Origin of the sequence: Anaeromicrobium sp., from assembly GCF_025210435.1 — a bacterium.
Lineage (GTDB): Bacteria > Bacillota > Clostridia > Peptostreptococcales > Thermotaleaceae > Anaeromicrobium.
The window spans coordinates 1-41,030 of record NZ_JAOART010000074.1; the positions used below are offsets into that span (position 1 = coordinate 1).

34 protein-coding genes are annotated in these 41,030 nt (G+C 30.8%); 14 read left to right on the forward strand and 20 right to left on the reverse strand.

The window, feature by feature from the left end; all coding sequences use genetic code 11:
• Positions 1-208 precede the first annotated feature (208 nt).
• Positions 209-856, reverse strand: a complete 648-nt coding sequence (locus N4A57_RS09030; RefSeq protein ID WP_293657672.1) for a phosphoribosyltransferase — start codon at positions 854-856, stop codon at positions 209-211.
• A 207-nt stretch (positions 857-1,063) separates the two neighbouring features.
• Here N4A57_RS09030 and N4A57_RS09035 point away from each other — a divergent pair, with 207 nt between their 5' ends.
• The 7 genes from N4A57_RS09035 to N4A57_RS09065 all read left to right on the forward strand — a co-directional run bounded on the left by N4A57_RS09035 (position 1,064) and on the right by N4A57_RS09065 (position 10,597).
• Positions 1,064-1,348, forward strand: a complete 285-nt coding sequence (locus N4A57_RS09035) for an ArsR/SmtB family transcription factor (RefSeq protein WP_293657673.1) — start codon at positions 1,064-1,066, stop codon at positions 1,346-1,348.
• A gap of 84 nt (positions 1,349-1,432) precedes the next feature.
• Positions 1,433-3,871, forward strand: a complete 2,439-nt coding sequence (locus tag N4A57_RS09040; protein ID WP_293657674.1) for a CoA-disulfide reductase — start codon at positions 1,433-1,435, stop codon at positions 3,869-3,871.
• Between the two features lie 630 nt (positions 3,872-4,501).
• Positions 4,502-5,653, forward strand: a complete 1,152-nt coding sequence (locus tag N4A57_RS09045; RefSeq protein WP_293657675.1) for an AI-2E family transporter — start codon at positions 4,502-4,504, stop codon at positions 5,651-5,653.
• 215 nt (positions 5,654-5,868) lie between these two features.
• Complete coding sequence (locus N4A57_RS09050; protein ID WP_330671490.1) at positions 5,869-7,209, forward strand: glucose-6-phosphate isomerase; 1,341 nt, start codon at positions 5,869-5,871, stop codon at positions 7,207-7,209.
• A 13-nt stretch (positions 7,210-7,222) separates the two neighbouring features.
• A complete protein-coding gene (locus tag N4A57_RS09055) occupies positions 7,223-8,080 on the forward strand; it encodes a class II fructose-1,6-bisphosphate aldolase (RefSeq protein WP_293657676.1) in 858 nt (285 codons plus the stop codon).
• 386 nt (positions 8,081-8,466) lie between these two features.
• Positions 8,467-9,663, forward strand: a complete 1,197-nt coding sequence (locus N4A57_RS09060) for a Fic family protein (protein ID WP_293657677.1) — start codon at positions 8,467-8,469, stop codon at positions 9,661-9,663.
• Positions 9,664-10,252: 589 nt separating this feature from the next.
• Positions 10,253-10,597, forward strand: coding sequence for a winged helix-turn-helix transcriptional regulator (locus N4A57_RS09065; RefSeq protein WP_293657678.1), 345 nt, complete (start codon positions 10,253-10,255; stop codon positions 10,595-10,597).
• 171 nt (positions 10,598-10,768) lie between these two features.
• Here N4A57_RS09065 and N4A57_RS09070 read toward each other — a convergent pair whose 3' ends face one another.
• Together N4A57_RS09070 and N4A57_RS09075 are read right to left on the reverse strand one after the other, a co-directional pair.
• On the reverse strand, positions 10,769-12,259 hold the full coding sequence (locus tag N4A57_RS09070; RefSeq protein ID WP_293657679.1) for a HAMP domain-containing sensor histidine kinase: 1,491 nt from the start codon (positions 12,257-12,259) through the stop codon (positions 10,769-10,771).
• Positions 12,249-12,941 carry a response regulator transcription factor gene (locus N4A57_RS09075; RefSeq protein WP_293657680.1) on the reverse strand — a complete coding sequence of 231 codons (693 nt, stop codon included), beginning with the start codon at positions 12,939-12,941 and terminating at the stop codon, positions 12,249-12,251. The genes N4A57_RS09070 and N4A57_RS09075 overlap by 11 nt, the downstream gene beginning before the upstream one ends.
• Before the next feature lie 455 nt (positions 12,942-13,396).
• Between N4A57_RS09075 and N4A57_RS09080 the strand changes: the two genes are divergently transcribed.
• A complete protein-coding gene (locus N4A57_RS09080) occupies positions 13,397-13,837 on the forward strand; it encodes a hypothetical protein (protein WP_293657681.1) in 441 nt (146 codons plus the stop codon).
• Positions 13,838-13,986: 149 nt separating this feature from the next.
• The gene (locus tag N4A57_RS09085; protein WP_293657682.1) at positions 13,987-16,314 is read left to right on the forward strand and encodes a heavy metal translocating P-type ATPase; all 2,328 of its coding nucleotides are present in this window, start codon (positions 13,987-13,989) and stop codon (positions 16,312-16,314) included.
• A 184-nt stretch (positions 16,315-16,498) separates the two neighbouring features.
• Here the strand turns inward: N4A57_RS09085 and N4A57_RS09090 are convergent, their stop codons facing one another.
• From N4A57_RS09090 to N4A57_RS09105, 4 genes are all read right to left on the reverse strand, one after another.
• Entirely contained in the window at positions 16,499-17,578 is a 1,080-nt protein-coding gene (locus N4A57_RS09090; protein WP_293657683.1) for an HD-GYP domain-containing protein, read from the reverse strand.
• A gap of 138 nt (positions 17,579-17,716) precedes the next feature.
• A complete protein-coding gene (locus N4A57_RS09095; RefSeq protein WP_293657684.1) occupies positions 17,717-19,081 on the reverse strand; it encodes a sensor histidine kinase in 1,365 nt (454 codons plus the stop codon).
• A complete protein-coding gene (locus N4A57_RS09100; RefSeq protein WP_330671491.1) occupies positions 19,074-19,769 on the reverse strand; it encodes a response regulator transcription factor in 696 nt (231 codons plus the stop codon). Before N4A57_RS09100 ends, N4A57_RS09095 begins: the two co-directional genes overlap by 8 nt.
• Positions 19,770-19,939: 170 nt before the next feature.
• On the reverse strand, positions 19,940-20,605 hold the full coding sequence (locus N4A57_RS09105) for a TetR/AcrR family transcriptional regulator (protein WP_293657685.1): 666 nt from the start codon (positions 20,603-20,605) through the stop codon (positions 19,940-19,942).
• 303 nt (positions 20,606-20,908) lie between these two features.
• Here N4A57_RS09105 and N4A57_RS09110 point away from each other — a divergent pair, with 303 nt between their 5' ends.
• The 3 genes from N4A57_RS09110 to N4A57_RS09120 all read left to right on the forward strand — a co-directional run bounded on the left by N4A57_RS09110 (position 20,909) and on the right by N4A57_RS09120 (position 25,163).
• The gene (locus N4A57_RS09110) at positions 20,909-22,243 is read left to right on the forward strand and encodes a glycine/sarcosine/betaine reductase component B subunit (protein WP_334303722.1); all 1,335 of its coding nucleotides are present in this window, start codon (positions 20,909-20,911) and stop codon (positions 22,241-22,243) included.
• 13 nt (positions 22,244-22,256) lie between these two features.
• Positions 22,257-23,606, forward strand: coding sequence for a betaine reductase selenoprotein B (grdH, locus tag N4A57_RS09115; RefSeq protein ID WP_293657687.1), 1,350 nt, complete (start codon positions 22,257-22,259; stop codon positions 23,604-23,606).
• 84 nt (positions 23,607-23,690) lie between these two features.
• Positions 23,691-25,163, forward strand: a complete 1,473-nt coding sequence (locus N4A57_RS09120; RefSeq protein WP_293657688.1) for a BCCT family transporter — start codon at positions 23,691-23,693, stop codon at positions 25,161-25,163.
• Between the two features lie 583 nt (positions 25,164-25,746).
• Here the strand turns inward: N4A57_RS09120 and rfbB are convergent.
• The 6 genes from rfbB to N4A57_RS18520 form a co-directional block, all read right to left on the reverse strand.
• Positions 25,747-26,724, reverse strand: a complete 978-nt coding sequence (gene rfbB / locus N4A57_RS09125) for a dTDP-glucose 4,6-dehydratase (protein WP_293657689.1) — start codon at positions 26,722-26,724, stop codon at positions 25,747-25,749.
• A 23-nt stretch (positions 26,725-26,747) separates the two neighbouring features.
• On the reverse strand, positions 26,748-27,305 hold the full coding sequence (gene rfbC, locus N4A57_RS09130; RefSeq protein ID WP_293657690.1) for a dTDP-4-dehydrorhamnose 3,5-epimerase: 558 nt from the start codon (positions 27,303-27,305) through the stop codon (positions 26,748-26,750).
• Positions 27,306-27,319: 14 nt separating this feature from the next.
• Entirely contained in the window at positions 27,320-28,189 is an 870-nt protein-coding gene (gene rfbA / locus N4A57_RS09135; protein WP_293657705.1) for a glucose-1-phosphate thymidylyltransferase RfbA, read from the reverse strand.
• A 3-nt stretch (positions 28,190-28,192) separates the two neighbouring features.
• Positions 28,193-29,032: a dTDP-4-dehydrorhamnose reductase gene (gene rfbD, locus N4A57_RS09140; protein ID WP_293657691.1), complete on the reverse strand. Its 840-nt coding sequence runs from the start codon at positions 29,030-29,032 to the stop codon at positions 28,193-28,195.
• Between the two features lie 453 nt (positions 29,033-29,485).
• On the reverse strand, positions 29,486-30,292 hold the full coding sequence (locus tag N4A57_RS09145; RefSeq protein WP_293657692.1) for a sulfotransferase family 2 domain-containing protein: 807 nt from the start codon (positions 30,290-30,292) through the stop codon (positions 29,486-29,488).
• Positions 30,293-30,577: 285 nt separating this feature from the next.
• Positions 30,578-30,754, reverse strand: coding sequence for a phosphoadenosine phosphosulfate reductase domain-containing protein (locus N4A57_RS18520; RefSeq protein ID WP_330671493.1), 177 nt, complete (start codon positions 30,752-30,754; stop codon positions 30,578-30,580).
• A gap of 464 nt (positions 30,755-31,218) precedes the next feature.
• On the opposite strand from N4A57_RS18520, the gene N4A57_RS09155 reads away from it, so the two are divergent.
• Complete coding sequence (locus tag N4A57_RS09155) at positions 31,219-31,365, forward strand: hypothetical protein (RefSeq protein WP_293657694.1); 147 nt, start codon at positions 31,219-31,221, stop codon at positions 31,363-31,365.
• 358 nt (positions 31,366-31,723) lie between these two features.
• Here N4A57_RS09155 and megL read toward each other — a convergent pair whose 3' ends face one another.
• Both megL and add read right to left on the reverse strand, forming a co-directional pair.
• Complete coding sequence (gene megL / locus N4A57_RS09160; RefSeq protein ID WP_293657695.1) at positions 31,724-32,926, reverse strand: methionine gamma-lyase; 1,203 nt, start codon at positions 32,924-32,926, stop codon at positions 31,724-31,726.
• Positions 32,927-33,256: 330 nt separating this feature from the next.
• On the reverse strand, positions 33,257-34,261 hold the full coding sequence (gene add / locus N4A57_RS09165) for an adenosine deaminase (RefSeq protein ID WP_293657696.1): 1,005 nt from the start codon (positions 34,259-34,261) through the stop codon (positions 33,257-33,259).
• Positions 34,262-34,610: 349 nt separating this feature from the next.
• Here add and N4A57_RS09170 point away from each other — a divergent pair, with 349 nt between their 5' ends.
• On the forward strand, positions 34,611-34,781 hold the full coding sequence (locus tag N4A57_RS09170; RefSeq protein WP_293657697.1) for a hypothetical protein: 171 nt from the start codon (positions 34,611-34,613) through the stop codon (positions 34,779-34,781).
• Between the two features lie 21 nt (positions 34,782-34,802).
• Here the strand turns inward: N4A57_RS09170 and N4A57_RS09175 are convergent, their stop codons facing one another.
• The 5 genes from N4A57_RS09175 to N4A57_RS09195 form a co-directional block, all read right to left on the reverse strand.
• Positions 34,803-35,246, reverse strand: coding sequence for a YaiI/YqxD family protein (locus N4A57_RS09175; protein ID WP_293657698.1), 444 nt, complete (start codon positions 35,244-35,246; stop codon positions 34,803-34,805).
• Between the two features lie 20 nt (positions 35,247-35,266).
• Positions 35,267-36,718 carry a DEAD/DEAH box helicase gene (locus N4A57_RS09180; RefSeq protein ID WP_293657699.1) on the reverse strand — a complete coding sequence of 484 codons (1,452 nt, stop codon included), beginning with the start codon at positions 36,716-36,718 and terminating at the stop codon, positions 35,267-35,269.
• Positions 36,719-36,831: 113 nt separating this feature from the next.
• The gene (locus tag N4A57_RS09185) at positions 36,832-37,818 is read right to left on the reverse strand and encodes a CapA family protein (protein ID WP_293657700.1); all 987 of its coding nucleotides are present in this window, start codon (positions 37,816-37,818) and stop codon (positions 36,832-36,834) included.
• 1 nt (position 37,819) lies between these two features.
• Complete coding sequence (locus N4A57_RS09190) at positions 37,820-40,042, reverse strand: DUF3160 domain-containing protein (RefSeq protein ID WP_293657701.1); 2,223 nt, start codon at positions 40,040-40,042, stop codon at positions 37,820-37,822.
• Between the two features lie 12 nt (positions 40,043-40,054).
• Positions 40,055-40,888 (reverse strand): FG-GAP repeat domain-containing protein, encoded by an 834-nt coding sequence (locus tag N4A57_RS09195; protein WP_293657702.1) that lies wholly within the window; start codon positions 40,886-40,888, stop codon positions 40,055-40,057.
• Between the last annotated feature and the right edge of the window lie 142 nt (positions 40,889-41,030).

The following is a 41,030-nucleotide window of genomic DNA, read 5'->3' on the forward strand; positions in this document are numbered from 1 at the left end:
AAATCTACTGAAATTAGCTATATAATTTTGGTACTTATGTGAGGTCGGTGCGACCTTGTTAGCTTGGGTAAACTTGGCACGTTGGTGCTATTGACCAAGAAGCTCCCACTTCAACCGTTAGGTAAGTGGAGAGTAGTTCACCATAGTATATTTATACTATATGAAAGATGGTTTTTCCCTATTACACTTTAAATTTTCATAGGCCTTATTAGTGGTTTTTATTGTATAAAGAAAGTTTTTCTATTAAAGAGGATACCTGAGTATCTTCTATTTGACTAAAATCATCATAATAAAAACCAACTGCCACAAAATTTATGGGAGTTACAATACTTATTACTTCATCTACTAAAGTACTTAAATAATGTACCGTATTTTCAGGAGCTATAGGAGTAGCTATTACAATCTTTTTAGCACCTTGTTTTTTCAAAGACTCAATTGCAGCTAAAGTAGTAAATCCTGTTGCTATACCATCATCTATTAATATGGCAATTTTATCTTTTACCTTTGGGAAATTGGCATTTCCTTTAAATTTTTTTGTTCTACTATGAATTTCCTTTATTTGAACTTCCACTTCCCTTTGGATATATTCCTCAGATATATGGCTATCATAAACATAATTCTCATTCACAAAGTAAGTACCATCAGGAGCCACAGCACCTAGGGCTATTTCCTTGTTCATAGGGGATCTGATTTTTCTAGGAATGATTAAATCCCAATGAAAATTATTGTCTATGATAGAATCGTAAGCCACGGGCAATCCACCACGAGGAATGGGAAGTGCTATTACATCCTCTCCTTTGTATTTACTTAATAATTTAGATAATCTCTTTGAAGCTTCAAATCTGTCTTTAAACATATAGCTCACACCTTTTACAATACTTAATATGCCATATTAGTGTATGTAAAATTTAGAAATAATATTAAGGCATATTCAAAAAATAAATTAGTCATTTCACTGGTTATTTGAATTATTTTCTTTTTTGATTTTATAGGGAATAATAGATATTGACAAAAATAAAACTATATCGTATTATTACAATATAACAATATTGGAGGAGAAGGCATGGAATACTATAAGGATAACCCTAAGTTGTTCGAAGAAAATGCAGCAATACTAAAGGCCATAGCCCATCCAGTACGATTATGTATAGTAAAAGGTCTTCTACAGAGGGGGCCTAGTAATGTGACGAGTATGCATAGTTGTTTGGGTATGCCTCAATCTACCATATCTCAGCATTTGTCCAATTTAAAGAAGGCAAATGTTATAGAGGGTGACAGGCAAGGTCTCGAAGTATTTTATAGGGTTTCAAATAAAAAGGTTAAAAAAATCATAGAAGTGATGTTTTAGATTAGAAGGACAAGTGGTTTGTCCTAAAAAAATAAACATAATATCCATATATTACGATATTACGATATGAATGGGGGATTAATCATGAAAAAAAGAATATTGATAGTTGGCGGTGTGGCAGGAGGAGCTACAGCAGCGGCTAGACTTAGGAGATTAGATGAACAATCAGAAATAATCATATTTGAAAGGGGAGAATATATTTCCTTTGCAAATTGTGGCCTACCTTATTATATAGGAGATGTAATAAAGGAACGAAGTAGCCTATTAGTACAGACTATAGAAGGTATGTCTAAAAAGTTTAATTTAGACATAAGGAATTTTAGTGAAGTAGAAAGTATAGATAGACAGAATAAAAAAATAAAAATAAAGAACCTAAAAAGCGGAGAAGTGTATGAAGAAAAATACGATGAACTGATTTTATCACCAGGGGCTAGTCCTATAAAGCCACCTATTAAAGGGATAGATGAAGCTAAGAGTTTATTTACCCTTAGAAATATGAAGGATACGGATAAAATAAGGGCTTATGTTGATGAAAATAGTCCTAAGTCAGCCGTAGTAATTGGTGGTGGATTTATAGGAGTTGAAATGGCTGAAAATCTTCATGAAAGAGGAGTGAAGGTAAGTTTAGTTGAAATGATGAATCAAATAATGGCTCCCCTTGATTTTGAAATGGCATCCATATTACACAGTCATGTAAAGGAAAATGGTGTAGATTTAATTTTAAAAGATGGTGTGTCAGAATTTAAAAATAATGGTACAAAGGTAGTATTACAAAGTGGAAAAGAAATAGATGCGGACATGATAATATTAGCCATTGGCGTTAGACCAGAAAATAAATTGGCAAAGGATGCAGGCCTTCATTTAGGTGATGGAGGTGGTATTAAAGTTGATGAATATTTAAGAACTAATGACAAGAACATTTATGCCATAGGAGATGCCATAGAAGTAATTGATTATGTGAATAAAAAGCCTACTATGATTCCATTGGCTTGGCCGGCCAATAGACAAGGAAGGTTAGTGGCAGATAATATATATGGAAAAAATAGAAAATATAATGGAACTTTAGGAACCAGTGTAGCTAAAGTATTCCATATGACTGCATCAACTACAGGAAATAATGAAAAAACTCTAGAGAAATTAGGAATCAAATATGAGGTTGCCCATATACATCCTAAATCCCATGCAGGATATTATCCAGGGGCATTGCCCATAGCTTTTAAATTAACTTTTAATCCTGAAGATGGAACCATATATGGAGCACAAGGTGTAGGCTATGATGGTGTTGAAAAGAGAATAGATATTATAGCAACGGCAATAAAAGCTGGTCTTAAAGTAGAAGATTTACAAGATCTAGAGCTTGCCTATGCACCACCTTACTCTTCAGCAAAGGATCCTGTTAATATGTTAGGATATGTGGCTACAAATATTATGGAAGGAACCCTTAAGCAAATACAATGGTATGAAGTAGATGAAATTATTAAAAATGGAGCTATGTTCATAGATGTGAGAGAAGAATTAGAAAGGGAGATGGGTTATATAGAGGGAACTATAAATATTCCATTAGGAGAGTTAAGAGATCATTTACATGAATTACCAAAGGATAAACCTATATATGTAACTTGTCAAGTTGGACTTAGGGGATATTTAGCCGCTAGAGTTCTTGAATTAAATGGATTTAAAGCTGTAAATCTAGATGGTGGATATAGAACCTATTCAGCTATAAATTGTGGTGAAGAAACAAATATGATTTGTAATGTGAATGTGGGGGATGATGGAATGATTGAAAATATAGGTGCTCATATTAAGATAGATGCTTGTGGATTACAATGTCCAGGCCCTATAACTCAGGTCTATAAGGCCATGGAGCAATTAAAAGATGGAGAAATATTAGAAATATCTGTTACGGACCCTGCCTTTTCACAAGATATTAAGGCTTGGTGCAAAAAAACTGGAAATACCCTTTTAAAGACTGAGTTTGTAAATAAAAGCTTTAAGGCATTCATTAAAAAAGGTAGGAAAGCAGGAATAGTGACCGAAGTTATTAAAAGTGAAAAAGAAGGTGCTACTTTAGTAGTATTTAGTGGAGATCTTGATAAGGCCTTAGCTTCTTTTATAATAGGTACAGGAGCAGCTACTATGGGTAAGAAGGTTACCATGTTCTTCACTTTCTGGGGTCTTAATGTATTAAGAAGAGAAGATGGACCAAAGGTAGAGAAGGATACACTAGAGAAAATGTTTGGTATGATGATGCCAAAGGGAGCAAATAAATTACCCCTATCTAATATGAATATGGGGGGAATGGGAACTAAGATGATAGAGCACGTTATGAAGAAAAAGAATGTGGATAGTTTAGAAACATTAATTAAAAATGCTATAGATTTAGGAGTAGAATTAGTAGCTTGTTCCATGTCTATGGATATAATGGGCATAAAAAAGGAAGAGTTAATAGATGGAGTAAAGTTAGGTGGAGTAGCCACCTATCTAGGAGAGGCAGAAGATTCAAATTTAAATTTATTCATATAGTGGGGGTGGCTTTGCCACCTCTTTAATTGTCAATTAAAGTAAGAGAGTTTTTTTATTTCCTGGGAAAAATGTCGTTATTGTAAGATAATTGCTATAGATTTATCATATGAAAACTTACTCTAGGTGAATCTATTTCAGGAAAATATATTTACCTTCATAGAAAAGTCACTGTATAAATGAAAATAAAACCCAATAAAAATTGAGTTTTATTTTAGTCCGAACCGGCACAATAAGAGGAATGAAATTTATAATAATAGGATGAGGATAATAGGTATAAATTAATGGGATATTTATTATACTAGAATTACGAAAATATTATTTTAGTATTTTAGAAAAGCCATTATAAAAACTTACTTTCTTCATGACTTCTTCTCAATGTTATTTTTAGTATTTTTCATGATTTTTATGTTTTATTAAATATTCCATAATAAACACATTCAACTATTTCATTTTTAAAGTATAATGCTTAGATTTTAAATTGAAGCATTTTTGTTTATATGAATCTATTTTATGAGAGGAAAATAGGACAAGTATTAAGAAAAAATTAAAAGTCATAAAATCTATTGTTTTGACATTTTTTTTAGTATATATTTATGTATAGAGAAGGTTTTTTATTGAGAGGGTGGTAATTTGACAGATACAAAATTTTCCTATAGAAAGATAATAGGTGTGGTATTTTTGGGCATGTTTGTGCACATGTTTATTAATAATCCGAATGTGAAAACTTATGTAATTAAAATATTTAATCCCCTATTAGTGGCCTTTGCAATAGCCTATTTATTAGATAATTTAGTGAAAGCTTTGGAACCTAAAATGGGAAGAAGTACAGGAGTTGCAATATCCTTAGTAATAATTATTACCTTGGTACTAATAGCTGCTACCATTATAATTCCAACTGTAGTAGAGAATATATCTAATATACTAAAATTAATTCCAGAGATAGACAATTTTCAGTTTGAATCAGTGGAGAAGTATATACCTAAGGGAAGTGAAGCATATTTTGCTGACGCTGTGACCTATGCTAAAACGGCCGTAGAAAAAATACTTTTAAAAGTAGGAGAATTTTCATCTAAGCTATTAGAAGGTCTTTTAAGCACAGCTATTAAATTTACTTCAAGTATTATTAGTATAATAGTATCCTTTGTTATAGCCATATACATGCTATTAGATAAAAAGGATTTGTTAGGCAGAATTAAAAGGGTTAATTATGCATTTTTAGATAGGAAAACTGCTGATTATTTAGTTTATATTACCCAAAAATCCCATGAAATATTTTCAAACTTCTTTGTGGGAAAAGCCATAGATTCTGCAATTATTGGGTTATTATGTTTTGTAATATTATTAATGTTTAAGATTCCTTTTGCCATGGTTATAGGAATTGTGGTGGGAATAACTAATATGATTCCTTATTTTGGGCCAATAATAGGAGCTGTTCCAGCCGTAGTAATTACTATTTTTTCTGGATTAGATAAGGCAGCCATAGTGGGGATTGTAATATTTGCTTTACAACAATTTGATGGACTAGTATTAGGTCCTATAATCCTAGGAGATAAGGTGGGTGTAAGGGCATTTTGGATTATTGTGGCAGTAACTGTAGGTGGTGCTGTTGCAGGAGTACTAGGAATGCTTCTAGGAGTTCCCGTATTAGTTCTTATTAAGACTTTAATTGAAGAAGTAGTACATGAAAAATTAAAGAAAAAGAACATGGAAAACTTGTGTATGGAAGACATAGCTCCTGTAGCTGATAAAAAAAAGAAGAAAAAAATCTTTAGCAAATCTTAAAAATATATGATGAAAATCTGCATAAAAATTTGAAATGCAGATTTTTTGTTTGGATTTCTAGGTTTATATTACCACAAAGAAATTTAATTAGGTCATTAGGCATAGCCAAATGAAGGAATTTAATGTTAAAATATTAGGGATGGATACACAACAAGAAATAGAAAGTTACATAGCGGAAACTTTCGAAAAATAATAAGGGGGAAAGGAGGAGAATAATGAAAAATATAACTTTAGATTATTCTAAATCAAGTATTAAAGAACATGAAATAGAGTATTTAAAAGAGGCAGTAAAGATAGCTCATAAAATGCTTCATGAAAAAACTGGTCCAGGAAATGACTTCTTAGGATGGGTTGACTATCCAGTTAACTATGATAAAGAGGAGTTTCAAAGAGTTAAAAAGGCAGCTGAGAAGATTAAAAATGATTCTGATGTATTAATAGTAGTTGGAATCGGAGGCTCTTATTTAGGAGCAAAGGCTGCTATTGAAGCCTTATCTCACTCTTTTTATAATGAACTTTCAAAAGAACAAAGGAAAACTCCAGAAATTTATTTTGCTGGAAACAATATAAGTTCTACCTATTTAAGACATCTTTTAGATGTAATAAAAGGAAAGGATATTAGTATTAATGTGATCTCCAAATCTGGAACTACTACAGAACCAGCCATTGCATTTAGAGTTCTTAAAAAGTACATGGAAGAAAAGTACGGAAAAGAAGAAGCTAAAAATAGAATTTATGCCACAACAGATAGTACTAGGGGAGCCCTTAAACAATTATCTACTGGGGAAGGTTATGAAACCTTCGTGATTCCAGATAATATAGGAGGAAGATTTTCCATATTTACACCAGTGGGAATGCTACCTATTGCAGCTGCTGGTATTGATATTGAAAAAATCATGGAAGGTGCTAAGGCTGCAAGGCAAGAGTATAATAATGATAATTTAGATGAAAACTATTGTTATCAATATGCAGTTGTTAGAAATGCCCTTCACAGAGCTGGTAAAGACATAGAGTTACTAGTTAACTATGAGCCATCTCTTCAATATGTTTCTGAATGGTGGAAGCAATTATATGGTGAAAGTGAAGGAAAGGACCAAAAGGGTATATTCCCAGCATCAGTGAATTTTTCAGCAGATTTACATTCTATGGGTCAATATATTCAAGATGGAAAAAGACATTTATTTGAAACTGTGTTAAATGTAGAAACTCCAGAACTTGAGATGGAAATTGAACCTAACGATGAAAACTTAGATGGATTAAACTATTTAGCAGGTAAGACTATAGACTTTGTAAATAAGAAAGCCTTCCAAGGAACATTACTTGCCCACTTAGATGGTGGAGTACCAAATATTATAATTAATATACCGAAAATGAGTGAATACTATTTTGGTAAATTAATCTACTTCTTTGAAAAGGCCTGTGGTCTTAGTGGATACATGTTAGGCGTAAATCCATTTGATCAACCAGGAGTAGAAAGTTATAAGAAAAATATGTTTGCATTACTTGGTAAGCCAGGTTTTGAAAATTTAAGAGAAGAATTATTAAAGAGAATATAAAGGCGGTGTTAAAATGTTAGTATCAGGAAAATCTATACTTCAACATGCCCATGAAAATGGATATGCTGTAGGAGCATTTAACGTAAATAACATGGAACAGGTTCAGGCTATTATTGGAGCAGCAGAAGAAACTAACTCTCCAGTAATTATTCAAGCAAGTCAAGGTGGACTTAAGTATGCAGGAGTTGAATTAATTGCTGCAATGTCTAAAACTCTTGCTGAGAACACTACAGTACCAGTGGCTATTCACTTAGACCATGGAACTGACTTTACTCAAATAATGAAGTGTCTAAGAAATGGATTTACTTCTGTTATGATTGATGCTTCTCACTATGAATTAGATGAAAATATCAGAAGAACTAAGCAAATCGTAGAAATGGCTAAAGCTGTTGGAGTTTCTGTAGAAGCAGAACTTGGAAAAATAGGTGGAGTAGAAGATGATATTTCTGTAGATGAAAGGGATGCTACATATACAGACCCAGATGAGGCGGCTAAGTTTGTTGCTGAGACTGAAGTTGACTACCTTGCAATTGCTGTAGGAACAGCCCATGGACCATACAAGGGAGAGCCAAAATTAGACTTTGATAGAATTAAAGTTATCAAAGAAAGATTAAATATGCCCCTAGTATTACACGGTTCATCTGGAGTTCCAGAAGAAAGTATCAAAAAGGCCGTATCTTTAGGAATCAATAAGATAAACATTGATACAGATATTAGACAATCATTCCACAGAGCAGTTAAAAAATTCGTAGCTGAAAACCCAGATGTTTACGATCCAAGAAAGATTGTAGGACCTGCGAGGGACGCTATGAGAGAAGTAATAAAAACTAAAATGGAAATGTTCGGATCAGCTGGAAAAGCATGGAGATAATATGAAAATAGGCTGTCTCACAATAAAAGTGAGACAGCCTATTTTCGTACAAGAAATAAAAAAAGGCAAACTTAAAAAAAGTTCACCTCTAGTATAATTAAGTTACCACACCAAATTAATACCAAGGAGATTATATTAAGAAAAGGAATACATATCAATTATTGCATTTTCTATTTCAAGACGGAAAATCTTTCATGGATACAAGTATTCAGTGTATAAAATTGTTGATATGGTAACAATATAATATATATTTATATTTTATATATATTATATTGTTAAAATTGTATTGAAATAATAACTAATGAATGAAAAAAACTGTATACTTATTATGAAATATGGATTATAATAAATTAAATATCGAAATAACAAAAAAGGAGTTGATATATATGAAATATAAGCTACTTTCAAGTATTTTTTATAGTGATAATGAGAATTATGAGACCTTCTATAAAAATAGATTTAATAGTGAGTCAACGTATAAATTCAACTTCAAAGTAGGAAATTATAATTCTTTTGTTGTTATTAATCATGAAATATTGCAAAGGGTTGAAAGAGTTATAGAAATGGATAAACAACTATTATTACAACTAAAGAGTGTTCCAATAATAGCAATAGACCAATATACAAAAAAATGTTTAATTGATGAAATAAAAATGACTAATGAAATAGAAGGTGTTAATAGTACAAGAAAAGAAATAAACGATATTCTAAATGATAAAACAGATAAGAAAAAACAAGAGAGATTATATGGATTAGTGAAAAAGTATGAAATGTTGTTATATGAAGATATAAAACTTGAAACATGTAAAGACATTAGGAATTTATATGATGAATTAGTTCTTAAAGAAGTGGTAAAGGAAGATTCAAGCAATGAACCTGATGGTAATATTTTTAGAAAAAATAAAGTTTATGTGCAAAGTCCTACTGGAAACATAATTCACAGTGGTGTTTACCCTGAAGACAAGATTACAGAGAGTATGTCCCAATGTTTAAATATTTTAAAGAATGAAGAATATAATTTTTTAATTAGAATAGCTGTTTTTCATTATATGTTCGGATATATTCATCCATTTTATGATGGAAATGGGAGAACAAGTAGATTTATAAGTAGCTATCTGTTATCTCGTAAATTACAACATTTAGTATCCTACAGATTATCATATACAGTAAAAGAGAATATTAAATCCTATCATAAAATTTTTAAGGTGGTCAATGATGAAAAAAACAGAGGAGATATAACATATTTTGTCATAAAATTCTTTGATATTCTCATAGAATCAATTAATGATTTGTGTACATCTTTAAATGAAAGATATAATAAATTAAAGTATTTTAGATCTATAATAAATAATATGTCTGAGGATGAAAAAATAAAAAGTATTTTATTTGTATTGATTCAAAATACTTTATTTGGAGATAGTGGATTAAGTGTAAGTGAGATATGTGAAATTTCTAAGGTAGGAAATTCTAAGGTTAGGAAGGCACTTAAAGATTTAAAAGATAAAGGTGTATTATTGATTGAAAAGGATGGAAGAAAATATATGTATGACATAAATTTAGATAAAATAACTAATTATTCATAGTATTATAGAGGAAATTAGATTTGTTCCTGGTTTTTATCAGGGACATCTTCATATGAAAATCTTAATATAAGCTTTGTAAATTCAATCATATATCTAAGGTATAAGGCATATGAAAAAAATAAACTAGTCAGGTTCCTGAGGAATTTCAATTATTTTCAAGGCATGGTGAGGGAGCATATTAAACATATTTAAGCGACTCCATAATGAAGAAAATAATTCAAATAACCAGTGAAATAATTAATTTATTTTTTGAATATGCCTAAAGCTGATTTGATTGGAAAAATAGATATGAGAAAATTGTAGAACAAAATGAGCTTTAGGCTCCCTTTATTCTAAATGCCTTGTTGAGTTTTATTTAGTACGATTTCACGTATGCAAACAATTCATCTAATAATGCTACTCTTCTATCTAACAATAATAATGGATGACCCACCTCTGAAAAATTCATGGCTTTTGGCTTTTATAATTCCTGAACTTGATTATTTTCCTTTTTAAAACGTTTACATTATAATAGAATTGAATGTCATTTGTGAAATATGGACTTTTTACAAATATAGTAACGAAAATGTAACTATGGAGGAGGTTTTTCATGAAAAAAAAGGTGGTTTGTGAGATGGAAGTCACTTTAGATATAATAGGTGGAAAATATAAGGCCACAATTTTATATATATTAGGAGGAGAGGGAACAAAGCGATTTGGTGAATTAAAATCTTTCATTTGTAATGTGTCTCATAAAACTTTAACTAATCAATTGAGGGAACTAGAAGAAGATGGTTTAGTTCATAGAGAAATATATCCAGAAGTTCCTCCAAAGGTGGAATATAGTTTAACAAAAAAGGGAAAGACACTGATCCCCATACTAGAAGCCATGTGTGAATGGGGAGAAATAAATATGGGAGACAAATATGAACTAATAAATCCATTATGTAAATAAAAGGCATATGAAAGAATTAAACTAGTCAGTTCTATGAGGAATTTGGATTATTTTCAAGGCATGGTGAGCGAGCATATTAAATATATGTAAGCGAATCCATAACGAAGAAAATAATTCAAATAACCAGTGAAATGACTAATTTATTTTTGAATATGCCTAAGAGGCAGAGATTTAACTTCTGCCTTTTGGTAGCTTTATATTGAAAGTTACATATTGATTTTTAGATTCGGCCCAGATGTTTCCACCGTGGAGTTTCACTATACTTTTACATATACTAAGGCCTAATCCGCTACCACCCTTAGAACTATTTCGAGATTTTTCTAATCTATAGAATCTATCAAAGATTTTAGTTAGTTCGCTAGGGTCAATAGTATCTGCCTTATTAGTAACAGATAAAAGAACATGATCCATATGGTTATATAGTTTTATATGAACAATACTAGGTTTCATACTGTATTTTATACTATTAGATATGAGATTTTCAAAAACCCTTACCATTTTATCTCCATCTAGTTTAACTATGACGGGTTCATTTGGAACATGTAGACTTAAGGTCACATTGTTATCATCTGCCATAACAATCATTTCATCTACTAATTGTTTTAGCATACCGTTTAATCTTATGGAGGATTCATTAAGGTCTATACCCTTGTTGGTTAATTTTGTATATTCAAATAAATCATCTATTAATACTTTTAGTTTTTCAGCCCTGTTAAAGGCTATAGTCGAATATTCCTTTAGTTCTTCTTCAGTAGAATATTTTCCATCTTTCACTAGATTCAAATAACCAATAATAGAAGTCAGTGGAGTACGTAAATCATGGGATACATTGGTTATTAACTGGTTTTTAGTTATCTCTGCTTCCCTTTCCTTTGCTATTTTTATTTTTAGTTCTGATTCCATATGGTTTATATTCTGAGCTAGAAGGGATAGTTCATTACCTCCCCTTACAGGAACTTTATAATCTAAATCTCCCTTTGCTATTTCCATAAGGCCACTAGATATTTCTTCTATATAGGATACGGCCTTCTTAGTCAAAAATAAGAAGAAAGCTATAAATGTAATGGTACCTAATAATAGGCCTGCCCCTAATATGTTTTCAGAATATTTATATTTTACTTCGGGAGTTGGTATGGAACTTACTATTAAATAAGTCTTAACATCTTTAAAATTAATGGGGTAGAAGGTATAAAATACCTTTCGTTGATACAATGAAGTATCTATCCTTGAATGAAGTATATCTCTTATTAATTTGTGGATATCCACTTTTACAGAAGGGTTATCTCCAACAGATATTAAAATATTTCCATCTAAATCTGTAATCATTATATTTAAGTTGTAGTTCATGTTGTATTTATTGATTATTTCTTCTATATGAACTTTGTTTTCCAAGGAAAAATTACCATTTACCAACTGAGAAGAAAGATTTGTAGATAATCTATCTATAGAGTTCATACTATTTGTATAATCAATATAAGTGATTCTACCAAAGTCATTATACTTAAGTATTTTAACTGTAAATGCCACTGTAATTACGGAGATTATTAGACATATGCCTGTTATGGCTAATAGCTGTAGTCTTAAGTAGGAATTAAAATTTCTCCTAGTAGAATTATATTTATCTACTAAGGAGGATAATAGGTGCTTTTTTCTATCCTTCAACTTTATACCCTACTCCCCAGATAGTCTTTAAATACTTTGGACTTCTAGGATTTTCTTCAATTTTCTCACGAATTTTCCTTATATGAACCATTACTGTATTATCAGATTCAAAAAAGGTCTCTCCCCATACGGATTCATATATTTTTTCTATACTAAAGACTACTCCCTTATTTTCAGCTAATAATTTTAAGATGCTAAATTCTCTAGGTGTCAATTTTACTTTTTCATCCTTTATGGTAACTTGGTGAGTACTAGTATTTATTTTTAGATCATCTATTTCTATTAAATCATTTTCCAAGTATGTAGAATTAAATTTCTTATATCTTCTTAGTTGTGACTTTACTCGGGCCATTAACTCCAAAGGATTAAAGGGTTTAGTCATGTAATCGTCTGCTCCTATGGTTAATCCTAATATTTTATCCGTATCATCTCCCTTTGCAGATAAAATTATTATAGGTATATTTTTACTTTTTCTAATTTCTATACATGCAGATATTCCATCCATATTAGGCATCATCACATCTAATATTATAAGATCTATCTTTTGATTATTAAGTATATGTAAAGCTTCCTCACCGTCAGATCCTAAGATTGTATCGTAACCTTCGCCCTTAAGATATATACTAAGCAGGTCCCTAATTTCCTTCTCATCATCAACAACTAGTATAAGCTCATTTTCCATAATATACACTCCTTTAGGTTTCACCTTATAAATAGTTTCGTACTATCCACGTGTTTTTAACATAAAAGTTTTTCATAAGAACTGTTAACTAATCATCTTTATCATTAATTTTAACATTTAGTTAAATATTTGAGGCCTTATGATTTTCTTAATATTTAGGTTTTATAGATTTTTTGATTTTAAATTTGTTTTATACAGTAACTTGCCTACAAGGGAAAAGATTTTCAATAGTTTCCTGAAATAGGCCCGCATAAAGCAAGTTTATACACCAGAAATCTATATAAGAAGAAAATTTATACTATAATAAACTAAATATTATCATAGTATAAGAAATTATAAAAGAAGATGGAAAATTATTTAACCATTTCTATCCATTAAATGGTAGAATATATTTTGGGCTGTATTTCATATGAAATGGTAAAATCAAATTAGGATATATATGGTGGAGGGCTTATATGGGAAAGGTGCTCAATAGACATGTGTGGATAATAGTTTTAGGAGTTATAGTTTTTATAGCATTAATTAGCATCAATATAAATTTAATGGGAATTACTTATATAGTAACAGGACAGGATACGGTAAGTACAGTGGGGAAAGTTATAGGTTTTGAGGAAGAAGATGATTTTACCCATGATAGAAATTATATAAAAAGGGCTCCTCTTATAAAGTTCATAGATGAAAATAGTGTGGCCAGAATATTTAAAGGAAAGTTTCAGTATAATAGTTTATATAGTGAGGAAGAGTGTGTAGATTTAATTTATTCTAAAGATAATAAGGAATTGGTAATTATAAACTCTTATAAGGAGTATTTGACCAATTTATTAAGTATATTTATCTTATTAGTATTGATTCTTATATTTGTTGTTCCAAATATAGGTAAAAAGAAATATAAATAAATTATAAAAAAGTATCTTTTTTAAGCTTAAAAAAGATACTTTTTTATTGACTATAAGATACAGAGGGTGTATTATTAAATTAATATATGAATAGATGTTCATATGTAACGGGAAATAAAAAGAATATAACCATATGGGGAGGTTTTTAAATGAATGAAAAACATACACATAATCATGGATGCTGCTGTTGTTGTGATTATGGTGAGCATAAAAATCATGAAGAACATATAGATAGGGAACCATGTAATAGTAAAACTAATTGCCAAGAAGATGAGGACGGAAGCCACCACCATGAGGAGGGTGACTGTTGTGGACACCACCATAATGATCATTTGAAGAATGAAATAAATAATACTATGAAAGAAACTGCTACTTCAATGGGTAAGGATTATATGATAAAAGAGTTTTTAGTGAAGGGGTTACACTGTGGATCTTGTGCAGCTAAAATAGAAGATAAAGCAGGGAAGCTAAGTGATGTAAATAGGGTAATTATGAACTTCGCCACTTCTACATTAACTATAGAAGGTAGTAAAAAACATATGGATTCCATAATAAATGAAGTTAAAACTATAGTAAATCAAGTGGAACCGGGAACCATAGTAACGGAAAAAAGTCATACAAGTAAGAATGAAATAAAAGAAGAACCTACAAATAAATCAAGGCTATATAGAATGGGTATGGGAATACTAGTATTTCTAGGAGCATTATATTTTAGGGATGAATCTTTTAGTGTACTACTATTCGCAATGAGTTATTTTGCCATAGGAAAGGATATAATATTAAAATCCCTTAGAAATATACTAGGAGGACAATTGTTTGATGAGAATTTCTTAATGACCATAGCCACAGTGGCAGCCTTTGCCATAGGAGAATATCCAGAAGCTGTAATGGTTGTACTATTATATGAAATAGGAGAGCATTTCCAAGAAAAAGCAGTAGAATCTTCTAGAAAATCCATAGTAGATCTTATGGATATAAGACCTGACTATGCCAATTTACAAGAAGAACATGACCTTAAAAGAGTGTCACCCTATCATGTTAATAGGGGAGATATAATAGTAGTAAAACCAGGAGAAAAGGTACCATTAGATGGTGAAATAATAGAAGGGTCATCTTCTGTAGATACATCAGCTTTAACGGGAGAATCAGCCTTGAGAGATGTAACTAAAGGAGATGCAATAGTAAGTGGTTTCATAAATATAGATGGAGTTCTTACTATAAAAGTTAGTAAAAACTTTAAAGAATCAGCCGTATCTAAGATACTAGACCTAGTTGAAAATGCCAGTGGTAAAAAGGCTAAAACGGAAAAGAGAATAACTAAATTTGCTAGATACTATACACCAGTAGTAGTGTTAGCAGCTATTATAACAGCCCTATTACCCCCACTTTTAATGGAAGGTGAAAGTTTCCATCTATGGATTTACAAGGCAGCAATATTCCTAGTAATATCTTGTCCCTGTGCCCTAGTAATATCTGTACCAATGGGATATTTTGCAGGATTAGGAGCTTCTTCTAAAAATGGTATTTTAGTTAAAGGTGGAAATTATCTAGAGGCACTAACTGAAATAGATAGGGTAGTATTTGATAAAACAGGAACTTTAACTAAGGGAAATTTTAAAGTGGATAAAATAGTAGGTGCCAATGGAATTTCAAAGGATGAACTATTAAAATATACATCCTACGTGGAAAGTTTTTCAAACCATCCAATTGCCTTATCAATAATTAAGGAATATGAAGGAACAATAGACAAAAAGCTAGTTAAAGAATATAAAGATGTTACGGGTAAAGGTGTTATGGCCCTAGTTGATGGAGTGAAAGTGGCTAGTGGTAATAAGAGACTTATGGATCAATTAAAAATAGAATGTGATTCTGTAGATGAAGTTGGAACCATAGTGTATACTGCCATAGATGGTAAATATGGAGGACATATTCTAATAAAGGATGAAGTTAAGAAAGATTCAAAAGATGCCATAAGAAAACTTAAAGAGAATAATATAAAAGAAGTAGTAATGCTTACGGGTGATAAAAAAGAAGTGGCTGATCTAGTAGGTAAAGAGTTAAATATTGATAGGGTATATTCAGAACTTCTACCTCAAAATAAGGTAGAAAAGGTGGAGGAATTATATGATGAAAATATTAAAGGCCTAGCATTTGTAGGGGATGGTATAAATGATGCTCCCGTACTTGCAAGGGCCAACGTGGGAATTGCTATGGGTGGCGTTGGCTCTGATGCTGCCATAGAAGCTGCTGATGTGGTAATAATGAATGATGAACCATCTAAATTAGCAGTAGCCATAGAAATAGCTAAGAAAACTAAAAAAATAGTAAATATGAATATAGGTATGTCTGTAGGTATAAAATTATTAGTATTCATATTAACATTTATGAATTTAGGTACTATGTGGTTAGCCATATTTGCCGATGTGGGTGTGGCCACATTAGCCGTAATGAACTCTATGAGAATATTAAAAGAATAGAGTTAAGGATATGAAAAAAATAAACTAGTCAGAGCACTGAGGGATTTGGATTATTTTCAAGGCATGGTGAGTGAGCATATTAAGTATATGTGAGCCATTCCATAACGAAGAAAATGATTCAAATGACCAGTGAAATGACTAATTTATTTTTTGAATATGCTTTAAGGATAGCCCAGGGCTATCCTTATTTAGCATCTATTATATCTATAACAAATCTATTATCATCTTTACTTAAATCAATGACTTGTGAATTATCTAGAATTATAAGGGGATTAGGTATATCCTTTTTATTTATTTTTATAATTTTACCTTCTTCTTTCGTGTTGAGTAATACCCTTTCTCCCGTATAATAACCTACCATATTGTTAAAAAAGATATTCCAATAAGTGTAATCATATTTGTGTAAAGACTCTTTGTGCATAATACCTAAGGCTTTTAGTGGAGAATATTTCCTCTTGTAAGAGCGTTCCGTATTCATGGCACTAAAGGCATCTGTTATGGCTATAATTCTACCAAATTTATGAATTTGATTTCCCATTATTTTAAGGGGATAACCAGAGCCATCCATTCTTTCGTGATGCATTAAAACTCCCATGTAAACAGATCTGTCTAAATTAGGTATATTTTTTAATATTTCATAACCTATTAGGGCATGTTTTTGTATGTATTTAAATTCTTCTGTAGTGAGTTTGTTAACTTTATTTAAAATAGCATTATCTATTTTGATTTTTCCAATATCATGAAGTACAGCGGCATAGAGAAGGTTATTTAATTCATTCTCTTCTAATTTCAACCATTTTCCTAGCATGTAGCTTAAAATACCCACATTTATAGAGTGGGAATATAGGTATTCATTATTAGGATCCCTCCCTATAATGTTAACTAGGGTATTTCTAAAATCAGTAAACTCCTTAGATATTTCATTTTGAACACTTTTTAATTGGTTTATACTCTCATTACTATCAGATTGGAAATTATCAAAAATATTTTTCACGTTACTAGACATGGTTTCTAATACGTGTACTTTGTTTTTCAAGTTTTCACTTGACTCATCTATAAAATTTTGAATATTTTTATCTTCTTTAAACTCTCCTTTTATAAAAACAGATAAGGTCTCATCAATTCTCAGGATTTTTTCTATATATTTCCTAGTAAGGATCACATCTTTCTTTAGTAAGACCGTATCATTATATTCTAAATCAAGAGCTAATGTCATACCGGGGATTAATAGGTGGGGTTTAATCACTCTTATGTTATTAGACATATAAACATCCTCTCTAATGAAAATAATTATGCTAATTATATAATACCGTATAAACCCACTTAATTGAAAGATAATATTCCTTAAAATTTAAAATAAACCTCCTGAAAATGCATGAATAGGGTATTTTCAGGAGGTCATTTACTTTTTTGGTAAATCTATGGAAAATCTAGATCCCTCGTCATAGGAGGTATCTAATGTTATGGTACCTCCATGAAGTTCTATAATGGCCCTTGTTATGGAAAGGCCAAGGCCTGTGCCTCCCGTTTGGGAACTTCTAGATTTATCTTTTCTTACAAAGGGTTCAAATATATCTTGTCCTATAGATTTATCTATTCCAGGACCAATATCTTCTATAATTATGGAAATATAATTATTAAAATCTAATAATTTTAGTGTTATAGTATTATTTTTAGGAGAATATTTAATAGAATTATTTATTAAATTGTTTATGGCACGTTCTAATTTATTAGGATTAAACTTGAGAAATATTCTATTATCAGGAATATGAAAATCATATTCTATATTCTTTTCTTCAAATTCAGGAATGAAATCTATTAAAACTTGCCTTATAAATTCACAAATATCCCTTTCTTCTAAATCAATGGAATAATTACCACTTTCCATATGGGATAACTCAAATAAATCTTGAATTAAATTATTGGCCTTTTTACTATTAGATACTATAATCTCTAAATACTTCTTGCTATAATCCTTTTGTTCATAAAGGGTTTCAGCATATCCAATAATATTTGTAAGGGGTGTTTTTAAATCATGGGAAATATCTAGGATAAGCCTTTTTCTATTAGCTTCAGATTTTTCTCGTAAACTTATCTCCTCATTTATTTTATGGGCCATATTATTAATAGAGTTTTTTAAAAGTTGAAGTTCATTCTTAGATTTGAAATCTACATTCACCCTATAATTTCCCTTACTAATTTCATCCACACCTTTAACTAGCTTTTTTATAGGCTTTATAATACTTGTGGAAGTTACCTTAGCAAAGATTAAAAAGACAAGTAAATAGCTTAAAATTAAGAAGAAAAATGACTTTTTAAATGTATTTACAATAAATTTAGAGTTAATATCATCATAGTTAGGGTTAACAGTTAATAATATGGTATTTTTATCAGGAGGGTAAAAGACATCCTTACTAGCTTTACCACCCATCTCTAGCTCTCTAAAATCTTCATAAGAATATTCATACCCAACTTTATGAATGCTGTTATATTGGTTTTTTACTACTAAATTTTTATCTAAAAGTTCTATATAGGCATTATCAGGCAGATTAGATTTTGAAAAACCCTTTTCTATTCCATAATTTTCAACGTTAGCATATACTTCTTCTGATGTTATAAGGGGGATACTATATTGTCTAAATATTAAGTATATACTTCCTACCACCGTGGAAAATAATATGGCAATGAGAATAATAAACAATAATATGTAATTTAAGAAGAATTTAGTGGCAAGGGAATGGATTGTAAAGAACTTTTTTTTATCCATTGGATTTGACCATTCTATATCCGATACCCCTAATAGTTCGTAAATATTTAGGTTTTTTAGGGTTGTCTTCTATCTTATCTCGAATATGACTTATATGAACCATAATAGTATTATCGTCTCCAAAATACATATCTCCCCACACTTCTTCATAGAGTTGTTTCTTTGTGAAAACTTTTCCTAGGTTTTCCATGAACAACATTAAAAGTTTCAGTTCCTTAGGGTTTAGATCTAAAATAGTACCTCCCTTTTTTATAGAATAGGAGTCTAAATCTAAGACCAAGTCTCCATTATATATAACTCTGGCATTTTCCTTAGAAGAATATCTTAGATATCTTCTTAATTGGGCTTGGACTCTAGACATGAGCTCTATAACGCTAAAGGGTTTCACCACATAATCATCTGCACCTAAACCTAGTCCTAGAACTTTGTTTTGCTCTTCTCCTTGAGCCGTTAAAAATATAACTGGAATTTCACTGCCTTTTCTTACTTCTTCTAAAACCGTGTATCCGTCTATCTCTGGCATCATAACATCTAATATTAATAAATCTATATTATTTTCTTTGAATTTAATCAATGCTTCACGACCATTGGATGCTTCTATGACTTCATATCCTTCTCTTGATAAATGAAGTTTAACTAAATTCCTTATGTTTTCCTCATCTTCAGCAATTAAAATTCTAATGGGCATAAAATACCTCCTTCTTCTATGTATAGTATAAACAATTTATGACAAGTGTTTAAGTAAAAATATTAAAATTAATAATTTTTTGTAGAATTTATAAACTAAGTTATGATTAGACAAATTTATATGGGGTAAAAAATAAGCATCAACAAAATTTGTTGATGCTTTATCACTTTTTATTTATAGTTTTTGTTCAAATAAGATGTCATGGCCCTTTTTATATAGTTTAAAGTTTTCTTTACGGCCTCATGAACTGTATATGTTGTGTCTTGGCTTATAACTTTAGAGAGCATGCCTTGATATATGAGAAGTATCATTTCATTTATTTCGTCCATGTCTTCTTCATTGATGAATCCATCTTCCACACAGGGATATAATATGAATTTATTCCTAGAATAAATATTTCCATCAGTAACCATGGGAATTAAATCTTCAAAATCACTACTTAATTCTTCTGGATAAAGGGCATAATATTCTCTCATGGTAGCGTTTAGATCTACACTAAATTCATTGAAAAATATGGCTTCATATATTTTGGGATTATTATAAGAATAATATAAGAAACACTCCCATACTCCTAAGAATTTATCTACAGAATTAACTTTATTTTTTAAGTAACTTGGGAGACTAAAGGAATAGTACATCAAATATTTTAAAGAAGCAAAAAATATAAGATGATTAAGATTTTTGAAGTAATTGTATAATGTAGCACTATTATAACCGGCTAAATTGGATACCTTTCTAATAGTTACATTTTCAATACCTTCACTTTCTATAATTTTATGGGTTGCTTCAATGAAGTATCCCATCATACGTCTTTTTTTCAAAGTTTTGTTATCCATAATGTATCCTTTCTATAATTAAGGCTTACTTAATTAGTAAGTATAAAAAGTATATTTATTAATACATAATTTTAATCATTTATAGTTATCCTATAATTTAGAACACCATCAAATTATATCATAAATTATTGAATTTTAGAATGAACATTAGGTACAGATTTTAGACTTTATCAATAAAAAAAAAAAATATACTTCTAAAATTCTGAAAGTTATGTTATTATTAAAGAAAAAGTAATCATGATTATAAAACTAACTATGATTATCTTTTATTTAACATTATTTTTACAACTTAAAGAGAAGGGAGTGCCTGAGTTGAAGTTAGAATTAGGGAATTTTCATGTAAAAGATATTGTTTTTGGAAATGAAACTTCGTACAAAGATGGTTTACTTACTGTAAACAAAGAAGAAGCTTTAAAGGTAGTATTTGAAGATGAATGTATAACAGAAGCTGAATTGCATATTGTTAAGCCAGGAGACAAAGTACGTTTAGTTCCTGTTAAAGAGGCTATGGAGCCAAGATGCAGGGTAGCAGGAGGTCCAGTATGGCCAGGAGTTACTGGTGACTTAATGCAGTCTGGAGAAGGTAGAACTCATTGCTTAAAGGATTGTAGTGTATTAGTAGTAGGAAAGCATTGGGGAGGATTCCAAGATGGTCTTATAGACATGTCTGGAGAAGGAGCCAAGTACACATATTACTCTAAATTAAAAAACATAGTACTTGTAGGTGACACTAACGAAACTTTTGAGCAAAGAGAACAACAAAAGAAAAATCGTGCTCTTAGATGGGCAGGAATGAGATTAGCTGAATATATAGGAAATTGCGTTAAGGATTTAGAGCCTGAAAATATGGACACTTATGAATTAGCTCCTCTTACTAAGAGAAGTGATGAAGTTAATAAGTTACCTAAGGTTGCTATAGTTCTTCAACCTCAATCTCAAATGGAAGAATTAGGATATAACGATTTATTATATGGATGGGATTGCAACAGAATGTTACCAACTTTCATGAATCCAAATGAAGTTTTAGATGGAGCTATGATTTCAGGTTCATTCATGCCTTGTTCATCAAAATGGTCTACATATGACTTCCAAAACTTCCCAATGATTAGAAGATTATATGAGGAACATGGGAAAACGATTAACTTTGTTGGAGTTATAATGTCAAACTTAAATGTTGCTTTAGAGCAAAAGCAAAGGGCAGCACAAATGGTTGCACAAATGGCTAAATCATTAGGAATAGATGCGGCAGTAGTAGCAGAAGAAGGATATGGAAATCCAGATGCTGACTTTATAGCGTGTACAGTTGCATTAGAAGATGTTGGAGTTAAGACTATTGGATTAACTAATGAATGTACTGGAAGAGATGGAATGTCTCAACCACTAGTAACACTAGACACTAAGGCCAATGCCATAGTATCTTGCGGTAACGTATCTGAGTTAATAAAACTTCCTCCAATGGAAACAGTATTAGGTGAATTAGAAGCGTTAGCTCGCGATGGTTTATCTGGTGGATGGGCTGATGATGAAATATTAGGATCTTCAGTAAAGGAAGATGGTTCAATTATTATGGAAAATAATGCAATGTTCTGTGGTGACCAAGTAGTAGGTTGGTCAGATAAGACAATGTCTGAATATTAGGAGGTGACTAAGGATGAAAAAAGCTGTAATTTATATTAATCAATTTTTCGCCGGTATAGGTGGAGAGGACAAAGCGGATCATGCACCTGAAATAAGAGAAGGTTTAGTAGGACCAGCATTAGCCTTAAATTTAGGATTAGGTGAAGATGTTGAGGTAACTCACACAGTTATCTGTGGAGATAACTTCATGGGATCTAGAAGAGAAGAGGCAATTGAAATCATTCTAGGATTTTTAAAGGATGTTGAGTTTGACGTATTCTTTGCAGGACCAGCATTTAGAGCAGGAAGATATGGAAGTGCTTGCGGATTTATCTGTGAAGCAGTAGAAAATCAATTTAATGTTCCTGTGTTTACTTCTATGAATGATGAAAATCCAGGAGTAAAAATGTTCTCTAAGAAAATGCATATTTTCGAAGGTGGTAAAAGTGCTGCTGCAATGAGAAAAGATGTTGGAAAGATGGCAAAATTTGCCCTTAAAGTGTTAAAGGGTGAAGAGTTATTAACTGCTCAAGAAGAAGGATATTTCGTTAGAGGAAAGAGACACCAAAGATGGTTAAATCCTCCAGTGCCTGCTACTGAGAGAGTTATAGACATGCTTCTTAAGAAAATCAATGGAGAAGCTTTCCAAACAGAATTACCGATTCCAGAGCAAGATTTAGTTCCTATAGCACCAGCAGTTAAGAATTTATCTGAGTGTAAGGTTGCAATAGTTACAACTGGTGGTATAGTTCCAGTTGAAAACCCAGATAGAATTCAATCTGCTTCAGCTACAAGATGGGGTAAATACAACATAACTGGATTAGATACTCTTCCGTCTAAGGACAAGGAGTGCACAGTTGATACTGAGTATAAGTCTTATAAGACTATTCATGCAGGTTTTGACCCAGCAGCTGCAGATGCTGATCCTGACGTAATTGTTCCTCTTGATTCATTACGCACATATGAAAAAGAAGGAAGAATTGGAAGTGTAGCAGAGTATTTCTATACTACAGTAGGAACAGGTACTACGGAAGCAGAAGCTAAGAGAATGGGAGAAGAAGTAGCTGAGCATATGAGAGAAATCGGTGTGGATGCAGTTATCATGACATCTACGTGAGGTACTTGTACACGTTGCGGTGCAACGATGACAAAAGCTATTGAAAAAGCTGGATTCCCAATTGTTCAAATGGCGAACTTAATTCCAGTTGCTAAAACTGTAGGAGCTAATAGAATGGTTCCAACAATTTCTATACCTTATCCATTAGGAGATCCTGCAACTTCTAAGGAAGATCAATGGAAACTTAGACATCATAGAGTGGGTGTAGCTCTTGATGCTCTAGAAACAGAAATTGAAGAACAAACTGTATTTAAAGTAAAAATATAAGTCGGTTTAAAAGACATAACACATAGGAGACTATAGGTGATTTACCCGTAGTCTCCTAATATTAAATTTGTATAGGAGGCAATTATGAAGAATAATAAAGTATATATATGGTCTCTAGTTATAGTTATTGGAATAACCCTTTGGGGATTACTATCTCCAGGAACCTTTGAAATTGCAGCCACAGGAGCTTTCAATGTATTAGTTGGAAAGTTTGGTTGGTTATATTTAATATCAATGTTTTCATTTGTTTTATTTTGTATATGGATTGGATTTAGTAAATATGGAAATATAAAGCTTGGAAAAGATGATGATGAGCCAGAGTTTGCATATGCCACTTGGTTTGCCATGCTGTTTAGTGCAGGTATGGGAATTGGATTAGTATTCTGGGGAGTGGCAGAGCCTCTTAATCATTATGTAAATCCCTTGAACTTAACGGGAGGAACTCAAGCAGCAGCAGATTTTGCCATAAAAAAATCATTCTTTCATTGGGGCCTTCATCCATGGGCTAACTATTCAGTATTAGCAATGGCCCTTGCATATATGCAATTTAGAAAAGATAAACCAGGTCTTATTAGTTCCGTATTTATTCCATTAATAGGAGAAAAGGGTGCAAAGGGTCCTATAGGTCAAGCAGTTGATGTAATGGCAGTATTTGCAACAGCAGCAGGAATAGCCACATCATTAGGACTTGGAACACTACAAATAAACAGTGGACTTAACTATGTATTTGGATTAGCTGAAAACCAAACTGTTCAAACTGCCATAATAGGTATAATAACTGTTATAGTAGTTTATACAGCAGTTTCAGGTGTTGAAAAGGGTATAAAATGGATTTGTAATGCAAACCTTGTTATTGCAGCAGGTCTAGTAGTAGTAGCCCTATTCATAGGACCTACAATAGAGATTATAAATACATTTGTTAATGGACTAGGTCTATATCTTGGAGATTTCCTAAGAGATAGTTTATATGTTAGTAGTGATAGTTGGTTTGGTTCTTGGACCATATTCTACTGGGCTTGGTGGATTGCTTGGGCACCATTTGTAGGAACATTTATTGCAAGAATATCTAAGGGTAGAACCATTAAGGAATTTGTCCTTGGAGTTATGTTAGTACCTGCATTAGGATCTTTCTTATGGTTCTCAATATTTGGAACTATGGGAATGCACTTAGGATTAGACGTGGCTACAGAAGCTATAAAATCCACTTCTACAGCATTTTTCGTAGTTATAGGTCATTATCCATTAGGAAGAATAATATCTGTAATAGCAGTTACTTTATTATGTACATTCTTTATAACATCTGCAAACTCAGCAACTTTCGTATTGGGAATGTTCTCATCTGATGGAGATTTAGACCCATCTAATGGAAAGAAAATTGTTTGGGGTATATTACAATCTGTAATGGCATTAGCACTATTATTAGCAGGTGGACTTGGAATGTTACAAACTGCATCTATAGCAGCAGCATTTCCGTTCATATTCATAATGATATTTGCCATGGTGAGTTTAGTAAAGGCATTAAAGGAAGAAACTGTTATAATAAAGGAAGATAAATAAAATTATAGGTTTTACTAAATAAATATAGAGTTAAAAAAATGTGGGGAATCTTTTATAAGATTCCCCTAGCCCGTTTTTATATATTAATAAAGAGTGGTATATAGCAATATTAGTTTAGCCCCAAGAACTATACTTTTATTTTATCATAGAATAGGATTATTTCAAATACAGGTTTCTATATAGATTTTTTGATTTTAAATTTGTTTTATACAGTAACTTGCCTACGAAGGTAAATATATTGAAAATTTTTGGAATTGAGGAACGTCACAACAGCATATGCTACTTCAACATGACTCATGAACCTATCTACGAAGATTCACACTTTCGCTTGTGACAAGGACTTCAATAGAAAAAATTTTCAATATATTTCCCTAAAGTAGGCCCATATAAAGCAAGTTTATAAATACGAAATCTATAGATAATTATCATTGAATATTACTACATGTATTACTATGTACCTCTTTGGTCCAATAGCTATAACTATATCTCTACTATTTCATACTATGTTGAAGGTTTTTGACTTTATAAATAAATACCTAATAGGGTCTACCTTTAGGCATTTATTCTAAATATATATCATTTTTTAATTAGTTTTACAGCTTAACTTTTTCCACCATGTTTTATTATCTAAATACCAATCAATAGTCTCTTCTATGCCTCTTTCAAAATCATACTTTGGCTTCCACCCTAGTTTATTTCGTATCTTAGACGAATCTACAGCATATCTTCTATCGTGTCCTAATCTATCTTTTACATATCTTATTAATGTTTCTGACTTATTTAGTTTATTAAGTATAAGTTTTACTATATGAATATTTGCTTTTTCATTATTTCCTCCAATATTATATACTTCACCTATTCTTCCTTTGTGAATTACTAAATCTATGGCCCTGCAATGATCCTTAACATGAATCCAATCTCTAATCTGAAGTCCATCTCCATATATAGGTAAATCCTTATTATCATAGGCATTAGCTATCATTAAAGGAATTAATTTTTCAGGGAATTGATAAGGACCATAATTATTTGAACATCTAGTAATATTTACTGGTAATTCATATGTTTTATAATATGCTCTAACCAATAAATCTGCTGACGCCTTGCTAGCTGCATATGGGCTATTTGGAGCAATTGGCGTTTCTTCTGTGAATAATCCTTCTTTTTCTAATGAACCATATACTTCATCTGAAGAGATTTGAACATACTTTTCTATATTGTATTTTTTAGCAGCTTCTAACAAAACTTGTGTTCCCATTATATTTGTTCTTATAAAAACTTCAGGATCTTCTATGCTTCTATCCACATGGGATTCTGCTGCGAAATTTATTATATAATCTACTTTCTTAAATACTATTTTATCTACTAGTTTTTTATCTGATATATTTCCTTTTATAAACTCATAATTAGGATTATGTTCTATATCCTTTAAATTTTCTAAATTTCCTGCATAAGTTAATAAGTCTAGATTAATTATTTTATAATTTTTATATTTATTAATCATATACCTTATAAAATTACTACCGATAAAGCCTGCTCCACCTGTTACTAATAGGGTTTTCATTTTTTCACCTCAGGTTCTTATATCTAAAAATATAATTTCGTTGTCTTTAATGTTTTCCAATTTTTATCCTTTTCTGAAAGTATAATTTCATCTACTTCATTTAAGGGCCAATGAATACCTATATCTAAATCATTCCAAAGTATTCCACCTTCATCTTCTGGATAATAAAAATCTGTACATTTATAAACAAATTCTGCTTCACCTGATAGAACTAAAAATCCATGGGCAAAACCTTCCGGAACGTAAAATTGCCTTTTATTCTCTTCAGATAAAATTACTCCATACCATTCGCCAAAATTCTTAGAATTTTTCCTAAGGTCAACTGCCACATCAAATACTTCTCCCTTTGTAACTCTTACTAATTTCCCTTGAGGATACTTACATTGAAAATGCAATCCCCTAAGTACTCCTTTTTTTGATTTTGACTGGTTATCCTGAACAAATGGAACATTTAGTCCTGCTTTTTTAAAATCTTTTTCGTTGTATGTTTCCATAAAATAGCCCCTATTATCTCCAAAAATTTTTGTTTCAATCACATATAAATCTTCTATTTCTGTCTCTATAAACATAAACTTCTCCATAACTACACCTCTATTCATATGCCCTTTCCTATATGGAGTAAATACCTACCGTAATCAGTTTTCAAAAGTGATTGAGCTAATTTTATAAGCTGCTTTTTATCAATATATCCCATTTTATAAGCAATTTCTTCTAAACAAGCTATATATAGCCCTTGCCTTTTTTGAACTGCTTCTACAAAGTTGGTAGCTTGCAGTAGACCTTCATTTGTTCCCGTATCAAGCCACGCCAGACCTCTGCCAAATAATTCTACTCTTAGCTTTTCTCTCTTTAAATATTCTTCATTTATAGAAGTAATTTCTAATTCTCCCCTTGCTGATGGTTTTATATTCTTTGCAATTTCTACTACGTTATTATCATAAAAATACAATCCAGGTACGGCATAATTAGATTTAGGTTCTTCTGGTTTTTCTTCAATAGAAATAACATTTCCTTCTTTATCAAATTCCACTACGCCAAGGGCTTTAGGATTTACTACATAGTATCCGAATATGACTGCTCCATCTTTCAATGAAGCTGCCCTCTTAAGTATGTTTGTAAATCTATGTCCATAAAAAATATTGTCTCCTAAGACCAATGCTACCTTATCATCTTTTATAAACTTTTCCCCAATTATAAATGCTTCTGCAAGGCCCCTTGGTTTTTCTTGAACTTCATATGAAAAAGAAATTCCCAATTGACTTCCATCTCCTAATAATTCTTTATACATGGGTAAATCTCTAGGTGTTGAAATAATTAGTATATCTTTTATTCCTGAAAGCATCAAAACAGATAAAGAATAATATATCATTGGCTTATCATATATAGGTAATAATTGCTTAGATACTACTTTTGTAATCGGATATAGCCTTGTTCCTGCCCCACCTGCTAATACTATTCCTTTCATCATTTATACCTCATTTCTCAAATATTCTTTTAGTGAATCTTCCCAATGTCTAAAAGTATTTAGCCCTAATAATTTAAGCATAAAATTATCTAGTATTGAATACTTAGGTCTTGAAGCTAATCTATTTAATTCTTTTGTGGTTATTTTATTTAATTTAATGTCTATCCCTTTTAGTTCAAATATTCTTTTAGCAAAATCATACCAACTACAACTACCTTCACAGGTTCCATGGAATATTCCATAATGGTCAGTTTCCATAAGATCGATTATTGATCTAGTTAAATCAACTGTACTTGTGGGACTTCCTAATTGATCATCAACTACACCTAATTCATCCTTATATGATGCCAAGTTTAACATGGTCTTTACAAAATTATTTCCTTCTCCATACAACCATGAAGTCCTAATTATAAAATGTTTTGGATTAAACTTTTCTACTAATTTTTCACCTAGTAATTTACTCTCTCCATAAATACTTTGAGGATTTACTCTATTATATTCTCTGTATGGTATATTGCCTTCACCATCAAAAACATAGTCAGTAGAAATATGAACAATTTTACATTTCATCTTATTAGTTGCAATTGCCAGATTCTGAGCCCCAATTCCATTTACCTTAAAAGCACTTATCTCATTTTTTTCACAACCATCCACATTCGTGTATGCAGCACAATTTATAACAACTTGCGGATTTTCTTTTAATATAATACTATTTACTCCACTAAAATTAGTAATGTCTAATTCAGATTTATTAAAAGCTACATAGGTAATGTTCCTATCATTTAGCTGATTTTGTAATTCTGTACCTAACTGACCATTAGATCCAGTTATTAATATTTTCATTGTGATCCCCCTTATCTACTATCCAATATATGTGAATAAATAAGTTAGTGTCACAACTTCTACTGTCACATCAAAGTAAAACTTACTTTTTGACACAGTAAATTTATAAAGAATTTAATATTGTAAAAAACTTCCTTATGTTTAAATTGATTTTGGCAAAAATCATAACACAAGGAAGTTTTTTATTTTGTCCTATAGTAATAATAAATTACTTTTTCATAAATCGATAGAATAATTTCTCTTAATAATCCTTTTCTAAAAGTATTCATAAAAAAATCTCCTTCCTGGTTTAAATTATATTCTTAATTCTTACCAGAAAGAAGTATTGATTTCCATTTAAGCACAGATTTATTTGCAAACCCCTTGATAAATAATTTTCCCATAATATTAACCTGTTTTATATTTCATTTAAATAGATTATTATCTATTTATCTTTTACTACAACATTTATTTCTATATATTTTTATATCCGTACATTTCAATGTCCTTTTTAAATATTTCCTTGACTAAATCTATTGCCTCTTTGTCATAAAAACTTTCATAAGTTGGAAGAGATTTTTTAAAAAAATATTCCTTTGTAATTATAGTTTCTGAATAATCTCCTGTAATATTCATTAATGGTGCTTTGTGATGTTTCGATTTAGTAATTTCTAAAAGAGGCGACTTTTTTAATCTATACTTTTCTTCAATTTCTGAAATACAATCATTAAAATTTTCCAAGTGTATATAATTTTTTATAAACAGTTCCTCACCTTCTATATATTGTTGAGCGATATGAGTATTTATTCTCTCTATATCTGAACCTACATGTTTAATATAGTATAAAAATTGTTTGAAATGTATACCTTTATTACTATTTTTATTGTTATGAAATAATTCATTTATTTTTTCCCATTCTCTATATAAACCTTCATTATAATTACCTTTTAATACAACGTTTGAAAGATGCAAAAATGAACTAACTGTCCTTTTATATGGATTGCGTACAAGTTTAAAAACATCTTTCTTTGACTGTAATATTTGCTCTTTTACCTCTTCCTTGTAACCATTTTGCTTTTTATATACTTTAAATTCATATTTATGGACATTTCGAGCATACTTCCGTGCTTCTTCAAGAATTCCAATTTGGAAAAAAAACCATTTGACAAGTGTACTGCACCCAGATTTATTCCTCCAAAAAAGAATTAGAGGAAATTCTTTATTATAATGCGGTGGCCTATAATTTATTATATAATCTAGTGTTTCTATATTTTTACTCATTATATATTTTCTCCTTTCTATTTTTTAATTCATTAAATGTTTAAATAAAAAGTCTTTCTTTTTACCTATATTTTCTGACCTTTACACTTTTCTAATCCAACTCTTTCCCCTTTATCATCTCTAATAAATACATTTTCTTGTATCCTGCTTTGTTTATCTTCTAAACATTCCTGAATAATCCCTCCACTTGCAATTTAATAATTATCTACTACCACCAGTCTGCTTGTCCAGTAATTCCCATGGCTTTCGTGTTAAATTAGTTTCAAAATTTGGGAGGCTTGTCTCCTAAATCCCAGTGGACTGTTTATTTTTTTTAAAATCACCCTTATTATCTCCATAGGCCATATCTAATTTCAATTCTACTAACAATTTATCTGTATATTCTATCATTTCTGGTATTTTATAATGGGTATCTATAAAAATTAGAGGAAAGAGTACATGACCAAAACACCTTTCAAACAAGACATAATAGTTTTAGATTCTAATCTGTCCAATTGGTCTTTATTCAGTTCTTTCCTTTCTTCTACATTATTATATTCAGTTCTATAAGATATGTTATACTTTAAGGCTTCTTTTATTCTATTCAAACCTTTATAGTCAACTATCAAGGATTATTACTACATCTATCACTAAACATCACTTCACTTCTTTGCTATAGATACCATCCTTGGATGATGACAAGCTTTTTATGGCCTTTACAAAGTTATTCCCTTCCTCATACAACTATGAAGTTCTAATTGTAAAATGTTAGTATCACAACCCTATTTTAAAATGGAATATATTATTAACTATAAACTTTAATGATAAATAGAATTTATTAAAGCTCAATTGGAAAAAATTAATTTTTATTTTCCTATTGAATTTTGTCTGAAAATTCATTATAATTTAATTAAGAATACATGTATGCAATTATGGAGGTGTGCAGAATGAAAAAAAAGGGAAATGAACCTAGAAGTTATAGAAAGACTTGTAGAGTTGTAACTTGTTTACATTGCATAAACGGAAAATGTTCTTTTTCTGCTAAAGCAGAAGATTGTGATTTATATGAAGTTCGTTTAATCCAAGAAGGTTAATTATATAATTTCTTCATAATTAAAAAGCTTAGGCACATTAAAAAATAAAGTAGTCAGATTGTATCGTAATTTTCTTCAGTTTATTGATTACACAAGCCAGTGCATATACATATATGTACAGGTTTACGTAATTAATAAAATGGATAAAAGGACACGTGACCTGGCTGATTTATTTTTTTCATGTCCATTACTCTTATTCCCTGGATATAAATTCAAAAGGGTCACTTAGGAAATTTCCTAAGTGACCCTTTTATTAAGGCATATTCAAAAAATAAATTAGTTATCTCACTGGTTATTTGAATTATTTTCTTCGTTATGGAGTCGTTTACATATGTTTAATCTGCTCCCTCACCATGCCTTAAATTAATTTGTCTAATCCATTTTTCAAATCATCTATTATATCCTTTGAATCTTCAAGGCCTACAGATAATCTAACTAATCCGTCTGTAATTCCTGCCTCTAGTCTCTTTTCTGGTTCATATGGAGAATGGGTCATGGAAGCTGGATGTTGAATTAAAGTTTCTGCATCTCCTAAACTTACGGCTAATTTGCACATTTCCATAGAATTCATTAATTTCTTACCTTCCTCTACACCACCCTTTAATTCAAAGGCAATAATAGCTCCTGGTAACTTCATTTGCTTCTTGGCAAGGTCATATTGTTCAAAGCTATCAAGTCCTGGATAATATACCTTTTGAACTATAGGATGGTCTTCTAAAAACTTAGCCACTTCCATGGCATTAGCACAATGTTTTTCCATCCTAATTTCTAAAGTTTTCATACCTCTCATTATTAAATAGGCATCAAAGGGACTTAAATTTGCACCAGTCATATCTTTAATTCCAAATAATCTAACTTGGTCTATATATTCCTTAGTTCCAACTACAAAACCAGCTATAACATCTCCATGTCCATTTAAGTATTTAGTAGCAGAATGGATTATTATATCTGCTCCTAGCTCAAGTGGTCTTTGTAAATATGGTGTAGAAAAAGTATTGTCCACCATAACTACACAATCTTCCTTTTCATGGGCTATTTCTGATATTTTCTTAATATCTGTGATTTTTAAAGTTGGATTTGCTGGGGTCTCTAAATAAATAAGCTTAGTATTTTCTTTCATTGCTTTTTTCACATTTTCAGGATCAGATGCATCTACAAATGTGACTTCTACCCCATATCTTGTAATACCATGACTTAAATAAGCATGGGTACATCCATAAATAGTATCCGCTGATATTATATGATCTCCTGCCTTTAGTAGGGTCCACATGGCAGAAGTTATAGCCCCCATTCCAGAACTGGTTGATACGCCAGCTTCTCCACCTTCTAATATGGCTATTTTTTCTTCTAGCTGAGTATTAGTTGGATTTCCTAATCTTGTGTAAATATATCCCTCTTCTTCTCCTGCAAAACGTCTTCCACCCTGCTCAGCAGATTGGAATACAAATGTAGACGTTTGATATATTGGGGTAGCTAAAGATCCTGTAGTAGGGTCTAACTTATTCCCTCCATGTACGGCCTTCGTTGCAAATCCTTTATTCTCCAAATCTTTTCTCTTCATGATAAACACCCCTTTTGTATAGTTTTAATATTATGAAATTTTTTATTCAAATTATAAATCTACCTTATTAATATATATTTCCCTTAAATTAAAAAACTCCTCTCACAATTTGAAATTTTCAGAAAAGAGTTTGAATTTATTTAAAATAAAAAAAAATGTCCTAGCAGGACAAATTTTCTTTTATACACTATACACTAAATCTATTTTATATATTAGGAGAAGGACCTAATATAAAGTACACCCACTAGAACCTTATTTATTTTATTTTTTTACTTCCATACACAGGTTAACACTTTTCACCTTTTGATAATATGACATTTGTCATGTTTTTTAACATATTATAGATATATGTTTTCTTAATTCTTCCTTTATTTTTTCTGATGCAAAGGATCCATCAACTCCATGTAGATACATTTTCTTATAATCTTGTATGTTTATGTTCTGTGCCTTCTTCATTAACTCATGTTCATTAGTTAAAGTAGTATTTGACACGGTCATATTATCCGTATTTAATGTTACCTTTATTCCATCTTGGAAAAACTCCTTAAGGGGATGACTTTCATAGCTAGCTACCCCCTTTGTCTGTACGTTACTTGTTGGACACATTTCTATGATCACATGGGAATTTTTTAATATTTCATATGCCTCTTTTGAATCTTTAGCATATATGCCATGTCCAATTCTCTCCGCTTTAAGTATTTTTATAGCATCTAATACATTCTTTCCTATTCCCGTTTCTCCTGCATGTATGGTAACTCTATATCCATATTCCCTTGCCCTTTTTATTGGTTCCTTATATTTTTGTGCAAAATTTTCATATTCACTGGCAGCTAGATCTATAGCCACTACTCCTTTATTTAAATATTTTTTTCCCGCTTCCACAACTTTAAAGGCTTCTTTTACAGACATGGTTCTCATACAAGAAAGTATTAAGTTGCTTTTAATAGGATATGTCTCTTCCCCTTCTTTCATTCCCTCTAATACACTCTCTATAACCTCTTCAAATGATAATCCCTTAGCCCTATGGAGAGAAGGGGCAAACCTTATTTCTATATATTTCACATTATCCTTAGATGCATCTTCTAATAATTCATATGCTACCCTTTTTAAATTTTCTTTTGTCTGCATTACTTTATTAGGTAAAGTAAATCTATCAAGATATTCATCTAGAGATTTACAGTCTACAGGTGCCATAACATATTCTCTTATTCCATCTATGTTTTCAGTTGGTATTTCTATGCCATCTTTCTTTGCAATGCTAATTATAGTCTCTGGTCTAATACTTCCGTCTAGATGACAATGCAATTCTATTTTAGGTAAATCTTTCAAATTCATATATTTCACTCCTTATAAAAATTGTTTCTATTAATATAAATAATTTCTATTTTCAATGTACGTGTCTAAGGCATATTCCTATCCATAGTTTTTTATAATATGTGATAAAAAATCATCTTTTAGCCAAAATAACTTTATTCTATTATATTCTTTAATACATGTCAAATCTGGCATACAATATACTTTCTATTCCTTTTTTCGTACGTATATCCTTAATAATAAATAAAAATAGAGCCAAAACACTTTATTCTTATTTGTCCCTATCTCTAAACCCATTTTTTATATTTTTTCATTCCTTTTTCCTAATAAATAATTAAAAACTAGGCATACTATTACTGGGTGATTATTTATGAAAAACTATCATGATCCCTATGGAATAGGACAAATGAAAGAAAGAGAACATGAAGAGAAGATAGGCTCTAATGAAATTCTTTCAAAACTCAATAATGAATTAGAATCCATAGGAAAACAGCTAGGGAAAATTATCCTTGAAACAAAGAATAAAAATAACTGGTCATAATCTTGACCAGTTATTTTTATTTTACATGCCTAACATGGATTTTATTAGTTTCCTGAATTTGTCTTCAAACCTTTTATTATCTTCCTTAGTTCTCTTAGGAACTTTAGTATATTTTTTATGTTTTCTCCTATTTTGCTGATTTGTATGTCTTCTCATTAATAATTCATCAATATTTTCATTGGTGTAAACTAAGCCATTTTGATTGATGGCTACTGCTCTCTTAGAAAGGGCTAAAGCTGCCACCCCATAATCCTGAGTTATAACCACATCTCCATCCTTCGTGTTATTTATTAATACTATATCAGCCATATCCCGTCCCTGATCTACTGTTATGATCTGTGCATAATCATCATAGAGTTCATGACAAATATTTTTAATCATTATTATTGGTATATTATATTCCTTGGCCACCTTTAAGACTATATCCTTTACTGGACAAGCATCTGCATCTACTAATATTTTCATGATCCTCTCCTTTTATTATTCTAAAATCTATTTGAGTTACCTCTAATTCTAATTTTTTTAACACTTATGTTTTTCCCTTTTATCTTATTGTCTTGAAGTGCCTTCCAAATCATATGACCTTTTTTGTTGAATATTTCTATGTAGGAACAGGTGTCTTGAATATCAATTATACCAATGTCCTCTCCATTCACCCCTTTTATATTAGTAAGGGCTCCTAATATATCCCCTGTTCTGATTTTTTTCTTACTTCCTGCATTTATACGTATTCTAGTAATATCCTTATTAAAGTTTTCTGCCACGTCCCTTTGAATTTTAGGCTTTTTCTTTAATTTTCTATTTACTGCATTATCCTTTTTGTTAATTATCTTTCCCTTTGGTATTTCATAATTTAAATACTCTTTAAGTTCATTAAATCGCTCTTCCTCATTAGATGATACTAATGATATGGCCATACCCTTTTCCTCCACTCGGCCAGTTCTTCCTATTCTATGTACATAGGCTTCATTTTCAAAGGGTACATTATAATTAATAACTAGGGATAGATTATTCACGTGAATTCCTCTACCTGCTAAATCTGTAGCTATTAAGAAGTTAAATTCTCCCCTCTTAAATTTAGATATGGTCCTAAGTCTAATATTCTGATGCATGCCTCCATGGAGTCCTTCACAATGATATGCCTGTCTTTTCAATTTGTTAGTTAACCTTTCAACACCTTCTCTAGTATTACAAAATACAATGGAACTCTCAGGTTCCTCTTCATTTATAATATTTTTAAGCAGTGAAACCTTATCCATTTCTTCTACTTCATAAAAAAACTGTTTAATCTTTTTAGTAGTGGGATTTCTTGATTCTATTTGAACTTCTTTTGGATCTATCATGTATTTTGAGCATATGTCCTTAATTTTCTCAGGCATAGTTGCAGAAAAAAGTAGTGTTTTCCTATCATGGGGAAGCTTTTTTATAATATCTTCCACTTGATCTATGAAACCTCTATTTAAAAGTTCATCAGCTTCATCTATAACTAGATATTTTAAATCTTCTAGCTTAATAGTTTTTCTCTTTATATGATCACTAACTCTTCCAGGAGTTCCCACTACCACATGAACTCTTTGTTTCAATTGTCTTATCTGCATTTGTATAGGTTGTTTTCCATATACTTTCACACTTCTTATTTTTTTAAACTTTCCTATATTAGTAATTTCATCACTAACCTGTACTGCGAGCTCCCTAGTGGGTGTTAATACTAGTATTTGGGGACTATTAGTATCAAGTTTAATTTTCTCACAAAGGGGAATGGCAAAGGCCCCTGTTTTTCCACTACCCGTTTGAGCTTTTACTATTAAGTCTTTTCCTTCAAGTACTAGGGGGATTACTTTAGATTGAACTTCCATAGGTTTTTCATATCCTAGTACATTTAATGCTTTTATTATTTCTTTATTAATTCCATATTTATTAAATCCTGTATTATTCATAATTTTCTACCTTTCACCTTAATTACAACTTATATATCTATAATTATAGTTCCCCAAACCATTTCTGACAATGAATTAATTATAATACTTATATAGAAATCTGTATTTCTTCTTCAACTCTCTTTTATATGCCCTTTAGGTGATATTCTTTTTAAATGATTTAATATTTTTTCTTTAATTTCACCTTGGGCTAAGTTAGGTTGACCATTTATTATCTTTATTGGCACTAACTCAATATTCACTATTCTTTTATTTTTAATTTTAAAATTAGCAATAATAGTCTCATCTGTTCCCCAATGTATTTGTCTATCAAATATAAAATTACCTAAACTATAGAAAATATATTTATCCCTATATTTTTCAATACTTTGAAGTACGTGGGGGTGATGGCCTAATATTAAGTCAGCACCACTATCTATAGTTTCATGGGCAAGTTTAATTTGATTTTCACTGGGATAGGATTCATATTCATTTCCCCAATGATAAGAAACTATTAAAAAATCACACTTCCTTTTAGCATCCTTTACTTCTATTTTTATTCTTTTAGGATCTACCTTAGCCACATGGGGTCTATCTGGAAAAAAAACATATCCTTCAGGGGGAAAGACACTATAGCCTAAAAATCCAATTCTAGTGTTATTTATTTTCACTATTTTTAATTTTTTAGCATCCTTACTATTTTTTCCTGCTCCAAAGTAATCTAAATGGTTTTTATTTAATGCTTCAATAGTACTAAGTAACCCCTCGCTTCTATGATCCATGGTGTGATTATTAGCTAAATTTAAAAGGTTAATTCCAGCACTTTTAATATAATTAACATTTTCAGTGCCTCCCTTAAAAATTATATCTGGCCTTTTATATACAGGATTATTCCCATCATAAATAGGACATTCTAAATTAGCAACTACTATGTCCCTATTATTTAGGCTATTTCTTACCTTTTCATAGGGGTATTCATATCCTTCTTCTTCAATAATTTTCCTAACACCACGATCTAATAATATGTCTCCTACTGCAGAAATGGTCACTTCATCAGAATTCCTTTGTGCAAATCCTATTATTCCTATTATTAGTACAATCCCTATTACTATCCTTTTCATATTAACATCCTGTGGAATAGGGTTCTGCTGGCATAGGTATTTGTATCTTATCCATATTTATGAAATTCTTCATCCATAAAGGTTGTGTAGGTTCCTTATTTTCTTTTATGATCTTTTGCCACTTTTCGTCTGTTAATCTTTCCTCTGATACGAATTCATAGTAGCTAAAAACAGCTCCCCTTGTTAAATATAATTTTCCATCTATAGGCACAACCACATACATTTCAGAGGCAGGTCCTACACCTACTTCAAAATATGCTCCTGACCCTATGTTATGTATATCTCCTATTAACGCCATATTTTTATCAGTTTCTGAAGTTATTTCAAACCATTTCATGCCATCACCTGCAAAGGAACTCATGAAATACTCAAGTAACCCACCATAGGTCAACAATTGATCATATTCTTCTTCACTTAGTTCTTCGTTTCTGAGTTCCTTAATAGAACAATTAATTAGAAATTTTAGTAAATCCTCAAATTGTTCTAGCTTACTCTCTAGCTCTCCCGTTAATAGATTCCTATCCCTTAAATTTTGTCTAGAATACTTAGTTAACCAAAGGAGTTTACTATAAACCTCCATATTAGGTTCCACATATCCCTTTATTTTTGGAGGCTCCATTCCTCCACCACATTCTGCTCCACTTTGTTTTCCATATAATACTGTATCGTGCTTTAACTCAGCCCAGCTCCCTAAAGCCGTCGATAGGGATTTGTCCTCCCAGGCCTTATTGGTCATAAAGGATGGATATCCTCCCTTAAATTCTTTAAGGAGGCCCTTTAGTGTCCATAACCAACCATAATACATATTAGATTTCCATTTATCTTCTTTTATCTGACCAAATTCTTCTTTAGTTCTATTAAGTACAGTTTCATACTCTTCCCATTTTTCCTGTTCCTTATTAATATTTAATTGTATTTCACAAGCCCTTTTAGAGCCCATAACTGCCATAACATCTAAACCAGATGGCACAGGTCTTTTTAAGGGTTCTACTAGTCTTTGTATAATATCTGCGTCTGCCACATATCTTTGACCCATAAATCTAAACTGTTTTCCTACAGGTATTTTTGTGCCCGTATATTTGCCCTGTATTTTAGGTTCAGGTAAATTTTTACCTTCTTCATAAACTATATTTAATTTGTCCTCATCTGAAAAATCATCTATACTTGGATTTTCTCCATAGGCCCTTATTAATATTTTCTTATAATCATATATACTCAAGTCATCTGCCGATCCCACATAAAAGTTTGTCACATCATAAATGTTTTCCCATAATTTAATATCTTCTTCATTATTCAGGAATATGGAATAGGTCATAAGTAAAGCTTCAAGGGTTTCATCTATACTTTTATTTTTATTTCCATCCTCATCCATTGAATATAGTGGAAAGGAAGCTTGACCATACCACATGATAGATTTAAAATATTTTTTCAATTGATCATTTCTAGTATAGTGTCCACGAACCTTGTATTGGCTATAGTCTAAATCATAGGGAAAAATAATTGATGGCTTAATCCCTTCTTCCTTTTTAATTAGCTCATATTCGCCACGGGCTAATTCCAGTGACTCCTTAGGTAAATTTTGTGGCATTTCCCTTTCAAGTAGCATTTGTGCCACTGCAAAATAGGAAATATTTTTAGTTAAAGCCCTTTTCACCTTTTCATCCTTGGCTTTTTCATATAAATAAATTGATTTATCTAACATATTCTTTGTCAAATTTTCTAATAAACCCAATAACTTTTCCTGTTCTAAAGTTCTTAAAGAGTAATCATAAAATACATGATATACATGGAGTACAGAATCGGTAGTAACAAAGGATGGTATCTTCATATACTCATTATTTTCGTAAATATAAAATAATTGTTCTTCACTAGTAGGATTTACTACAAATCCATTTTTTGATAGTAATCTTATCTGCTCTTCATTAAAGGTTCCAAATTGGCTTAAATTCTCTATATTAGATAAATCCCCATTTATAATATAGGGATCTACTTTTTTTTCATAGTCCCTTTCTTCATAAGGAATATGTATATTATTTCTTATACGTTCTTCATTAAGAGCTAATTTTTCCCCTTTACTTTCCTTTATAGTTTCTTTTATAATCTCTTCTTTTTTCTCTGTTATAGATTCCTTTCTTACTTCTTCTTTTTTGCTACATCCACTAATTAGTACCATAAATATTAAAACAATACATACTAGTAGACTTACTATCCTCTTTCCCTTCATAAATACCCCTCCCTATTTAAGCATATTTTCATAATTAATAACTAATTTATTATTATCATAAGATACAATCCCTTTTACTAAGGTCCCATGTTCTTTTAATAAAACTTTAAATTCATTTGGATTTTCATAACTTTTCTCAATAGATAAAATGTCTTGAAAATCTTTACTTTGTCCTATACTTTCAAATCCAAATCCCTTCCATTTGTAACATGAAAAGACCTTTTTCCCATTTTTAAGTAATTCTATAGCTGCAATTTCATGCCTATTATCCTTATTTACATCTACAAAAATATAATCTTCAAAGGGCTTAGATAATCTTGATCCCCTCCATTTAGGAAATAATTTTTTATTTTTGTACTCATATATGAAGGGTCTTTTAGCCATAACAGGGTGATATTTTGACTTTTTGTATACACCTATGGACACTTCTTTCACATTATCTCCATCCACATTACAGATTTGTACTTTCCAAGGATTTAAAATAGAAAAATCCTTAGTATATATTTTTTCAAAATTGTTATTATACTTAAATATAACTAAATTATTTCCATAAGAACTACTATTTTTTCTCCCTAATACTACTATCTCATCATGTCCATCATTGTTCAAATCTCCCGTGTCATAACTAAGTATTCTTTCATCATCAGTGAAAATTTTCTCCCTATCTATTAATTTATAATTCTTTGAGTAAACTAGTAACTCATTATTGTCTAGGCTCATATGATAATCCATATTGTTTGCGTGTAATATTTTATATGTCCTATTAGTTTCATTAAAAGTACTATAATTAATTATCACTAATGCTCCTACAATACATATAAGAATTCCTTTTATAATACTGTTCATATTTCCGTTACCAAAAATCTATAAAAATCTACAAATTAAAGATTTTGTTTCTTTCCTACTTCATAATGTCCCATTTTGCCGAAGCTACTTTGGTTTGCTATAACACTCCATAGGCTTTGCTACTTTTCAGTAGTGGGTTGTA

What these genes read in the sequence shown, in the direction of transcription:
- N4A57_RS09060 (WP_293657677.1), top strand. Translation starts at nt 8,467, where the DNA reads ATGAAATATAAGCTACTTTCAAGTATTTTTTATAGTGATAATGAGAAT.
- N4A57_RS09085 (WP_293657682.1), top strand. Translation starts at nt 13,987, where the DNA reads ATGAATGAAAAACATACACATAATCATGGATGCTGCTGTTGTTGTGAT.
- N4A57_RS09180 (WP_293657699.1), bottom strand. Translation starts at nt 36,718, where the DNA reads ATGAATAATACAGGATTTAATAAATATGGAATTAATAAAGAAATAATA.
- rfbC (WP_293657690.1), bottom strand. Translation starts at nt 27,305, where the DNA reads ATGGAGAAGTTTATGTTTATAGAGACAGAAATAGAAGATTTATATGTG.
- N4A57_RS09030 (WP_293657672.1), bottom strand. Translation starts at nt 856, where the DNA reads ATGTTTAAAGACAGATTTGAAGCTTCAAAGAGATTATCTAAATTATTA.
- rfbD (WP_293657691.1), bottom strand. Translation starts at nt 29,032, where the DNA reads ATGAAAATATTAATAACTGGATCTAATGGTCAGTTAGGTACAGAATTA.
- N4A57_RS09095 (WP_293657684.1), bottom strand. Translation starts at nt 19,081, where the DNA reads ATGGATAAAAAAAAGTTCTTTACAATCCATTCCCTTGCCACTAAATTC.
- N4A57_RS09035 (WP_293657673.1), top strand. Translation starts at nt 1,064, where the DNA reads ATGGAATACTATAAGGATAACCCTAAGTTGTTCGAAGAAAATGCAGCA.
- N4A57_RS09050 (WP_330671490.1), top strand. Translation starts at nt 5,869, where the DNA reads ATGAAAAATATAACTTTAGATTATTCTAAATCAAGTATTAAAGAACAT.
- N4A57_RS09195 (WP_293657702.1), bottom strand. Translation starts at nt 40,888, where the DNA reads ATGAACAGTATTATAAAAGGAATTCTTATATGTATTGTAGGAGCATTA.
- N4A57_RS09185 (WP_293657700.1), bottom strand. Translation starts at nt 37,818, where the DNA reads ATGAAAAGGATAGTAATAGGGATTGTACTAATAATAGGAATAATAGGA.
- N4A57_RS09075 (WP_293657680.1), bottom strand. Translation starts at nt 12,941, where the DNA reads ATGGAAAATGAGCTTATACTAGTTGTTGATGATGAGAAGGAAATTAGG.
- N4A57_RS09145 (WP_293657692.1), bottom strand. Translation starts at nt 30,292, where the DNA reads ATGAGTAAAAATATAGAAACACTAGATTATATAATAAATTATAGGCCA.
- add (WP_293657696.1), bottom strand. Translation starts at nt 34,261, where the DNA reads ATGAATTTGAAAGATTTACCTAAAATAGAATTGCATTGTCATCTAGAC.
- N4A57_RS09105 (WP_293657685.1), bottom strand. Translation starts at nt 20,605, where the DNA reads ATGGATAACAAAACTTTGAAAAAAAGACGTATGATGGGATACTTCATT.
- N4A57_RS09080 (WP_293657681.1), top strand. Translation starts at nt 13,397, where the DNA reads ATGGGAAAGGTGCTCAATAGACATGTGTGGATAATAGTTTTAGGAGTT.
- N4A57_RS09190 (WP_293657701.1), bottom strand. Translation starts at nt 40,042, where the DNA reads ATGAAGGGAAAGAGGATAGTAAGTCTACTAGTATGTATTGTTTTAATA.
- N4A57_RS09055 (WP_293657676.1), top strand. Translation starts at nt 7,223, where the DNA reads ATGTTAGTATCAGGAAAATCTATACTTCAACATGCCCATGAAAATGGA.
- N4A57_RS09065 (WP_293657678.1), top strand. Translation starts at nt 10,253, where the DNA reads ATGAAAAAAAAGGTGGTTTGTGAGATGGAAGTCACTTTAGATATAATA.
- N4A57_RS09120 (WP_293657688.1), top strand. Translation starts at nt 23,691, where the DNA reads ATGAAGAATAATAAAGTATATATATGGTCTCTAGTTATAGTTATTGGA.
- N4A57_RS09155 (WP_293657694.1), top strand. Translation starts at nt 31,219, where the DNA reads ATGAAAAAAAAGGGAAATGAACCTAGAAGTTATAGAAAGACTTGTAGA.
- N4A57_RS09100 (WP_330671491.1), bottom strand. Translation starts at nt 19,769, where the DNA reads ATGCCCATTAGAATTTTAATTGCTGAAGATGAGGAAAACATAAGGAAT.
- megL (WP_293657695.1), bottom strand. Translation starts at nt 32,926, where the DNA reads ATGAAGAGAAAAGATTTGGAGAATAAAGGATTTGCAACGAAGGCCGTA.
- N4A57_RS09170 (WP_293657697.1), top strand. Translation starts at nt 34,611, where the DNA reads ATGAAAAACTATCATGATCCCTATGGAATAGGACAAATGAAAGAAAGA.
- N4A57_RS09040 (WP_293657674.1), top strand. Translation starts at nt 1,433, where the DNA reads ATGAAAAAAAGAATATTGATAGTTGGCGGTGTGGCAGGAGGAGCTACA.
- rfbB (WP_293657689.1), bottom strand. Translation starts at nt 26,724, where the DNA reads ATGAAAACCCTATTAGTAACAGGTGGAGCAGGCTTTATCGGTAGTAAT.
- N4A57_RS09090 (WP_293657683.1), bottom strand. Translation starts at nt 17,578, where the DNA reads ATGTCTAATAACATAAGAGTGATTAAACCCCACCTATTAATCCCCGGT.
- N4A57_RS09175 (WP_293657698.1), bottom strand. Translation starts at nt 35,246, where the DNA reads ATGAAAATATTAGTAGATGCAGATGCTTGTCCAGTAAAGGATATAGTC.
- rfbA (WP_293657705.1), bottom strand. Translation starts at nt 28,189, where the DNA reads ATGAAAGGAATAGTATTAGCAGGTGGGGCAGGAACAAGGCTATATCCG.